This is a genomic window from Frankia sp. ACN1ag (assembly GCF_001414035.1).
GTDB classification, from domain to species: Bacteria; Actinomycetota; Actinomycetes; order Frankiales; family Frankiaceae; genus Frankia; species Frankia torreyi.
Window position 1 is genome coordinate 76,106 of record NZ_LJPA01000018.1, and the last position, 57,671, is coordinate 133,776.

A 57,671-nucleotide genomic window follows, 5' to 3' on the forward strand; every position below is an offset into this window, starting at 1 on the left:
CATCACGACCCGCGCCACCGGCCCAGACCCAGACCGTTTCGCGGCGGCGGCTGTCCGTGCGCTGGCCGCACAACGCCCCGAACCTGGACGCCAGCTGACACGTGATCGGCTAGGAGCTCTTCCACGTCCCGACCCGTCAGAGTTGCCGACCATCACCTACCTTGTCAGTGGCGAGGTGCTGCCTACAGGGGCGCGTCCAGGGCTGTCAGGATCCGCGGTTCAGCCCGAGTCGGGCCTCGGACCGGCAGCGTCGTAGAGGCGGGCGAGGGCGGCCGCGGCGCGAGCCAGGGCGGCGCGTAGCTCCGGGGGGTCAAGCACCTCCAGCTCGGGGCCGAGTGCCAACAGCTCGCCCTGCGCGTGGCGGACCGACTCGATCGGCAGCCGCGCGCGGACCCATCCGTCCGCCTCCGGCGGCCCCGCGCTGTCCCGGATGCTCCGGCTGACGGCCGGTGGCAACCGGTGCGGCGCCAGCGCGAACCCGGCCGGCGACAGGCGCACCGTCGCCGTCGCCCGATAGACCTCCGCCTCGTAGCGGGCCGTCCAGGCGGCCCAGTAGGCGGCGAGGTCGAAGTCGGGCGGCCGGTCGAAGCCCTCCCCGGTCGGCGTCAACGACAGGATCTTCCCGACCCGGTACACCCGCGGCCCGGTGGGCACGCTGTCCACTCCGATCTCCTCGCCGTCGCGGCTGCCGGCCTCGTCCGGGGGCACGGCGGCGACCAGGTACCAGATGCCGCTCTTGAGGACGACGCCGAGCGGGTCGAGGACGCGATCGACCTCCCGGGGGGCCCGCCAGCGCCGGTAGGTGACCCGGAGGCGGCGCTGCGCCCAGACCGCGTCGGCCACCTCGGCGAGCAGGGGCGTGTCCTCGGTCGCCCGGAACCAGCCGGGCGCGTCGAGGTGGAAGCGCTCGCGCACCCGGCCGGCCCGCTCGCGCAGCGGCTCCGGCAGCGCCGCCAGCAGCTTCAGCTCGGCCGCCGCGAGCATCGCGCCGAGGCCCAGCTCGGCGGCGGCCCCCGGCATCCCGGCGAGGAAGAGCGAGTCGGCCTCGTCCGCGGTCAGTCCCGTCAGCCGGGTCCGGTAGCCGGCGAGCAGCCGGTAGCCGCCGGTGACCCCGCGGTCGGCCAGCACCGGGACGCCGGCCTGCGCGAGGGAGTCCAGATCCCGATGGACGGTCCGGACGGACACCTCCAGCTCGTCGGCGATCTGGCGCGCCGTCAGCTTGCCGCGCGTCTGCAACAGCATCAGGACGGACAGCAGCCGGCTGGCACGCACGCCCGCATTCTCGCGCGCCAATCCTGACAGAGGAAGTCAGGTATCCCGCCCAGGATGGGTGGCGCAGGCAACACCAGCAGGTCCGAGAGGAGATGACCATGACGGGAACGGAGACGGTCGCCGGCACTGTGGCCGAGGAGACGGCCGCCGAGGAGACGGCCGCCGAGGAGACGGTGGTCGAGGCGGGCGTGACGCCGGCGGTGTGGGCCGGTCTGATGCTCGACTGTCCGGATGCCCGGGAGCTCGCCACCTTCTACGGCGAACTGACGGGCTGGGGCGTCGGCGGCGCCGACGACGAGGGCGCCTGGGCCTACCTGACCCCGCCGGGCACCACGCTCACGTTCGGATTCCAGCGGGTGGCGGACTACCGGCCGCCGCGCTGGCCGGACCAGGAGGTGCCGCAGCAGTTCCACCTCGACTTCCGGGTCGCGGACCTGCCCGCCGCGATCCGCCGGGCCGAGGAGCTCGGCGCCACCCAGGCGGAGTTCCAGCCCGGCGGCGAGCGCTGGCGGGTACTGCTCGACCCCGCCGGGCATCCCTTCTGCCTGTGCCCGCCGGCCCCCCACTGACAGGGCTGACGCCGAGTCCGGTGTGATTCCCCGCGCGCCGACGCCGTTGCGCGGGGAATCAGCCCATGGTGCGGGCGCCGTCGAGTGATTCACGCAGGATGTCGGCGTGCCCGCAGTGGTGGGCGGTCTCGGCGATGAGGTGCAGCAGGACCTGCCGCACCGACCAGCTCGCGCCGGGCTCGAACCAGGGCGCGACGGGCAGCGGGTGGGCGTCGTCGAGGTCCGCGACCTCGGCGACGATCCGTTCGGTGCGGCGGGCGACCTCCTCGAAGCGGTCGAGCATACCGGCCAGCGTCTCCCCGGGCAGCAGCCGGAAGCCGTCGCGGAACTCCTCCTCGCGGGCCGTCATGTCGCCGTCGAACGCCGCGGCGCCGACGAGGACGAAGTTCAGCCACCGCTGTTCCACGACGGCGACGTGCTTGACCAGGCCGGCGAGGGTCAGCTCGCTGACCGTGGTGCGCCGCGAGGCCTGCTCGTCGTCGAGGTTCTGGACGGTGAACCGGAGGAAGGCGCGGCGCCGGGCCAGGTTCGCCAGCAGGTCCGCGCGCTCGCCGGTGAGCGCGGGCGGGGCGGGGTCCGCCGCCTGCTCGTCGGTCCCCGTGCTCGCAGTGGCTCTGGTCGCGCTCTCCATGGCGGGGCCCGCGCTGGTCGGGCTTGCTGTGGTCGAGATGGCTGTGGTCGAGATCGCCGTGGTCGCACCGGTTTGCGTGGTGGTCATCGCCTGTCGCCCTTCGTTGTCTGTCTGATGAGGTCACGCTAGGGGTCATTGCGGCCAAGTCCTGACCTCAATCGGATGGCAGGCCTTGGCTGGATGGGTCGCACAGCTCGTGGCGGGCGGGGGCCGGCTGGACGGCGTGGCCCGGTTCCGCAGGGAACGCCATGATCACCGAGGGTGGGTGCGGAGGCGTGGCCCGGTTCCGCACCATGATCGGTGGAACCGGAATCGGGGCCCGGCTGTGGGGTGCGGTTCCGCGGAACACCGGAATCGCTGGGGTCTGGGCCGGGGCTGCTGGGCCGGGGCTGCTGGGCCGCGGAGGCGAGTCCGCGTTCACCATGCTGACGCCCTACTGAGCGTAGGGGACTTACTCGTCTGGGTCTAGGACAGGGCGTAGACGCGGCGGGCGTTGTCGGCGCAGACGAGCCGGGCGATCCGGGCGGCGTCGGCGGCGGTCCAGGCATCGTCGTCGACGCCGTCGGCGAGGAAGGCGGCCAGGCCGCGGCGGAACAGGGTCGCGCCGAGCAGGAACAGCTCGCCGAGGGCGTAGGCGTCGGTGGAGAACAGGAACTTGCCGAACGGGGCGAGTTCGAGGGCCTGCGCGATCAGGCCGATGGAGCCGCGACCCGTGTTGTTGATCGCGAGCCCCAGGTCGAGGTGGACGTTGGCGAACACCTGGGCGAGGTAGGCGGCCTCGCGGTGGAACGGATAGCAGTGCAGCAGCAGGACGGCGACCTCGGTCGGCGCGATCGCCCGCAGCAGGCCGGTGAGCAGCAGCGGGTTGCCGCGGGCGAGGTCCAGATCGGCGTCGCCGTAACCGACGTGGATCTGTACCGGCAGCCGCGCCTCGACCCCGCACCAGATCAGGAACGAATGCAGGACGGGGTCGTGCAGCCGGATCGCGGCGCCGCCCCGGATCTCGTTGATCCAGGTACGGGTGGCGGCGGCGACCTCCCGATCGGTGGGTCGCCGCGCCGGCAGGGCCAGTCCGGCCCGGTAGGCGGCGACCGACTTCACCGCGACCGTCGACGGGGTGCGTTCCGCCAGCCGGGCGCGCACCGTGTCGGCGAGGTGGGTGACCCCGATCTGTCCGGTGAGCACGTCCACGGCCGCCCGTTCCGCGATCCGTTCGAGGCGCACGACGTCGAGACCCCGCCCGCCGGCGAACCCGGCGAGGTCCTCGGCGCCGGTCAGCGGCTCGGGCTGGAAGCCGGCGTCGACGCAGAAGGTGCTGATGCCGGACGCGCCGAGCAGCCGCCGGTGCACCTCGGCGTGGCCGAGCTCGGCCCGCCGCTCCAGGTAGGTCTCGGGGTCGGCGTGCGGCGGAAGGTCGAGCGCCGGGGCGCACCAGCGCCGCAGGGCGAGGCCGATCTGGCTGTCGAACAGCGTCGTTCCGGGTGGACCAGGCCGATCGGCCTCGGTGAGCATGCTCTCGAACTCCGGGCGGGTGAGGTCACGCCGGACGAGGCCGTGGCAGTGATGGTCGACGAGCTCGAGGTCGACGAGTCCGTGGTCGACGAGCTTGAGGTCGACGGGCCCGTGATCGACGGGCCCGTGATCGACGGGCCCGTGATCGACGAGGTCGTGATCGACGAGGTCGGGTCCGCCGACACCTCCGGAGCGCCCCATCCCTGACTGATCCCCACGGGACGGCGCGGTCATGCCTGGCCACGGCAATCACCTTGAGTAACCATTCTCTGTGCGCGGCGCCTGTGGATAACATGTGGATTACTTTGGCCTGCCTGGGGACAGTCGAGCCGAACATCAGTGATGTTGGCGTATTTTCAGATCTTCTTGCCGAGGCGAAAGCTGTGGACAACTCCTCGGACGGTCGCCCGATGCACAGTGGGCATCTCCGGCGAGATCGCGACTCAATCTTACTGTCCGTGACAGTCGGATCGGTGTGGGCGGGGTCTCGTCCGGCGTCTCGCCCGACATGGAGCCCGCTGACGCGCGAGCATGGTGCCAGGCGAGAGCCACCCGTGGTCGGATCCGTGGGGAAGGCGACATCCGTGGGACAGCGATATCCGTGCCGCACGCGGCCTCCGCGGGAAGGCCGATCATGAACGACCCTGCGTGGGACCGCGCCGCGCCGCGGATCAGCGCCACCGGCGGCCGCGAGCGCGACCGGCTCGCCGCGGCGGCCCGGCATGCGGCGACGAACCTGGAGGTCCGCGGCGTCGTCTGCGTCGCCTGCACCTTCGTCGACAACAGCGGCATCACCCGGATGAAGGGCGTGCCGGTGGGCCGGCTGGACGCGGCGGTGGTGTGGGGCGTCGGCGCGTCCCCGGTGTTCGACGCGTTCGGCGCCGACGACGGGATCACCGCCGGCCGCGTCGCCGGTGGTCCGGTCGGCGACCTGCGGCTGCATCCGGACCTGGACCGGCTGACCGCGCTCGCCGCCCAACCTGGGTGGGCGTGGGCGCCGGCGGACCGCCGTGATCAGAGCGGTGTGCCCCATCCCCAGGACGCCCGGGAGCTCGTCCGGGTCGAGACGGCGCGCCTGGCCGCACGCGGGCTACGGGTGGCGATGGCCTTCGAGATCGAATGGGCTGTCGCGCCGGCCGGTGCCGACGGGTTCACCCCCGCCGCCGGCGGCCCCGCCTACGGGATGACCCGCGTCGCCGAGCTCGGCGACTATCTCCGCGACGTGGTCGCGGCGCTGACCGACGAGGGGCTCGTCGTCGAGCAGATCCATCCCGAATACGCGGCCGGCCAGTTCGAGGTCTCGGTCGCCGCGCAGGACCCGCTCGCCGCCGCCGATACCTGCGTGCTGGTGAAGGAGACCGTGCGCGCGGTCAGCGGGCGCCACGGCCTGCGCGCCTCGTTCGCGCCGAAGGTCCTCGCCGACGGCGTCGGCAACGGCGGCCACGTCCATCTGAGCCTGTGGGGCGAGGATGACGGCGAGGACGGGGGCAAGGACGGGGACGGCGCGGCGCCGGGCGCCGGGTGGAACGGCGGTGGTCGGGTCAACCTGATGGGGGGCGGGGACGGCCCGGGCGGACTGACCGCGGCCGGCGAGGCGTTCACCGCCGGGATCCTCGCCCGGCTGCCCGCGTTGATGGCACTCGGCGCGCCGAGCGTGGCCTCCTATCTGCGGCTGGTGCCGTCCCAGTGGGCGAGTGCCTATGCCTGCTGGGGGTTGGAGAACCGGGAGGCTGCGCTGCGGATGATCCCCGGCCCGCCGGCAGCCGCGGGCCGGGCGGCGAACCTGGAGATCAAGTGCTTCGATCTCGCCGCCAACCCCTACCTCGTGGCGGCCGGGCTGCTCGCCGCCGGGCACGCCGGCCTGGACGGCGAGGCGCGGCTGCCCCCGCCCGTCGACGTCGACCCGGCCTCGCTCGACCCCGCCGAGCGGACCCGGCGCGGGATCGTCCGGCTGCCGACCGACCTCGGCCTGGCCGTCGCCGCCTTCGCGGCCGACGACGTCCTGCGCCGCGCCTGCGGTCCGGCGCTGCACGACACCGTCGCCACCGTCCGGCGCGCGGAGATCGACCGGTTCGCCGATGCCGACGCGGCCACCGTCGTGGCCGCCACCCGCTGGCGCTACTGATCCCGCCGGGGCTTCAGGTGAGGCGGTGCAGCCCGGCGGTCTGGAGGGCCCGCTCCAGGTCGTCCACGCCGAACGCCTCGACCGGGCCGAGCGCGCCGACGTGACGAACCGTGCCCGCGGCGAGGTGCCCCGCCATCCAGGCCATGATCCGCCCGGTGAACGTGTACGGGTCGTGGCCGGCCAGCGCGACGGTGGCGAGCTCCCGGCCGGCGCCGTCGCGGGCGCAGGCGATCACCCGAACCCCGGCGCGCGCCCGGCTCGGGGCGTCCGGGCCTCGCCCGCTGGTCGACCGGGCGGCGCGGGCCAGCGCGCCGAGCGCCGCCCGCGTCGGCGGCAGGCGCCGCAGCCCGGCCAGCGGGAACGACAGCGCCTGCGCCGCCCGGGCGCCGCCACCGCCGCCGAAGTAGGTGGCGACGTCGGTCAGCGCCGGCGCCAGGCGGGGCAGCGTGATCGCCTCCCCGCCGGACCACAACACGGCCCGCCGGGCGCGCAGTGCCGCCCGGCCGGCGTCCACGGCCCGGTCGGCGGGGGTCGAGAAGGTGCGCGCCTCCCGGGCGAGGGGACGCTGCACGAGCCGGCCGCCGCGCAGGGCGAGGACGCCGTCGCCGAGCGCGGCCAGCAGCGTCGCCCGCGTTCCGCTGCTCATCCCCGTCGGGCCGGTGACGAGGTAGCCGACGTCGAGCCGGCGGGCCGCGCCGCCGGCCTGGTGCAGGGCCAGCGCGCCGGCCAGGTTGCCCGGCACGAACTCGAAGCCGGCGCCGGGCAGCAGCGCGCACCCGACCGCCGCCGCCCGCGGCCCGACGTCGGCGAAGACGTGGCGCAGGAACGCCCCTTCGCCGGAGCAGTCGACGTAGTGCGCCCCCGCCGCGGCGGCGGCCGCCACCGCCGGGCGGCCGAGCTGGTCGAACGGGCCGACCGTGGAGACGAGCACGTCGCCCGCGTGCAGCAGCCGGCGCAGCGCCGCGGCGTCCCCGGCGTCGGCGACGGCGGTCGGCAGCCCGTCGTGGCCGGCGGCGAGCGCGGCGACCCGCGGGCCGGCGCGGCCGGCCAGCACCGGCCGGTGCCCGGCCGCGACGAGCGCGGCGGTGACCAACCGGCCCGTGTAACCGGTCGCGCCGAACACCACGATGGTCCCCGGCGGTGCGGAGTTCGGCGGCGCGGAGTCCGGTGGCGCGGAGTTCGGCGATTGCATGAAGTTCTCCGGCCGCGTGGGGGCACCGCCCGCTGCGGCCGCCGCCGTGCCGTGGTCCTTCATAGCGCCGTCCTTGTGGTGACGTTTGTCTGAACAGTCGAACGTGACCCCCGACACGTTGCTTTGGCGCGTGGGAGCGTCGGCCCCTCACAATGATGCGCACCCCGTCCGAGGAGGCGCGCGTGCGTAAGGTTCTGGTCGCAAATCGCAGTGAGATAGCCGTCCGCGTCTTCCGAGCCGCACAGGAACTAGGGCTGCGCACCGTCGCGGTCTACACGCCGGAGGACGTCTCCGCGCTGCACCGGACGAAGGCGTCCGAAGCCTACGAGCTCGGCGGGCCGGGCCATCCGGTGCGGGGCTACCTCGACATCGACGCGCTGCTCACGGTGGCCAAGCAGGCGGAGGCGGACGCGCTGCACCCCGGCTACGGCTTCCTGTCGGAATCGGCGGTGCTGGCCGAGGCGTGCGCGGCGGCGGGCGTGACCTTCGTCGGCCCGCCGCCGGCGGTGCTGCGGCTGACGGGAGACAAGGTCGCCGCGCGCGACGCGGCGATGGCGGCCGGGCTGCCGGTGCTGCGCGCGTCGGCGCCGCTGCCGGACGGGCAGGGCGCGGCGCAGGCGGCCGAGGAGGTCGGGTTCCCGCTGTTCGTGAAGGCCTCGGCGGGCGGCGGCGGGCGGGGCCTGCGCCGGGTGGAGCGGGCGGCGGACCTCGCCGACGCGGTGGCCAGCGCCTCCCGGGAGGCCGCGGCGGCGTTCGGCGACGGGACCGTGTTCCTGGAGCAGGCGGTGGATCGCCCCCGCCACATCGAGGTGCAGGTCTTCGCCGACTCCTACGGCAACATCATCCACCTGTACGAGCGGGACTGCTCGGTGCAGCGCCGCCACCAGAAGGTCGTCGAGATCGCCCCGGCCCCGATGCTGGACGAGGCGATCCGGGCGAGCATCTGCGCGGACGCGGTTCGCTTCGCCCGGCACGTCGGCTACGTCAACGCCGGCACCGTCGAGTTCCTCCTCGGCGCCGACGGCCGGTACACGTTCATGGAGATGAACCCGCGCATCCAGGTCGAGCACACGGTCACCGAGGAGGTCACCGGCGTCGACCTCGTCGCGGCCCAGCTCCGCATCGCCGACGGGGAGAGCCTCGCCGACCTCAATCTCGGCCAGGAGCAGATCACGCTGCGTGGCACCGCGATCCAGTGCCGGGTCACCACGGAGGACCCGGCGGACGGCTTCCGGCCCGACACCGGGACGATCAGCTTCTACCAGTCCCCGGGTGGCCCCGGCGTCCGCCTCGACGGCGCGACCTACGCCGGCGCGGAGATCAGCCCCTACTTCGACTCGTTGCTGGTGAAGCTGACCGCGCGGGGCAGCACGCTGGAGAAGGCGGCTCGGCGGGCGCGCCGGGCGCTCAACGAGTTCCGGGTCCGCGGTGTCCGGACCAACATCGACTTCCTGGGGCGGGTGCTGACCGACCCCGACTTCCTCGCCGGCGGGGTGACGACGTCGTTCATCGACGAGCGCCCGGAGCTGCTCCTGCCCGGCCGGGGCACCGACCAGACCAGCCGGACGCTCGCCCGCCTCGCCGAGAGCACCGTCAACGGGTTCCGGCGACCGGCGACCGCCCTGGTCGACCCGCGCTCCCGGCTGCCCGAGCTGCCGCTGCTGCCCGACGGTCAGGGGGTGCCGATCGGCCCCGGCTCGCCCGCCTGCCTCGGGGCCGGGGCCGGGGCCGCCGGCGTCCAGGGGTTGCCCGGCGCGGGCGTCGCCGGCGTCGGGGTGCCCGCCGGCTCGCGGCAGCTGCTCACCGAGCTCGGCCCCGCCGGCTGGGCGGCGCGGCTGCGAGCCCAGGAGGCGCTGGCCGTCACCGACACCACCCTGCGTGACGCCCACCAGTCGTTGCTGGCCACCCGGCTGCGCAGCTTCGACATCCTCGCGGCGGCGCCGTCGTTCGCCGCCCTGACGCCGAACCTGCTCAGCCTGGAGGCGTGGGGCGGGGCGACGTACGACGTGGCGCTGCGGTTCCTGGCCGAGGACCCGTGGGAGCGGCTCGCGGCGCTGCGGTCCACCGCGCCGAACCAGTGCCTGCAGATGCTGCTGCGCGGCCGCAACGCGGTCGGCTACACGCCGTACCCGGACGACGTGGTGCGGGCGTTCGTCGCCGAGGCCGCCGCGACCGGCGTCGACATCTTCCGGATCTTCGACGCGCTTAACGACATGGAACAGATGCGCCCGGCGATCGAGGCGGTCCTGGAGACCGGCACGGCGATCGCCGAGGGCACCCTGTGCTACACCGGCGACCTGTCCGACCCCGGCGAGCAGATCTACACCCTCGACTACTACCTGCGTCTCGCCGAGCGGCTCGTCGCCGCCGGCGTGCACGTGCTGGCGATCAAGGACATGGCCGGGCTGCTGCGTCCCGCCGCGGCGGCGACGCTGGTCACCGCTCTGCGTGAGCGGTTCGACCTGCCCGTCCATCTGCACACCCACGACACCGCCGGCGGCCAGCTCGCCACCCTGCTCGCCGCGTCCGCGGCCGGGGTGGACGCCGTCGACGCCGCCGCCGCGCCGATGTCCGGGGGCACCAGCCAGGTGAACATGTCGGCGCTGGTCGCCGCGACCGACCACACCCCGCGGGCGACGGGGATCGCGCTGTCGGCGCTGTCGTCGATGGAGGCCTACTGGGAGGCGGTGCGCGACCTGTACGCGCCGTTCGAGGCGGGCCTGCGGGCGCCGACCGGGGCGGTGTACCGGCACGAGATCCCCGGCGGGCAGCTCACCAACCTGCGCCAGCAGGCGATCGCGCTGGGGCTCGGGGAGCGCTGGCCGGCCGTGCAGGAGGCGTACGCGGTCGCCAACGAGCTGCTCGGCAAGCCGATCAAGGTGACGCCGACCAGCAAGGTCGTCGGCGATCTGGCGCTGTTCCTCGTCGGTGGCGGGGTGGACGTCGCCACACTGCGGGAGCATCCGGAGCGCTTCGACCTGCCCGCGAGCGTGCTGGGCTACCTCGCCGGGGAGCTCGGCACGCCGCCGGCCGGGTTCGCCGAGCCGTTCCGGGAGCGGGCGCTGGCCGGCCGCCACCCGGCGCCCCCGTCCGCCGACCTCGACCCCGCCGACGCCGCCGAGCTCGCCGTCCCCGGCGCCCGGCGCCGCGCGGCGCTGTCCCGACTGCTGTTCCCCGGCCCGTGGAAGGACTACCTGGCCGCCGCCGACAGCTACGGCGACTCCTCGCTGGTCCCGACGGAGGCCTACCTGTACGGGCTGCGGCCGGGCGCGCCGGTGGCCGTCACGCTGGAGCCCGGCGTCGAGATCATCATCGAGCTGGAGACGCTGTCCGAGCCGGACGACGCCGCCATGCGAACCCTCTACCTGCGGGTCAACGGCCAGCCCCGCCCGGTCCGGGTCCGCGACAACTCCATCACGGCGACGACGGCCTCGGCGCGGCGCGCCGACCCGGCGGACGCGAACCAGATCGGTGCCGGGCTGCCCGGCATCGTCACCTTCACCGTCGCCGCCGGGGACGCCATCACCCAGGGCCAGAAGCTCGCGGTGGTCGAGGCGATGAAGATGGAGGCCGCCGTGACCAGCCCCGTCGCCGGCACCGTCGGCGAGCTCGTCCGCGCCAGCGGCGACTCCGTCGAGGTCGGCGACCTCCTGCTCGTCGTCCGCCCCTGATCAGAGGGCTCTCGACTTCGCACCCGCAGGGCCCGCCGCGCGATCCCGGCGGCGGGCCCTGCGGGTCGGGTCCGGCCTCACCGGGCCCCGGGCGTCGCCGGGCGCGGGCGGAACACCCAGGCCCGCAGCAGCAGGAACCGGATGACGGTGGACAGCAGGTTCGCCAGCACGAGGACCGTGACCTCCAGGCCGCGGCCGGGATGGTCGCTCGCCGCGTGCAGCGTCGCGAGCGAGCCGCTGGTCAGCCCCAGCCCGATGGCGAACACCACCAGACCCTGCAGGTGATGGCGGCCGGCCTGGGCCGCACCGGAGAGCCCGAAGGTGAGCCGCCGGTTCGCCGCCGTGTTCGCCACCGCGGTGATGAGCAGCGCCAACAGGTTCGCCGCCTGCGCGCCGGTGGCCGTCCGCAGCAGGACGAACAGCACCAGGTAGGCCAGGGTGCTGGCCACGCCGATGACGGCGAAGCGGACGAGCTGACCCGGCAGCCCCCGCGGCACTCCCGGCACCTGCACCCCTCCCGCCGCCCCGCCGCTACCGTCCATGCCGCCGCCGTTCACGCCGCTACCGTCCCCGCCGTTACCGTCCCCGCCGCCGCCGGCGAGGCCGGCCGCGGCGGTCAGCGGGCCGCGGCCGAACTCCCGGCGCAGCTCGGCCAGCGGCAGCGCCCCGGTACCCAGCGCCCGTAGCAGCCGGACGACCCCCTTGAGGTCCGCGATCGCCGTGTTGAGCACGTCGACGCGGCTGTCCGGATCGTCGATCCAGTCGACGGGCACCTCGTGGATGCGCATCCCGGCCCGCTCGGCGAGGACGAGCAGCTCGGTGTCGAAGAACCAGCCGGTGTCCTCCACCAGGGGCAGCAGCGCCGCGGCGGCGTCGGCCCGGATCGCCTTGAAGCCGCACTGCGCGTCGGAGAACCGGGCGGCGAGCGTCCCGCGCAGGATCAGGTTGTAGCAGCGGGAGATCACCTCCCGGCGTGGCCCGCGCACGACCCGGGAGGTGCGGGCGAGCCGGGTGCCGATCGCGAGGTCCGAATGCCCGCTGATCAACGGCGCGACCAGCGGCAGCAGCGCGGCGAGGTCGGTCGACAGATCGACGTCCATGTAGGCGAGCACCGGCGCGGGCGACATCGCCCAGGCCGCGCGCAGCGCCCGGCCGCGGCCCTTCGCGTCGAGATGCACCGTGCGCACCCCGGGCAGCTCCTCCGCCAGCGCCAGCGCGATCCCGAGAGTGCCGTCGGTGCTGGCGTTGTCGGCGATCGTGAGCTGGAACGGGTAGGGGAACGTGTCGCGCAGGTGCGCGTGCAGCCGCCGCACGCAGGGGGCGAGGTCGTCCTCCTCGTTGTAGACCGGGATGACGACATCGAGCACCGGGCGGGGTCGGCCATCGTCCTCCACCGCCGTGCTGGCGTGCGTCTGCTCCACGGGAACGCGCTGCGTGGGGGCACCGGTTCCGGTCGCCGAGGAAGGCATCCACGTCGTCATGCTCCTCACTCTCGGTCGGCGAGCTGTGTCACCCGTGTGCCCATGCTGTGTGCCGCCTGTGAGACTCCAGCCTTCGCCCTGAGCAGAGCCGTCGGCACCCCCACCAGAGTGGCGCACCACGCCCGGACACCGCGTGCCGCGGCCGGAGCCACTTCCGTCGACCTATAGTGATCGTGTGGCCTTCGAACGCATCACCGTCGATCCCGAGCGTATGGGCGGCCTTCCCTGCATTCGTGGCCTGCGAGTGACGGTAGGTGCGGTCATCGGGCAGCTGGCGGCCGGTAGATCCATCGGCGAGGTCCTTGTGGACTATCCCTACCTTGAGCACGCCGATGTTCTGGCCGCGCTGGCCTATGCGGCGGCGGNGGTCAGCGAACGAGAGCTACCACTGGCCACTTCGGCGTGAAGTTCCTCATCGACGCGAATCTGTCTCCTCGCGTCGCGGTGAGGCTTCGCGAGGGTGGTTACCCGGTCAGTCACGTCATCGATTCTTCTTCTTGCGAACCTTCCGCGGGTTGCCGATGATCTGTGGGCCGGCGCGATTGTGACGATCGTCCGCGATCGGATGCGCGTGCGCCCGCTGCCCTTCCGCCCGGTGGATTGAATCTTCGTGCTCCGAATGTGGGCGCCTTGTCGGGTATCTGCCGCGACGCGGCGAAAGCCTGACCGGCGACGGCCGTGTGCTCCGGGCCTGGGGGAGGGCCCGGAGCACACGGCCGGTCTGGTGATGACGACGGATCAGGTGGTGCGGGTGGTGGTGGTGGCGGCGGAGGTGCCGGTGCTCGCCTTGGGGGCGGTCAGGTCGTAGAGGGTGACCCCGCCGACCGTCTTCTCGGTGAAGGTCTCCGTCACCCAGGTGGCGATCGCCTGCGAGGAGTTGCTGCCGCCGTTGGCCTGGCCGAAGCCGCCGCCACCGATGAAGTAGTGAATCTTTCCTTCGGTCACGTACTTCTTGAACTGCGCCAGGGTCGGCGACGGGTCGCTGCCGTTGAAGCCACCGATCGGCATGACCGGTTCGCGGGTCGCGAGCTGGTAGCCGGCGGCGCTGTTCGAGCCCACCGCGGCCGCGACCCAGGTGTAGGAGTCGGCGTCCTGCTTGAACAGCTTCACGATGGCGTCGCTCGGCTTCGCGGCGTCGAGCAGGCCGCCCATGCCGCCGCGCATGCCGCCCCGGCCCTGGGTGGTGCCCGGGCTGCCCGTCGCGCCGTTGCCGGTGCCGCCGCCGGTCGTGCCGCCGGGGAATCCGGGGAATCCGCCGGTCTGGCCGCCGCCGGGGAAGCCGCCCTGGCCGCCGCCTGGGAAGGTGCCGGTCTGGCCGCCGCCCGGGAAGGCGCCGCCTGCCTGGTTGCGGCCTGTGCCGCCCGGCTGGCCGTTCAGGCGGCGCATGAAGCCGCCCGGGCCGCCCGGGCCGCCGAAGCCGGCGCCGGCCGGGCCGGCCGAGGGGATCGAGCCGGTGTGCGGCGTTCCGGCGGTGGCCACCGCGTACGCGCCCGGACCGAGCAAGCCGGCGACGAGGGCCACCGCGGCGACCCCGATGGAGGCCCGGCGGGGCAGCCGGACGGTGGCGAGGAAGCCGAGCGTGGCGATGATGCCCGCGACCAGCACGGCGTAGCGAATCCACGGGTGCCAGTCGGCGGTGCGGTGCAGCAGCGTCCACGACCACGCGGTGGTCGCCGCGATCGTCGCCGCGCCGGCCAGCGCGGCGGCGGGGTGACGCCGGTGCCGCCACAGCAGGACGGCTCCCATGCCCACCAGGGCGCCGACCGCCGGGGCCAGGGCCACCGTGTAGTAGGCGTGGAAGATGCCCTTCATCTGGCTGAAGATGATCCCGGTGACGAGCAGCCAGCCACCCCAGAGTGCGAACGCGGCCCGCAGCCGGTCGGTGCGCGGTGCCCGTCGGGTGATCCACAGCCCGGCGACCAGCAGAATCAGCGCGGCCGGAAGCAGCCAGGAGATCTGACCGCCGACCTCCGAGCCGAACATCCGGGTCCAGCCGGTCGAGCCCCACATGCCGCCGCGCCCGCCGCCGGGGCCACCGCCGCCCGGGAACGGCATCCCGCCGGCGGCGCCGTTCGCCAGCCCGGCCGCACCGCCCGTGCCCGTGCCGCCGCCCGGCAGCGCCGCGGCCGCGCCGTTCTGGAGTAGGCCGAAGCCGCGGCGGCCGCCGGCTCCACCGCCGCCGACGCTGCCGGTCTCGTTGCCGGTGAGCCGGCCGAGCCCGTTGTAACCGAGGGTGAGCTCCAGCAGGCTGTTGTGCTGGGAGCCGCCGATGTACGGCCGCGACGAGTCGGGGACCAGTTCCACGATCGCGATGAACAGCCCGGCGGGGATCAGCAGGCCGAGGCCGCCGGCCAGCGTCTGGCGGACCCGGCGCCAGAACGACGTCGGCGCGCAGGCCAGGTAGACCAGCGCGAAGATCGGCACCACGACCAGCGCCTGCAGCAGCTTCGTCAGGAACGCGAAGCTGACGAACACGCCGGCCAGCACCATCCAGCGGGTGCTGGCCTGCTCCACCGCGCGCAGCGTCGCGTACGCGCCGGCGACGAGCAGGAGAACCAGCAGCGCGTCCGGGTTGTTGAACCGGAACATCAGCGCCGCCACCGGGGTGAGCGCGAGCACCGCGCCGGCGAGCAGCCCCGCCCCGGCGGAAACCTGGCGGCGCACCGTCGCGTAGAGCAGCCCGACGGTGCCCACGCCCATCAACGCCTGCGGGACGAGCAGGCTCCACGAGTTCAACCCGAAGATGCGGGCCGACAGCGCCATCACCCACAGGGAGGCCGGCGGCTTGTCGACGGTGATCGAGTTGCCGGCGTCCGAGGAGCCGTAGAAGAACGCCTTCCAGCTCACCGAGCCCGCCTGGACCGCAGCCGAATAGAAGGCGTTGGCCCAGCCCGAGGCGCTCAGGTCCCACAGATACAGCACGCCGGTGCCGACCAGCAGGACGATCAGCGCCGGGCGGACCCAACGCGGGTCCGGCTCTGCGGCGGCGGGCGGTGCGGTGTCCTCGGTGGCGGGCCCGAGAACGGTGGGCGCGTCGTGGTCCGTCGGCGCGTCGTGGTCCGTCGGTGCAGCGGGGTCCGTCCTGCTCCACGGCAGCCGGCGACGGTGTCCCTGAGCGCGCCGACCCCCGGCGTGCGGAATCGGGTCGGTGAGAGTGGGCGACATAAGGGTCACCCTGGGCCATCGACCTTTCGAGTCCTTGTGCTCTGCCTGTGCGCAACCTGTGAAGCTCGGCCTGGGGCCGTCTCCACCTCACATCGCCGACGGTCCTGGCAGCGCGGTCAGGACCGGGGTCATGGTCGCCGGGGTCGCCGGCTCGCCCTGTGCCGAGACCGCGGCCGACCAGCGCGGCAGCGCGACGACGAAGGCCGTGCGTCCGGGTCGGCTGGTCGCCTCCACCCGGCCATGGTGGGCCTCGACGACGGCGGCGACGATGGCGAGACCGAGCCCGGTGCTGCCCGCGGCCCGGGATCGGGAGCTGTCCCCGCGGGCGAAGCGCTCGAAGACCTCGGGCAGCAGGTCGGGAGGGATGCCGGGGCCGTCGTCCACGATGGCGACGGTGACCTCGTCGTCGGTGACCGCCAGGCTGGCCGTCACCCGGGTACCCGGCGGGGTGTGGGCGCGGGCGTTGGCCAGCAGGTTCGCGAGCACCTGGTGCAGCCGGGCCGAGTCGCCGGTGACGGTGACCGGCTCCTCGGGCAGGTCGAGCGCGAAGCGGTGGTCGGGGGCGGCGACGTGCGCGTCGCTGACGGCGTCGACGACCATCCGGGAGATGTCCACCGGCTCGTGCTCCAACGGGCGCCCGGAGTCGAGCCGCGCGAGCAGCAGCAGGTCCGAGACCAGGGCCGTCATCCGCGCGCTCTCCGACTCGACCCGGCTCATCGCGTAGGTGACGTCGGGGGGGACGGGCTCGCGGGTGCGCCGGGTGAGCTCCGCGTAGCCGCTGATCGCGGCGAGCGGGGTGCGCAGCTCGTGGCTGACGTCGGCGAGGAACTGCCGCATCCGCGTCTCGCTGGCATGCCGGGCCGCCAGCGCCGCCCCGATGTGACCGAGCATCCTGTTGAGCGCCGAACCCACCTGGCCGACCTCGGTCCTCGGGTCGGTGTCGACGTCCGGCACGCGGATCGACAGCGCCACCTCGCCCCGGTCGAGCGGGATCTCCGCGACGCGGGACGCGGTCGCCGCGACCCGGCGCAGCGGTCGCAGGGTCACCCGGACGATCACCGTGCCGGCGAGCGCCGCCGCGGCCACCCCCGCCAGCGCGACCGCGCCGGCGATGGCGGCCATCTTGGTCAGCGTCGCGTTGACCTGCTTCATCGGCAGGCCGGTGACGACGGTGGTGCCGTCCGCCTGGGTGCGGCTGAGCAGCCGGTAGTCGCCGGCGTCCGCGAGACCGCGAGTATGCGTTCCGTTGTCGCGCGGGACGGCCGCGACGGCGGCGGCCTGACTGGCGGAGAGCACCTGCGCGGAGTCGGCCGAACCGATGTAGGCGCCGTAGATGCCGGAGTCGTCGATGACCGCGGCCAGCATGCCGGGCTCGACCGGCCCGGCGAAGAAGCGGCTGAGCAGGGTGCGGCCGCTCACGCCGTACAGCGTCTGCACCGCGGCCGTCGTCGTCCCGGCTGTCGTCGTGCCGGCCGCCGTGGCGCCGGCCGCTGTTGTCTTCGAGACCGCGGGGGAGATCACGCGCACGGATCCCCCTTGAGCCGTGACTGCGCGTGCCGAGGTGGTGCCGGTCGTGCTGCTCCCGCTGGCCGTGGTGGCCGTGGTGGCGGCAGGCTGCCAGGAGGTTGTCGTGCCCGAGCCCGTGCCCGAGCCCGATCCGTAGCCGTAGCCCGGCGCGGGGATCGTGCCTGATCCGGAGCCCGATCCGTCGCCGGGGAGCTGCTGCGGCAGGGGCGTGTCGAAGAACCGCGACGGCGGGGGGCGGTCCCACCGCTTGCTTGCCTCGTACAGCCGGTGGTCGAGTTGGTCGAGCAGGACGCCGCGCAACGCCACCGCGGTGACGAACACGATCGCCAGCGACACGGTGGCGAGCAACACCATGAGCAGCGCGAGCAGCCGTGTCCGCAGTGACCAGCGGGACGGGGCTACCGACCAGCCGTGCCGGTCGCGGTGCGCGCGCCGACGACCAGCGCGCGCCGAGGGCCCGACCTCGATCGTCGGGTCGGCGGGCTGCACGGAGGCCATCGTCGCGTCAGCTCCGGCGGGTGCGCCAATGGCCCCCGCCCGGTCCGCCGGACCGGTTGGGCCGGCCGGTCTCGGTGGCTTCCGGCGCGAGCTGCGCCGCCCGTCCGAGGTCCGCGCGGCTCTGCATCACGCCGGCTGCGCCCGCACCGGGGACGGCCGTGGCCGACCCGGCGCCCGCGCCCGCGGCGGTGCCGAACGCGCCGGCGCGGGCCGTCGCGGAGCGAGGCATGGCGGAGGGGCCGTCCGCCCGAGCCGCCGGATGGTCGGCCTCGGCCGGTCGCAGCACGTAGCCGGCGCCGCGCATCGTGTGAATCATCGGCGGGCGGCCGGCGTCGATCTTCTTGCGCAGGTAGGAGACGTAGAGCTCGACGACGTTCGCCTGCCCACCGAAGTCGTAGTTCCAGACCCGGTCGAGGATCTGCGCCTTGCTGAGCACCCGGCGCGGGTTGCGCATGAAGAAGCGCAGCAGCTCGAACTCGGTCGCGGTCAGGTGCACCGGGACGCCGCCGCGCGCCACCTCGCGGCTCTCCTCGTCCATGGTCAGATCGCCGACGACGAGCCGCGCGCCCTGCAGCGCCTCGGTCGTCCGCGCCGCGCGGCGCATCAGCCCGCGCAGCCGGGCGACGAGCTCCTCCAGACTGAACGGCTTCGTCACGTAGTCGTCGCCGCCGGCGGTGAGCCCGGCCACCCGGTCCTCGACGGCGTCGCGCGCGGTCAGGAACAGCACGGGGACGTCCGGGCTCTCCGCCCGCAGTCGCCGCAGCACCTCCAGCCCGTCCATGTCGGGCAGCATGATGTCGAGCACCACCGCGTCCGGCCGGAACTCGCGCGCGAGCCGCAGCGCGCCGCGCCCGTCCCCGGCGCTGCGCACCTCCCACCCCTCGTAGCGCAGCGCCATCGACAGCAGCTCCGCCAGCGTCGTCTCGTCGTCCACCACGAGTACCCGCACCGGTTGCATAGGGGACAGCTTCTCCCGAATGCCTAGCCGTTACCTGAGTCCCACCTGTGAACTTCCTGTGAGCGGCCGAGGCGAGGCGGCCGGATCGGTAGGCGCAGCACCTCGGTCCAGACCCGGCGGGCGGCGAGAGCGTCGACCTGACCCCGGTGGCCGCAGCTACTAGCCGTTTGGCCGCGACGAGCTTTCCGTGAGATCTCGTGTAAATCGGACAGAGTGACCGTATCGTTGCCTAGTGCATCTAGATGACGCTTTAAGCGGTTTGGCGATGCTTCGGAGGGCATCGGCTCGGGGCGTCCCGCTACCGCACCAGTCGTTGACGCTGCTGTGGGCGGTGGAGCGCATCGGGGATGGAGTGCGGCTCCGTCGCTGGTCGGAAGTCCGCGACGAGCTGGCGGCTGCGCTGGTCGCGGGCGGGGTCGAGAACCGTGGACGAGTAGCACCTGAGTATCCCGTGGTGGCGCTGAGGCATTCCCCGCTCTGGGAGATCCGCGCCAGCTCAGCAGCGCCTGCGGCACACAGCTCGCAGCCACGCCGGTGGCTGGATCGGGAGGATCCCGAGTTTGGACTCTCTGCGCCCGCCTTTGAACTGCTACGAGACGAGCGCAACCGTGAACAGTTCGCGGCGGCGCTGCATCGTCTCCTTGACCGGGCGGCAGGTCCCGCCGGCCCAGACGCTGGCTTCTGGGAGATTCAGCCGGGGGTTGTGGTGGTCCGTCGCGACGTCCACGCGCAGTATGGCGGTCGACGGCAGGGCGGAATCGGCCCGTCCCGCTCCACTCCCAATGTGCTGCTCTTCACGGACCCGGTACGGGGGAGGTCACACGGCTACTTCGACGGGTGGGGCGACGATGGATGTTTCCACTACACCGGGGAAGGGCAGCTCGGTGATCAGCGGATGGTACAGGGGAATCAGGCCATCCTGGGGCACCGGAGGGACGGCCGCACGCTTCGTCTTTTTCGCGTCGTGCGGGATGGCGTTGAGTATCTCGGGGCGTTCGAGATCGATCCCGATCGCCCGTGGTACACGAGCGAAGCGCCAGAAACCAACGGGGGGCCGCTGCGGACGGTCATCATGTTTCGGCTACGTCCGCAGGGGCCGGTGCAGTCGATCGATGCAGACCTCCCTGAGACTCCCACGACGATCAGCAGGGTCACCTCCGTCCCGGTGGAGGCGTCGAACGCTGAACAGTACGCAATGACCTCTCCGGCTGAGCCAACCACCGCCTTCCGGCGCGAAGCCGCGCTCGTCGGTGCCTACAGCGAGCATCTTCGATCCCTCGGCCATGAGGTGTGTCGAAAGCGGATTCTTCCTCCCAATGAACCTAGCCCCCTGTTCACAGATCTCTTCGACGAGACGACCGGCGAACTCATTGAAGCCAAAGGCACCGTCACGCGAGAAGCCGTTCGCATGGCCATCGGTCAGCTCATCGACTACCGCCGTTTTTTTGAACCACCGCCCCGCTTGGTCCTCCTGGTGCCCAGGAAGCCGCGTCCCGACCTCCTAGATCTGTGCTCCGCTGCAGGTGTTTCGGTGGTGTGGGGATCCGACGCCTCCTCGACGCCGACCTGGACGATCAACTAACGGCTACCCCCGGGCGTCACCGCCGGCGAGGGTACGCGCGCGCGCCCCGAACGTCCTAGGCCAGCCCGACCTGTCCGGTGGCGCTGTTCGGTAGGTCGCGGGGCCCGACCGGGCTACCAGTCGGCGGACCGGTCCACGACGGTGTCGGCGGCGTCCCGCGGTGACGATGCCGACGTCACACGGCTGTCACCCAGGTGACGGTGGGTACCCCTGGAGAGCACGCTGTGGTCTGTCGGGAGGACGACCTGGGAACTGCACCCCAAGGGGGGGTTCACCCGCGCAAACTGGGTAGGTGCTCCGCATGGCTCGACACCGTCGTCCTCAGTCCGCCCGCCATGGCGTGCGCCCTCGCGTGGCGCGTCGGGTGGTACTGCCCACAGCCACTCTGGTCACCGCGGGAGTCGTCACGGTGGGAACTGCCTTCGCCTGTACCGGGTCCTCATCCGCCACCGCGAGCACCGGGGTGATCGTGGCGCCCGTCCGCGACGTCGCCGCCGAGACCGTCGCCCCCTCCGCGCGCGATGCCGACGCCATCGACAAGGCGGTGCGCACCAGCCCGTACACGGCGCAGGTTCCGACCAGGAACTACGAGGTCGCCGGCACCCGCCTCGCGAGCAGCGATCCGAGCTGGGCGTACACGGAGCTGCACCCGACGGTCGCGGACCTCGATCGGGCGGAGGGCGTGCTGCACCGCACCGACGGCGGCTGGAAGCTCGTCCAGCTCGGCACCTACGAGGTGGGCTGCGGTGTCGCGCCGACCGCCGTGCTCGACGACTTCGGCCTGCAGTGCCCGCCCGCGGACGCGACGGACGACCTCGCCGCCGCGGACTCCGCGCGTCCCGCCTGAGCCTTCTCGCCGGGCCGGTCGCCTGACGTGGTGGTGCGGGCGCTCACCGCATCCGCGCAGGCCGTCTGTGCCGTCTCGGCGCGGCATGGAGGATGCTGCTTGCCGTCATGGCTGCGCCCGGCACCAGGCCGGGGCCGTACCAGCGGGAGGCGAACCGAGTGCCCGTTACCGAACTTGATGTACGCACGGCCGACGGTGTGATGGACGTGTACCTGCACACCCCCGACGACGGCGGGGGCACGACGCCGCCGGTCGTGATCTTCTATCCGGACGCCGGTGGCGTCCGTCCGGTCATGCACGACATGGCCGCCCAGTTCGCCTCGCGCGGCTACGCGGTGGCGGTGGTGAACTTCTTCTACCGATCCGGCAAGATCTCGTTCGACGTGGGCAAGGTGTGGTCCGATCCCGATCTACGCGCCGAGTTGATGGCCGTGATGGGCAAGGCGGCCCCGGCGCTGGTCGTGCAGGACACCGCGGCGCTGCTCGAGGTGCTGGCCGCGCGGTCCGACGTGCGGGCCGACAAGGTCGGCGTCGTCGGCTACTGCCGGGGCGGGCTGATGGCCTTCACCGTGGCCGGCGCGATCCCGGACCGGGTCGCGGCCGCCGCGTCCATCCACGGCGGTGGCATCGCCACCGAGGAGCCGACCAGCCCGCACCTGCGGGCGGACGACCTCCGTGCGGCGCTCTACTTCGGCGTCGCGGCGAACGACCAGTCCTGCACGCCGGAGCAGCAGGAGCTGCTCACCGCGGCGCTGGACAAGGCCGGCGCCCGCTACGAGCTGGAGCACTACACCGCCGCCCACGGCTTCGCCGTCGCGGACAACCCCAGCTACGACGCCGCGGCCGCGCAGCGGCACTGGGAGCAGGTCACGGCGCTGTTCGCGCGGGAACTGCCCACCGGCTGACGCGCCGGCCCGAGGTTCCTGGCTGAGGCGGGGTTCCTTGCCCCTCCGGAGGGTTCTGCGCCCGATTCGTCCCTCTGGAAGGGCAAGGAAACGGCCGGCGCGCGGCGTTACGGCGTGTAGATGATGTCCCAGAGGCGGGCGGTCATGTCCGTGCTGGTCGTCGCGAGCAGCAGGCCGAAGGGGGCGAAGGCACAGCTCATCACGGTGCTGCTGTGGCCGGTGAGGGTGGCGATCGCCGCGCCGGTCGAGACGTCCCACAGCAGGGCCGTGTCGTCGGTGCTGGCCGTCGCCAGCAGCCGGCCGTCGGGGGAGAACGCGCAGCTCTGCGCCGAGCCGGGCAGGGTCGCGACGGTGCTGCCGCTGCCCGCGTCGGTCAGCCGGGTGCCCTCGTTGCCGGCGGTCGCCAGCAGGCTGCCGTCGGGGGAGAAGGCACAGCCGCCGGCGAAGTTCGTGTGCCCCGGCAGGTTCATGATGGCCTCCCCGACGGAGACGTCCCACAGCAGCGTGGACTCGGCGCCCGCGGAGACCAGCAGCCGGCCGTCCGGGGAGAAGGCACAGCCGTAGACCGTGCCGCGGTGCCCGTTGAAGGTGGCGATGTTCTTGCCGGTCGACGAGCCCCACAGCCGCACGGTGCGGTCGGTGCCGGTGGTCGCGAGCAGGGCCCCGTCGGGGGAGAAGGCGCAGCCGTAGACCGGGCCGCGGTGACCGGTCAGCGTCACCGTCTGCCGGCCGGAGGCGACGTCCCAGATCCGGGCGGTCTTGTCGCTGCCGGTGGTGGCCAGCAGCTTGCCGTCGGGGGAGAACGCGCAGCCGTGCACGACCAGGCTCTTGCGCCCGCTCAGCGTCAGCGCCACGCGGCCGGTCGCCACGTCCCACAGCCGGGTGCCGTCCTTGCTGGTGGTGGCGAGCAGCGCGCCGTCGGGGGAGAAGGCGGCGGAGGTGACGTCGCGTTCGTGGCCCTTGAGCGTGGCCCGCGCGGTGACCTCCACGCGCAGCGACGGGCGGCTGCTGCGTTCGAAGCCGCGCAGGTCCGCGGCGCCCGCCGACCCCAGCGGCGCCGGTCCCGAGGGCAGAGTGGTCGCGAGCCAGTCGGCGTCGCGGACCGGCGTGCCCGGCTCGGCGTGGGTGTGGATGAGGCTGCCCGGCGCCTCGACGGCCAGGTCGAACAGGGAGCCGTCGGTCAGCCGGACGCGAGCCAGCACGGCGCCCGGGTCGAAACGTTCGCCCGGTTCGACCAGCCAGCGCACCATCGTCGCCCGCCCGCCGGGGATGTCCCAGCGGGCCGGCTGCTCCACCGGGTTCGGCCGCGCGGCGGTGGTCCGCCGGGTCGACACCGACGACGCCCAGGCCGCCGCGCCGAGCACGACGGCGAGCTCCGGGTCGACCGGGGAGAACAACTGCTGGCCGGGCCAGTCGGTGCCGACCCCGAGCCGGCCCTCCAGGACGTCGGTCACCACCGGGATGCGTGAGCTGCCGCCGACGAGGAGCACCCCGCCGAGCTTGTCCGGCCCGTACCCCGCACTCTCCACCAGATGCTGGCAGCAGGCCATCGTGCGCGCCAGGGTCGGCGAGGCGAGCTGGGCGAACCGGTCGCGCTGCATGCTGACCAGCAGGCNGGCCGGGCTGAACACGTCCTCGACGACGGCGATGTCGGTGAGCTGGTGCTTGACCGCGCGGGCGAAGTCGAGCAGCTCGTGGCGGGTGCGGCTGGCCGTGGTCTGGTACATGTCGCCGATGCCCGGCGGGTTGAGCAGCGGCTCCAGCCCCGGGCCGTAGAGGCCGAGGATCTCGTCGAAGAGGATCTGGTCGAGGTCGCGCCCGCCGCAGTCGTGCAGCGCCGCGTGCGCGATCATCTCGTGCCGGCCGTTCTCGCCGACCGAGACCAGCGCCCCCTCGAACGTCCCGCCGCCGAGGTCGTAGACGAGCATCAGCGAACCGGGCTCCGGCTCGGCGCCGACCAGCGGCGACCAGGCCGCGGCGACCGGCTCGGCGAGCAGGTCCACGTCGACGAAGCCGGCGGCCTCCGCCGCCGCGATCATGAGCCTGCGCAGCGGGCCGGCCGGGTCGTAGCTCGCCGGCACGGTGACGACGGCCCGGGTCAGCGACTGCCCGCCGAGCTGCTGCTCCGCCTCCGCCTTCAGGGCGCCGAGCACGGCGGTGACCAGCACGTGCGCGGGGTAGCCACGGCCATCCAGGGGGACGGCGCCGTCGCGGGCCAGGTCGCGCTTGATCTCGCCGCGGTAGGCGGCGGGCCAGATCCGCTTGCGGCGTTCGGCGAGGGTACCGACGATCAGGTTGCCCCCGTCGGCGAACACCGACGCCGGCCAGCTCACCGAGCCGCTGGCGGGTTCCCGAACCGGTTCGATGCGGCCTTCGACGGCAAGAGCCGCCCGGGCACTGCAGGTACCGTAGTCGATCGCGAGGATCGGCTCGCCCACGGCACCCCCTGTCCACGTTTCTGGTGGGCAGATCGTAGCGGCGCCGATCGGGGCAGGCGTCGACACCCTCGTCAAACGGCAGGATAACGGGACCGTCCGTCCGTATCTGGTCGCGGCCCGTGGTTGCGCTCCGCCGTGGGCCGTCGTGCGCAGGGTGGCCCGGCCGTGGCCGGTCGGGTGCCGGCGGGTGCGCGGTGACCAGGGCGCGGTGGCTGGGGCGGGCGGCTGGGGCGCAGCGCGGAACGAGCGGCGGACTGCCGGCCTCCCCCGAAAAGGCCGGCAGTCCGCGGAACCACGCCGGTGCGCCCCCGACGCGGCACCTGGCCGTCTCGTCCCCCCGACGAACTGGCCTGACCCGTCGCACCGGCGTGGTCCCAGGACTCATCCTGCGGGATGCCGACGGCGCAGAACATCCCCGATTCATCGGGGGAAAAGCGCCGGCGCAAGCCGTCGAAGTCCGGTTTCCCGCTGGTTTTCCCCCGTCGTCCTGTCTGTCGTCGTCCTGTCCGTCGTCGTCACCGGTCCGGTCGGGACCTCCACCGGGCGGGGTGCCAGGCAGGCCGGCGCAGGTCCACAGCCGCGCCGTCCAGCGCCGAGATCTGCCGCGCGACCAGCCGGCCGAGGTCGGCGGCGAGGCCGTCCGGCAGCGCCGAACCCTCACCAGGGACGGCCTGTAGCCGCGCCACCACGGGCCCGACCTGGAGAATGCTCACGTGCCCGGCGCTCGGGGTGTCGCGGACGACGTGCAGCCGGACCTGCCCCGAGCCCCTCCCGCCGGTACTCGGCCCAGCGCCGCCCGCCCCGGCCATCGCCGGGTCGTCGCCCCCGCGTGCACAGCGTGGGTCGTCTGTCGCACCTGCGAGCGGCGGGGTGATCGGTGGTCCGAGCAGCTCCCGGGCGAGCTTGCCGGCCCGGCGCCGGCTCGGTAGCAGCCAGCGCGTGTCGTCGAGCCGGTAGAGCTCCGCGTCGGGCGCACCCAGCCAGACGGCCTTGCCCTGGTGCACCGTCCGGCCGCCGGACGGCGGGGCCGTGGTGTCGGGCGCCCTGATCCGGCACATTCCGGGTGGCAGCGCCGCCGCGTCGAGGAAGGAGGCGAGGAACACGGCACGCAGTCGGTCCGCCCGCGTCCGGTCCCCCTCCTCGCCGCCGCCACCCATCCTGACGAGGGTGTGGGCGCAGGAGACGTCGGGCAATCCCACGAAAACCGGGGGACGGGGCAGAGAAACTCTCGGCGCCGCCGGGACGCCGACCCAGGCGTGGCGCGCTCAGGACGGTTCGGGCGGCGATCGGACGGTTCGGGTGGGGATCGGACGGTTCGGGCGGGGATCGGTCGGGCTCAGTCGAAGCCGAGCTCGCGGGCCCAGATCGCGGCGGCGGCGCTCGGGGNGATCGTCGGCGGGGCGTCGGGATGGCTCGCGAGGTACTTGGCCCGTGCCGTGCGCAGGTAGTCGGCGACGACGCTGGTCTTGACGTTCATCGCCCGGGCCGCTTCCTTGTGGGACAGCCCCCGGCACCCGACGAGGACCATCACCTCGGCCTCCCGCGGCGAGGGCCGGTGCAGGCGGCGCCGGCGGCGGGCGGCGTCGAAGATCCGGGCGAGTAGGCCGTGTGCGTCGGGCGCCGCGAGCCCCCACTCGGCGCACAGCTCGTCGAGGTGATCCCCCTGGGCGAGGCCGCGCAGCAGGTTGCGTTCGTCGGCGCCGATCTCGCCGCGCGACAGCGGCCGCCGCTGCGCGTCCTCCAGCAGGAAGCCGGCGAGGCGGGCGGAGACGTGGTAGCCGCCCGCGGCGACGGCGGTCACCGCGGCCACGAACTGCTGCGCCGGCGCCGTCTTGTCGACGAACCCGCGGGCCTGCGCGGCGATCGCGTCGAGCACCTCGTCGGGCGTCGCCACCCCGGACGTCGCCAGGACGGGCAGGCCGCGGGCGTGCAGGTCGGCCACGGCCGCGGCGCCGGAGATCCCGGGCAGATGCAGGTCGCAGACGACCACGTCGGCCGTGGCGCCGCGGTCGAACGCCTCCAGGCTCGGGGCCGGCGCGAGGACCGAGAACCCGGCGCCGGCGAAGCGGGCGGCCAGCGACTCGGTGGCGATCGGATGGTCGTCGATGATCGCCACCGAGATCGGTCGGCGTTCGGCGCTCACCGCGGGCCCGCCCGCCCGGGCCCCGGGGACGGCGCGCCGTCGTCGGACGGGGACGAGGGCGTCCCACCACCGGGCGGCGTGGGCGGGGCCGGCCAGCGCAGCGTCACCTTGACGCCGTCGCCCGGTCGGGCGGTGACGAGCGCCTGCCCGCCGTGCCGGCGCAGAGCCTGATAGCTGCCGCTCATCCCGCCGCCCGGACGGACCGTCGCCGGGTCGAACCCGACGCCCCGGTCGCGGACGACCACGAGAACCGCGTCGGCGCCGCCCTCGACGAACAGGCTGACCTCGTCCACCTCGCCGGCGTGCCGCACGATGTTGCGCAGCGCCTCCCGGGTCGCGGCGACCAGCGCCTCGCGCACCGGCACGGGCGGCTCGCCCTGGATCGCCACGAACGGGACGAGCGCGAGGCCCTCGTCGGCGAACGTGTCGACGACCGCCGACATCATCGCCTCGAACCCGGTCTCGCCCGGCTCGGGCGTCCCGCCGTCGCCGTCGCCGTTGCCGTTGCCGTCGCTGCCGTCGCCGTTGAGGACCCGTGGGTCCAGCCCGCGCGGGTCCATGATGATCCGCCGGGCCCGCTGCGCCCCGCGGCGGGCCTCCCGGACCAGTGCGGAGGAGGGCAGGCCGCCGCCGGCGACGTGGTCGACGATGGGCAGCAGATAGTCGTGGATCTCCCGGTGGGTGATCTCGCGCTGGCGCAGGCTCTCGGCCTCCCGTTCCTGCTCCACGGCGAGCCGGNCGGCGGTCCTGGCGGCGTCCTGGGCGGCCGCGGTCGCCGCGGACAGCGTCCGCAGCTCCCGGGCGATGAGCATCGCGACGACGTACCACAGCGCGAAGCCCAGCAGGTCCGAGCCGAGCTTGAGGGAGACGTCCGGCAGCACCGCCAGGCTCCACGCCGTCATCAGGGTCACCACCGCGGCCACGGCGAGCAGCCCGAGCCCCAGGCCGAACCCGACGCCGGCCGAGGCCACCAGGCTGAACGGCACCAGCTCGGTCATCAGCTTGTTGCGCTCGTGCGGCTGCGCCGCGCGGGAGCCGACCAGCATCAGCGCCACGCAGAAGGTGACGTCGGTGAGCACCAGCCGCCGGGACAGCCGGTCCGGCCCGTGCCACGCCTGCCAGGCGAACCAGCTTGCCTCGCCGGCGGCGGCGACCACGATCAGCACGGCGAGCCAGGGGTGACGCAGCCGGTCCCACCCGAACAGCGGGATGACCACGAACGTCGCGCAGGCGGCCCGCGCATACCCGACCATCCGCGACATGCGCTGCTCGGTGCGGTGGACGACGGCCCAGGGCGGATTCGCGGATCCGTCCAGCCCGGTCATAGGTCGCAACGGTAGTGACCGAGCGGTGGCGCGGCCACCCCCCGCGTCTGATCCGGTCGTGTGCGGTGTGCGCCGGGCGTCGCGTGGGCACCGCCACGAGATGGACACCATCTGCCTCATCCCTGCTCCGGAGCCGGGCCAGCGCGCGGCAGGGGGCACGGCGGTCCTGCCGCCGCCCGGCCCGGGCCCGTTTCCGACGCCTCCGGACCCCGTCCCGCCGACGCCCGTCCCCGATCCGGTGCCGCCGGGCCCGGGACCCGACCCGGTACCGCCCGGTCCGGGGCCCGACCCGGTGCCGCCCGGTCCCGGCCCGGATCCTGTCCCACCCGGCCCGGGCCCCGATCCCGTTCCGCCGGGCCCCGAACCGGACCCCGTCCCGCAGCTCGTCCCGCAGCTCGGCCCCCCGCCGGTTCCGCCTCCGATGTGACCACGGGCGGGCTGTCACCGTGGGTCGGCTGTCACCGTGGGTCGGCTGGGCCCACGGACCGGGGATCGGCGCGAAGGCTGGTGGCGGAGCGGGTACACCCAGGTCATGACGCACCGACCCGAGGGCATCCCCGCCCCCAACCTGGCCGACGACGACCTCGTCCGCGAGCTGCGGCACCTGCATCGGACCCGGCACGACGCCTTCATCGCCGGCAGCGAGGACGCGTTCGAGACTCATACGGCGCGCATGCTGGAGCTCGAACGCGAGTACCTGCGCCGCTTCCCGCAGGCCGCCAGCCCCGATCCGCGGCGCACCCGGGCCGGCCGGCGCCGCGCGGCCGGCGTCGCGGGCTGACCGGCGGGCGTCGCGGGCTGACCGGCGGGTGTCGCGGGCTGACCGGCGGGTGTCGCGGGCCGGCTCGGGCTAGGCGCCGGTCAGCGTGTCGACGTAGATGTCGAACAGGCCGTCCGCGTCCGGGGCGAGGTACGCGTGGCCGCCCGTGGCCCCGGCCAGGCGCTGCAGGCTGGCGAGATCCGCGCCGGGATCGCAGGCGATGACGATGAGCTGGACGGGCCGGTGCGGATCGGCGGCGGCCCGCAGCGCGGAGACGGCCTGGTCGAGCGTCGGCTCGCGGCTCGTCGCCGCGCGCCGCCCCGGCTGCTTGCCGTCGGCGTGATCGTCGCCGCCCGTGTCCGCGTCGCCGTCGGTGAACAGGACGACCTGGTTGAGCCGGCCGGGGGCGAACCTGGCGGTCAGCTCGCGCACGGCCGCGACGGCGGTCGAGTACAGGTCGGTGCTGCCGGCGGGTTGCAGGTCCGCCGGCGCCGCGGTCAGGTCGTCGCGCTGGGTGCCGGCGTGGCCCGCGGCGTCCAGCCGGGCGAGCGGGGCCAGTTCCCGGTGGCCGCCGGGCAGTTCGGCGGAGGACTGCCAGAGGCCGACCTCGCTGTCGTGCGCGAACAGCCGCAGGCCGGTCAGCGCCGTGTCCGTGGCCGCCTGCAGGCGCGTGCGACCGGCGTCGCCGGTCAGCGGCAGCGCCATCGAGCCGGACGTGTCGAGCACGGCGAGGGTGGCCCCGCGTTCACGGCTGTGCCGGAAGAAACGGCGGGCGGTTCCGAGCACGCTGTCCGAGGCGTCCGTACTGGCGAGTCTCGGCGGGGTGGAGCGCACGCCGTCGGTCGCGTTGAGGGTCGCCGACAGCCCGCCCGGGTCGTCGCGGCCCGCCAGTTCCGTCGGGGTGCGGAAGCCGGCCGCGGTCAGGGCCCGCCGCCCGGCGTCGCCGCGCAGGTAGGCCGCGAAGGCGTCCGCCGCGGCGCGCCTGGGCGCCGAATCCGTCGTCCGCTTCAGGACGATGTAGGGAACCGTCGCCGTGAACGCGCCGTCGGCGGGATAGGAGGCGACCAGGGTCGTCGCGGACCTGGGCCCCGTCCGGGCCGCCAGCGCCCGGTTGTAGGCGATGACGTCGGACTCCAGGGCGGGGAAGGCGGACGGCGCACTGCCGGCGGCGCCGTTCTCCGTGCCGCCGTCGCGGACCGAGTCGAACAGCTGGTGGTCGTACTGCGGCAGCCAGTCGATCGCGCGTTCCAGGTGCAGCACCGTGGCCTGGGCCGCGCGGTCCTGGTCGAAGGTGCCCGGCGTCATGTCCGCGGGAGCCAGCCGCCGCGCCGCGCCGACCGTGCCGATGACCGCCCGCAGCGCCGCCGCCGAGTTCTCGGGGTTGGCCATGGCGAGCCGGAACTCGCCCCAGCGGGGCTCCCCGCGGCCCGGCCAGAAGGCGGTCCCGTCCGCGTCAGCCGCGAGATCGGCCCAGGTCAGGTGATGTTCGGGCCAGCCGAGCCGCTGTGCCATCAGCCGGGGCATCGCGATGACGACGGGAGAGCCGGCGATCGTCGTCGCCCGTGCCGGCAACTGCTGCGCCGCGGTGTTCGACTCCTGCCCCAGCTCCAGCCAGTCCGCCGACTCGGGGATCCACACGTCCGGAACGGTCGAACCGGGCGCGTTCGGCCGCGACAACGCGTCGAGCGCCCGGTCGGACGGTGTGGCGGACACGTCGAAGGCCACACAGGGCCCGTCCTGGTCGGAGTGCGCTCGGCTGAACTCGGCGGCCAGCCGGCTGATCGGCGCGGTGAGGGTCGGGGCGGTGGTGATCGTCAGCGTGGTCCGGGCGGTGCCGTCGGCGCACTCGTCCGGCGGGCCGCCATGCCAGACGGACGCCGCCGCGAACCCGACGCCGGTGACCGTGAGGCCGCCGAGGACGAGCAGGGCGGCACTGCTGACCGCGCCGAGACCGACCCCGCGGGCCCGCCAGCCCCGCCGCCGCCGCCCGTCGGGGCCGACCCGTCCGGGCTGCGCGGGCCGCCCGGGCCGTGCGAACCGCCCGCGCGGTGACCTGCGGACACGCCCATCAGGCCGGCGCGGCCCGGCGCCGCGACTGCCTCCACCTGGGGACCGATGACGGGCGCCGGACACACAGACGTCCTTTCACGGGAGGCGCCGCGCCTGTTCCGAACCCGCCGCCACCACGATGATGTGACTACTTCTCCCGCCGAGCCCACCGCGCAACGGTCGACCGCGCTCCCCGTCGTCCCCCGCCGATTCGGGAATCGGGAGCGTTGTGCCTCGTATCGGTTTTCGTGCCGCCGATACTGCCCAGCCGCGGGCCGGTCGTCAGCTCATCTTGGAATGCCGGGGCTCGGCGTTGTTCCTCCGTTTCTTGCGTCGTCGGCATGGTGTCCTACCAGCCCGGATGTTCGCTCCGCAGCGGACGGCCGCGGCTCACGCGTCGGCAGCGACGAGATCGGCGTAGGCCGGATGGCGTTCGATGAACGCGCGGATGTAGGGGCACTGCGGGACCACGGCGAGGCCCTGCCGGCGAACATCGTCCAGCGCCGCGGTGGCGAGGGCGGAACCCACTCCCTGACCGGAGAACTCCGGACTCACCTCGGTGTGGATGAAGATGATCCGATCCGGCCGCTTCTGGTACTGCACGAAACCGGCGACCTCGCCGGTGGGCGTGAGTGCCTCGTAGCGGAAGCGTTCGGGATTATCGGTGACAGACAGGTCCATGGGGGCATCCTCCCCGATGCCGGCGAGGTCGGCAGGGGTGTCGACGTCCGCGGGGGTGCCGAGGCCGTCGCAGGCGACCCGGCCGACGGCGTCGGGATGGGCGCGCAGCCAGGCCCGCGCGCCGACCTCCCCGCGGGCGAGGCCGGCGACGTCGGCCCAGACCGCCCGGCGCAGCAGGACGGGATGGCCCGGCCGCCCGCGGTAGGTGGCGGTCAGCGCCGCGTACCGCCGGTACGCGGCGGCCGGGGCGGCGGCGTCGATCAGGCGGCGGACCGCGGCCGCGGTCAGGCCGGGCTGGTCGACCAGCGTCACGACGGCGGCGTGCGCGCCGGTGCCGGCGAGGGCTTCGAGCCCGGCCCGCAGGGAGCCACCGATCCCCTCGGCCCAGCCCTCCGCCCGCACCAGGCGCGGACCCGCGGCGGCGAGAGCGGCCAGGGCGGCGCCGACCTCGTCCGCGGCGGCGCCGACGACGACCACGACCGGCGCACACCCGCCGTCGGCGAGTAGGCGGACGCCCCGCGCGGCGAGGGTCTCACCGCCGAGCTCCACCAGCGCCTTGGCGCGCCCCATCCGCCGCCCCGCCCCAGCCGCCAGCAGCAGGCCGGCGACCGTGGGCGGGCCAGCATCCTCGGGTGGGATCGCGTCCGGTGCGGCGTCCATCGAGGTCAGGACTATCCCAGCGGGTGGGGGGACGCCGGTCAGCCGGCGGGGCCCAGCACCAGGCGGGGCCGGATCCGGCGCTGGAGGAAGTCGAGGATCCGCACGTCGAAGACGGCGTTGTCGTCGCCGGCCACCATGTGGTGAGCCCCGGCGACGTCGCAGTACTCCGCGTGCGGGGCGAGGTCGAGGAACCGGCGGGCGTCGTCCTCGCCGAGCACGTCGGACTGGCCGCCCCGCACGAGCATGGTCGGGATCCGCAGCCTCGTCACGATGGCGGACAGTTCCTCCAGCGGCGTACGTAGCCGCAGCCGCGGGTCGTGGCCCTCCGGCGGGAAGACGAACGCCGGATCCCAGTGCCAGTACCAGCGTCCGTCGGCGAAGCGGAGGTTCTTGCGCAGCCCGGCCGGGTCACGCGGGCGCTCCCGGTGCGGCAGGTAGGCGGCCACCGCGTCGGCGGCGTCCGCCACGGAGGCGAAGCCGTCCGGCGCGGCCCGCATGAATTCCATGATCCGTCCGGTGCCCCGGGGCTGCAGGAACGGCGACACGTCGACGAGGACGAGACCGCGCGCGACGTCGGGGTCGCGGCCGACGGCGGCGAGGGAGGCGATCCCGCCCAGCGAGGCGCCGATGAGCACCGGCGGCCGGCCGAGGGCGCGGCGCAGGGCGAGCACGTCGTCGGCAAAGGCGTCGAGGGCGTAGTCACCCTCGGGGGACCAGTCGGAGTCGCCGTGGCCGCGCAGATCCACCGTGAGGGTGTACCAGCCGTCCGCACCGAGCCGGCGGGCGGTGCGCCGCCAGGAGTGACGGGTCTGGCCGCCACCGTGGAGTAAGACCACCGGAGGATCGGTGTCGTCGCCGTAGGCGTCCGCGGCGAGGGTCAGCCCGCCGCTGGGGATGCGCAGGGACGGGCCGGACGTCGCCGAGGCCAGCCGTCCACTGTCGGAGTTCGTAGGCACGTAGGTCAGTATGAGCACACTGTTCGCCCGGGCGCCCCCGTGCCGCGCCCGGCGACGGGTGCTGGGCGGTGTGCGGTGTGCTCAGACCTTGGTCGGCGCTGCCGGCTTGCGCTCCGGCCGCCAGGCGGTCACCAGCAGCAGCGCGGCCCCGCCGACGCCGAGCAGGATCGCGATCAGGCCGCCGGCCCAGCCGTCGAGCTCGATACCGATCGCGTGGTCCAGGGACGCCTTGCCGGGGCCGAGAATGCCGATTGCCGCGCAGACAACCGCGATCATCAGGACGTACTCGTAACCCTGGCCCGGCTTGAAGATGAAGAAGCCGTTGTTGCGGTGCGCCGTGATGCCCGCGACGACCATCGTGCCGATGATGCCGCCGGCGCTGAACGGGGTGAGGAAGCCGAAGACCAGCCCGAATCCCGCGGCGAGCTCGACGAGCCCGGAGGCCCAGGCGTGCACGATGCCCGGACGCAGCCCCATGCTCTGGAACCAGCCGGCCGTGCCCTTGATCCCACCCGGCCCCCAGACGTGGTTGTAGCCATGGGCGACCAGAGTGAGACCCACGATGACCCGGAGCACCAGGGCCGCGGTGTCAGGCGATGTCACGTGTCTCCTCCTCGGGACGGGCTACCTGGGTGGACGGCGTGGCGTCGCACCGCTGCCGCAGCGCAGACAGTATCGGGTTGCCGGCGAAGACACGCTAATTGCACTAGGTTCGATCTATTGCCTCTTGTTCGGCCAGGGCGGATGGGATCCGTGCTGGTTCCCGATGGGCGAGCTCTGCGGATGGCCGGCCGGGCTCCGGGGGCTGGCAGGCCCGCCTGGACGGTCCGGGGGTGGATCGTGGGGAACCCGGTCGACCCGGACCCCGTCGGTCGAGCCGAGTGCCCCGACGGCCGCGATCGTGCGCTGCCAGGAGGCAGTCAGCAGGGCCTGATCCTGCGCGGGCGCGCTGCGGTCGTCCAGCCTGTCCGCGATCGGCCAGGCCGCGGCGCCGGCGGGATCCGCCCAGGTCGGCGTGTAGGTGAGGCCGGCCACCGTCCAGCCCAGGGCCGTGCGCCGAACCTGGATGGACAGCAGCACGCCGTCGCGGCCCGGCGCGGGCGACCCGCCGACCGCCGGCCTGTCCGCCGGCCTGTCCGCCGTGGCGCCCGCGCGGTCGCCGGACGCCTGCGTGCCGATCAGGGTGCCCAGGTCGTAGGCGACGTAGCGGCCGGCGATCCGCTCGATCGCCAGCGGGCTCCCGCCGCCGGCGCCGAGGATCAGGTCCACGTCGGACGAGGTGAGCAGCGCGTGGGCCAGGTCGCGCTGGTGCGGCGTCACAGCCCGCTGGCCGGGCCGGCCCCAGGCGAGCTGCGCGACGACGAGATCCGCGCCGTCGGAGCGGGCGCGGGCGGCGTCCTGGCCGATCCGCTCGGCGGTGAGCGCGGTCCGGGCGGTCGTGCCGGCGGGGTCGAGGTAGGAAAGCAGAGCGATCCGCGTTCCCCGGACCGTCTCGGTCCCGATCGGCGCCCGGGAGCCCGCGTCCGCCGGGACGGACGCGGCGATGCCCGCGCGGTCGAGGGCCGCAGCGGTGCGCCGCTGCGCCGCGCTGCCGGGCGGTCCGACGCCGCCCGTGTCGCACCGGTCGAAACCGGCGTCGGCGAGGGCGCTGGCGGCGCCATCCCCGCCTTCGGTGCCATTCCCGCCGGCGGTGCCATTCCCGCCGGCGGACCGGCGATCCGGGGCGTCCGGGACGTCGGGGGACGCGGGCAGGGGTGCCGCCAGCCGGCAGAGGGCGAGATCGGCCGCGGTGCCGTAGCCGCGCAGCGGCGACACGGCCGCCCGCGGGTCGACCGCCCGGGACAGGTCGATCTCGCCCGTCGCGACGACGGTGATGGCCGTGGCCTCGGGACCGAACGAGGCACTGGCCCCATTCGGCCGGGTCTGACCCGGCCGAATGGCGTGTGGCGGGCCCCCGCCGGTCGGGTCACGATCGGCGGGCAGGTCGGGGCCGGCGGCGTGCGTACCGCCGTCGGGCTCACCGCGGTCGGGACGGCCCGCCGGGATGGAACTGGCGGGCCGGGCGGCCTCGCGCCCGTGGAGCGGGGACGAGGCGGTGATGCCGACGGTGCCGACCGCGAGACCGGCGAGCCCGACGACAGCGAGTCGCCGAAGTGCGGACAGGCCCGGGAGCGGGGCGCCAGGTGATCGGGTACGACGCCGCGCGTCGGGCTGACGGAGTCGCAGCATCGTCCTCGGTGCCGGTCGGATCGAATCGAATCGACGTCCTAGCGTTACCGAATGTAAACGATGAGTGGCGATCTTGCTAGCGCGGGCCGCCCTGGTCGACGATCCGCGTCAGCATGGAGAGCAGCGCGCCCTGTTCCTCCCGGGACAGGGGGGCCAGCAGCTTGTCGTTCATCTGTTCGATGCGGTCTGCCACCTGGCCGTGGGTCGACTCGCCTCGCTTGGTCAGCCGTAGCACGTTGCGGCGGCCGTCACGCGGGTCGCGGACCCGGCGGATGAGACCTCGCTGGACGAGCCTCGCCACCACATCGGCGACCGTGGATCTGTCGAGCGACGCTCGTTCGCCGAGCGTGCGCTGATCGATGTCGGGATCGGCGAGGAGGCTGTTGAGGACCACGAACTGCGGCGGAGTGGTCTCGGTGGAGACGGTTGTCGTCCATAGCTGGTAGGTCACCTGCTGCAGCCGACGAGCGAGCTGGCCCGGGTGGCTGGACATGTCCACCACACCGCTGGTGCTGGGCGGCTCGGCCGGCTGCGGGGACAGGGTGGCCGTCCCGGTGGCGCGTTGCCCGGGTAGGCGCTCGCCGGAATGTTCCAGCACGCCGGTGTCTTCACCGACACCCCTGGGCAACTGGTCGGATCGTGTGCGCGCGTTCAGGGTTCGCTTCCAATCCGGTGTCGAAGTGGGCGGCCGACGAGTTCGCCGCAAAGGTCATCATCGCTCATGCCGACGCTCGTTGTCGCCAGGGTGTGAGAATCGGGTGGCGCTCCGACGTCGAAGCCGTAACTCCTGTGGCATGTAGTGAAATTATAACTACGGATAGCCGGACATCCCGGCACTTGCGTAGTACTCTTGTCACCGCTTTGGGGTAGCCATTCGGGGATGTCGCGTTCGTGACAGGGGCACCCGCGACCACCCGGCGCCACGCGCGAGGTGCATCACAGGGCACAGGCGGGTACGGGCTGCGGTATGGAGGATGCGCCCAGAGGTCTGCGGGAGAGTCTGAAACGGGTTGCCGTGACCCTGAAGGAGGCGGACATCCCGTTCGCCCTCGGGGGGAGCTACGCGTGCTGGGCCCGCGGCGGTCCCGAACCCGTTCACGACGTCGATTTCATGCTGCGGGAAGAGGACGTGCCGCGGGCGGTCGAGGTTCTGGCCGCGGCCGGCCTGCGTCCGGTGGATCCGCCGGAGGACTGGCTCACCAAGGTGTTCGACGGCGAGGTGCTCGTCGATCTCATCCATCATCCGGTCGGTCGGGCGGTAACTCCGGAGATGCTGGAACGGTCCAGCGAGATGTCGGTGGACTCGGTTCGGATGCCCGTCCTGGACGCCACGGACTGGTTCGAGATGACCCTGNTGGCCCTGGAGGAGCGCTACTGCGATCTGGCCCGGGTCCTGCCGATGATCCGGGCGATGCGCGAGCAGGTCGACTGGGACCAGGTTCGCCGATCCACCGCCGCCTCGCCCTTCGCCGAGGCCGCGTTGCTGGTCGCCACCCGGCTCAATCTCATTCCGCCGGTCGATGCCGCCCCGGTCGCCGCCCGGCCCGGCGAGATTGTCGCGTCGGGCGGCGGGATTGCCCGGTCCGGGGCGGCGCGGCGCGGCGGAACGAAAGGTGGCACGGCGGAAGGCGGCAAGACGGAAGGACGCGCCCCGGAAGGCATTGGTTTGCGGGTTGGCAAGAAAGAAGACGGCCGCGAACCAGCGGGCCAGGTGGACCTGGGGGGGAAGTTGGACCTGGCCGAGGCCGACGAATACCTTGCCGGAGAGCTGCACGAACGCCTCGCCGAGGATCCACGGGTCGCGGAGCTCGGGCTCGAGGTGGCGGTCGCCGACGGGTGCATCCTCGTCGAGGGCGAGGTCGCCACCGACGACCGCCGCCGGGCGGTCGCGGACGTGCTGGCCGAGGCAGTCCCCGNCCGGCTGGTCCGCAACGAGGTCACCGTCATCGGCCGCGCCACGGCGGCCGATGGGACCACGAAGGTGGAGACCATTTCATGATGCGCATCGCCGCGGTCGGCGACATCCACCTGGGAACGGACAGCGGCGGGACCTTCGCGCCGGTCGTCCGCGGCCTCGCCGGGCGCGCCGATGTGCTGCTGCTGGCGGGCGATCTCACCCAGCACGGGCTGCCCGCCGAGGCCGAGGTTGTCGCGGCCGAGGTGGCGGGCGCGCCGCTGCCCGTCATCACCGTGCTCGGCAACCACGACTATCACAGCAATGCGGAGCAGGAGATCACCGCCATCCTCACCGCGGCCGGCGTGACGGTGCTCGAGGGCACCGGAACGNTGGTGGACATCGACGGTGCACGGCTCGGGATCGCCGGCGTCAAGGGATTCGGCGGCGGCTTTGCCGGGGCCAGCGGAACCGACTTCGGCGAACCGCTGATGAAGGCCTTCGTCCGGCATACGAAGGAGGCCGCCACCCGACTCCGGTACGCCCTGGAGGCGCTCGACTGCGATACCCGTGTCGCTTTGACTCATTACGCCCCGATTCCGGACACTCTGATCGGTGAGCGGGCCGAGATCTATCCCTTTCTCGGCAGCTATCACCTCGCTGAGGCGATGGATGCCGGGGGTGCCGCCCTCGCCCTGCACGGACACGCCCATGCGGGCTCGGAACGCGGGTCGACGGCGGGCGGAGTGCCGGTCCGCAATGTTGCCCGACCCGTGATCGGAAAGCCCTGCGCGCTCTATGCCGTCGGCTCCGGGGCGACCGTCGAGGGGGCACGGATGGCGGCGCCGTCGCCGTCGCCGTCGGTTGATCTCGCGGCCCCGACGGCGCCGTGACCGTCGCCCGACGGCCCCGGTGACGGCCGGTCCTCCGCCGCCCGATCGTCGGTCCGCCGGCCTGCCGCGACGGCCAGAGAGGCGTCGGCGGATCTGAATAGTCAGAATGGAGGGCTCCCCCATGGCCCAGGTGGGGGATGCACTCCCGTGTTGCTTGAGCGGGTGTGGGCGGGGAGCACCCGCCCGAACGGGCCCGCCGCCCGGGCCGCCATCACCCGCGTGGGCCCCCCGCGGGGACATGGTCCGTCCGGGCGTGTCACCTAGGCCGTCGACGGTCCGATCCGGGGCTTTCTGCCCCTCTCGGGTGTGCCCGGTCGGGCCATCCACTCCCCGCGCGGGGCACACCGGCCGCCATGGCGAGTCGCCGGACGTCTGACTCGACCGGACTATTTACTGGCCGAACGAATGGCCCGCCCGTGGTGCCCCCGGATCGTCCATATGGGGCAGGCGGTGCACTCGCCCGACGCGCCCGGAGCGTCCAGCGCTCGCGGCGGAGGTCTCGGGGCCCGGTGGAGGTCACGAGACTCCGGCGTCGGACAGCCGCACCTCGACGTCGCCATGGGAGACCGCCACCTCCAGCCGGGGCTGCCCGGCGGTCGCAGGGCCGTGTGCGACCGCCCCGTCGGCCAGCCGGAACGTGCTGCCGTGCCAGGGGCAGCGCACGCAGGTGACGCCGTCGTCGATCACGACCCTCCCCTCGTGCAGCGGCCCCGCCAGGTGGCTGCACCGGTCCGCGAGGACGTCGACGTGATCCCCCTGCCGGAGCAGCAGCAGCGGCACCTCGCCGAGCAGCCGGACCTCCGGGCGGCCCGGGGCGAGCTCGTCCAGCCGGGCGACCCGGTGCCAGCCGGGCGGCAGCAGGTGAGCGACCTCCTCGGCGTGGTTGACCCCCGACGCCTGCCGGTAGGCGAGATGACCTCCCAGATAGGCCGACATCCCCGCGACGGCGAGCCCGGCCAGTCCCAGCCGTCGGCCCAGCCCGTTGTGCCCGCCCCAGCGGGCCAGCAACGACGCGAGGTAGCAGCCGGCGGCCAGGCTGTTGGCGCCGGCATGGGCCACGCCGACGCGCAGTTGACGTTGGCGCAGCTCGGAGTAGTCGGCGAGGCCCGCGGCCGCGGCCGCCCCGGCGGCGAGCAGGCCCGAGCCGATCAGGACCCGCACCGCCCGTTCGGACCGTTCGTCGCGCCCGCCAAGCAGGTCCACGATCCCCGCGGACAGCCAGGTCCCCAGCGGAAGCTGGGCCAGGGCGGGGTGCAGCGGATGCCCGAGCGGCACCCCGTTGAGGAGGTCGCGCGCCGCACCGGGCCCCAGGCTGTGCCGGACGCGGTCGCGGACCTTCGTTGCCACCGGATCGAGGGCTTCGGCCCGCTCCAGGCGCTCGGCCGGTCCGACGAGGACATCGTGCGGTGTCCGCCTCATGTCTCTGGGTGTTCCCATCCGGGCTTGCCGGCGAACCGCGCCGCTCGGCGGAGGGTTTGTTTCGTGCCCCAGCGTGTACATCCTCTGCGCGACGCGGATCCGGCGGGACGAACGGGGTGACCGCCCATCTACGCGCGCAGTCCGCCGCGGGCCGTCGGTTTCTCGACCACCCGTCGCCGTCCGCGGTGGCGACGGAGGGAAGGAACGAGACATGGCAGTGGATCGGGGAAGCTCCAAGCACGGCCCGTGGCGGGACGACGCCATGGCGCACGAGGTCTCCGGGTTCGTGCGCAGCGGCCGGGACACCCGGGCGGAGGAGTGGCGTTCCGTCGAACCGACGGACGAGTTGCCCGGCGACGCGCAGTTCCCGGACCCCGCCCAGTCCCGGACCGGGGCGGCGGCCGGCATGACGCTGGCCGACGTCGAGGAGCGGTCCGAGCTTGCCCGCTGGCTCGGCCGGGCGGTCTTTCCCGCCGAGCGGGAGGAGATCATGGATCATCTCCGCCACCAGAACGCCCCGGACCGGGTGATCGAGGAGGTCGCCGCGGCGCCGCCCAGCATCCAGTTCACCTCCGTCGGCGAGCTGTGGCGGGTGCTGCGCCAGGGGACCGACGCCCAGCCGCTGCGGCGCTGACGGACCGCGTTCGGCCGAAGGTCGGACCGCGGGGCGGGTGCGGGTGCGGGGCTGTGATCCGGTCCGCGGGAGAGGTGCGGGCGGGCGCTGTCCGACGGCACCGACACCGCGGCCCTCCGGTGGGAAACCGTTGAGTGGCAGGGAAATGTGGCGGTCGTCATGAGGACGATTGCATGATGCCGGCACCACCGGGGCACAGAGCAGCCATGGGACGCACCGTGCTGGATCAACGGCCACGCACAGTTACCGCCCGCGGCTCCGCAACCCCGGCTTCCGGGGGCACCGGACCGGCCGCGGTGGCTGGTTCGGCCTCGAGCCGGGACCTGAGGTCCCCCTCCGCGCGGGCGGCGCGCCCGGCGTCGGTCCGGGCGGCGGCATCCGCTTCGGCCAGGCCGCCCGCTGCTCGGCGGGGACCGGCGGAGCCGATCAGCCTTGGCCGCCTGATCGGCTGGGGGCTGGCCGCGAGCGTCGCGTTCCTGGTGTTCTTCGCACTGTTGGGTGCTTTCGGGGTGCTGGCCTTCGGGGCCCTGGCCGGCCTGTGGGCGCTCGGTGTCGCCTGGATCATGATCTTCGGGCCGCCCACCTTCGACCGGCGTGTCGTGCACACCTACAGTCAGGCGGCGCGGGCCTCGCTGGGCGACGCGGGTTCGGTCGCGCTGACGTTCCTACGCTCGTCGCGCCGCTCGCTCGGCTCGTCCGTCCGCTCGGCCCGCAGGCCGGCGCGCCCGCAGCGGGCCGGGCAGTCGACGCGGGCAGCGGGGGCGGCGTCGGCAACGAGGCCGACTCCAGCAGGCCAGGCGACTTCAGCAGGCCGGGCGACTCCAGCAGGCCAGGCGACTTCAGCAGGCCAGGCGACGAAGACGGGTCGCGCGACGAAGGAGAAGCTGGCGGCGCGGACGGCCGGGGGATTCGGCGCGGCGAGCGTGGTGCGGGCGACCCGGCGGTGGCCGGCCGATCGTTCGGAACGGGCCGCTGCCTCGGGCGGGCGGGCCGATCGTCCGGGGGCGTCGGGCTGATCCACCGCCCCGGACACGGGGGCGGTGACCGGCACCGGTCCGGCCAGGCAGCGGGCCGGCGCGCGGCCCGTCACCGCACGCGGGTTCCGGGAGGTGCCGCGTGACGTTCCACACCCGTGGGTAGGAGTGAGTTCATGGGTACGCGTGGGCTCGGTAACCGTGACCGACAACCCGGATCGGGCGGCCTGTTGCAGACCCTCGTCGCCGGCCTGAACCAGACCGAACGGGACGAGACGCTGCGGCTGCTTCGCCGACGCCTGGTCGAGGACCGGGCGGCGGCGTCAGGTGGCCAGCGCGACCGCCAGGTGGACGTCGGTCCCCGCAGCCGAGCGGCCCGCGGGCCGGGGAAAAGCCGTGGGGCAGGCCGCCAGCGGTGAGTCCGCCAGCGGTGAGGCGGGGCGGCGTCAGCCGCAGCAACCCCCACCGCAGCACGCTGCGCCGCCGCCCGTCGGCGCCGCCATGGCCGGGGCGGCCGCGCCGCGGCTGACGGCCACCGCGGAGAAGACCCGCGAGGTCTCGGCGTGCCCGGACGGGCAGGTCACCCCGTCGGTCGGGGTGGATTCGGTGATGCTCCGACGGACCTCGAAGGAGGCGTCGCACACCCGGCAGCGGTAGTCGTAGGCAGGCACATCATCAGGGTATGCGGCCCGGTCACGTCCGGGTAGCGGTTCGACCGGCACCAGGAGTGGCCGTTTTCGCCGGATGTGGGGGATGTGGCATGGCGGCCGCCCCGGCGGGACCGCCGTCGTACCCTGACAGCCATGGAGCCACCGGAAGGTCCGCAGGTGGTCGCCGAGGTCGTCCGGGGGTTGCGCAGCGGCGCGCCGTTCGTCGAGAGCCTGCATCACGGCACCGTCGTGGGTCTCGGCCGCGATGGTGCCGTCGCGCTGCGGGTGGGCGCGCCCGAAAGGCCGGTGTTCCCCCGTTCGGCCGCCAAGCCCTTCCAGGCCGCCGCGATGCTGCGGGCCGGTCTCGATGGGGTCTTCCTGAGCCGAGACATCCCGAGCGACCTGCTGGCCGTGGTCGCGAGCTCACACAGTGGCGAGCCGGCCCACCTGGCCCGCGTGCTGGAAATCCTCTCCGTCGCCGGCTTCTCCGCGGACGCCCTGCGCTGCCCCGCCGACCTGCCGCTGGGCACCGCTGCGGCCGAGGCCCACCTGCGCGCCGGCGGGCGCGCCGAACCGGTCCTGATGAACTGTTCGGGCAAGCACGCCGGAATGATCGCCTGCTGCGTGGCCGCCGGCTGGCCGGTGGCGAACTACACCGAGCCGGACCATCCGTTGCAGCAGGTCATCCGCCGGACGGTCGAGGACCTGGCCGGCGAGGAGATCGCCGGCACGGCGGTGGACGGCTGTGGCGCGCCGCTGTTCGCGTTCTCGCTCACCGGGCTCGCCCGCGGGCTGCGGGCGATGGTGCAGGCGGCGCCGGGCAGCCCGGAGCGGCGCGTCGTCGACGCCATGCGCGCCCATCCCGAGCTGGTAGGCGGGGTCGGGCGTCCCGACACCGACCTGATGCGCGCGGCGCCGGGCGTGCTGGCGAAGAACGGCGCCGAGGGCGTCACCCTGGTCGCGACGCTCGACGGGCACACCGTGGCCATCAAGATCGCGGACGGGGGTGGGCGGGCGGGCATCCCGGTCGCGCTGGCCGCGCTGAACCGCCTGGGTGCGCTGCCCGGGATGGACACCCCGGGACATCTCGAGCTGGACATGGCGCAGCTCGCCGTGCTTGGGGCGCCGACGGTGCTTGGCGGCGGGCGTCCCGTCGGCTCTCTACGGGTCCGCCTGCCCGGCTGAACGGGTCCGCCTGCCCGGCTGACCAACTCTGGGGGGCCGGGCCGCCGACCGCGCGCGGCTCCCGACCACCCGCCCGCTGCGGCGCCGACGGCAGCGGCGCGGTGTCCCTAGCCTCGCCGCCCCGGCCGGTGGTGCTGAGTCGGCTCGGGGGGCAGGCGGGGCCGGCCCGCGACGGTGACGGCCACCGGCGGGATGATCGCCGCGATCACCATCATGACCATGGCGGCCGGGAGGGAGTACATCCGGACCACGGTGCCACCCGCGATGAACAGGGCAAGCGCGATCGACATCAGGATCAGATAGCGCCGCCGCACCACCGGGTCGGCGCCGGGCCGCGGCACCACCGGGTCGGTGCCGGGCCGCGGCGCGGGCGGATCGGCTCCCGGTGGTGGCTGTCGGGAGCCGGCGCTGTCGGCGAGCCGCAGGTCGTAGCGGCGGCGCAGGCCGGGGTCGCTGAGGATCCGGTAGGCCACGTTGACCCGGGCGAAGGCCGGCGACGAGCCGCCGGCATCCGGATGGGTGCGCCGCGCGGCGACCCGGTAGGCGTGGCGGATCTGGTCCGCGGTGGCGCCCGGCGCCAACCCCAGGACCTCGTACAGCGAGGGCTTCGCACCCACGGGCGCCTCCCCGGCCGTCCTCGACCACCCGATCGGGTGGTCCGGCGGCACCGCGTCATGGCGAAAGTACGGGCACGTGACCAGAATGAGCGCCGAACCGCCCGAAGGCGAGCCCGAGACCATCAACCCGACCGATGCTCAAAGTAACATTCTACGCACTCTGCGATTTGAGTGATCGTTTCGCGCTCGCGACCAGCCCCCTACGTGCGGGGCAGGTCACGCCCCCGGCTCCAGCCGGTGGCGCGCCGCCGGGGCCGGCGCGGAGCGTGCGCACGGGTGAAACGGGATGGGGACATGGCGCAGGTCGCGAAGATCGTCGATGAGGTCGCGTCACTCGTGGGGGAGCCCGGCATCGGGGACCGGCTGACGGTCACCGGCCCGGCCGACGTCCTGCCCAGCCTCTACCGGGTGACGACGGTCGCGACCGCCTCGGTGGCGGCCGCGGCGATCGGGGCCGGGCGGCTGCTGGCCGCCCGCACCGGCGGCGGCCCCCCGGACATCGCCCTCGATACCCGCCACGCCGGTGCCGCCTTCCGCAGCGAGCGCCACCTGCGCATCGACGGGAAGGCGCCGCCCGGCCCGTGGGACCCGATCTCGGGCTACTACCGCACGGCCGACGGTCGCTGGATCCAGCTTCACTGCAACTTCCCGCACCACCGCAACGGGGTGCTGGATCTGCTCGGAGCGCCGAACGACCGCGCCGCCGTCGAGCGGGTGATCCGGCGCGTCGAGGCCGCGTCGCTGGAGCTGGAGCTGCAGGCCATGGGGCTGTGCGCGAGCATGGCACGCGCGGAGCCGGAGTGGGCCGAGCACCGGCAGGCCAGGGCGGTCGCCGAACTGCCGCTGATCGAGGTGAGCCGGCTCGGCGACGCCCCACCGGCGCGGTTCGCACCGACGGAGACGCCGGCCGCCGGCCTGCGGGTGCTGGACCTGACCCGCGTCATCGCCGGCCCCATCGCCGGGCGCACGCTCGCCGCCTACGGCGCGGACGTGCTGCGGGTCGGCGCGGCCCACCTGCCGGAGGTGCACAGCCTGCTGGTCGACACGGGGTTCGGTAAACGCAACGCGTTCCTCAACCTGCGGGTCGCCGCCGACGCCCGCCGGCTGCGGGAACTGATCGCGTCCGCGGACGTGGTCCTGCAGGCCTACCGGCCGAGCGCGCTGGACCGGCTCGGGTTCGGCCCGGACGCCGTCGCCCGGATGCGACCGGGGATCGTCTACGCCAGCATCAGCGCCTACGGACGGCAGGGGCCGTGGAGCGGGCTGCGCGGCTTCGACAGCCTGGTCCAGACCGCCTCGGGGATCGTCCTCGCCACGGCCGAGGCAGCCGGCACGTCGAGCCCGGTGCCGCTGCCGGCGCAGGCGCTCGATCACGGCACCGGTTACCTCGCCGCGTTCGGGGTGCTCGACGCGCTCGCCCGGCGGGTGAGCGAGGGCGGGAGCTGGCACGTGCGGGTCTCCCTGGCCCGGACCGGGCGGTGGTTGCAGGACCTCGGCCATCACGACACCCTTGCCCACCCCGACCCGACGGCGGACGACGTCGACGCCTACCGCTCCTGCCTGAGCAGCGAGTTCGGTGAACTTTCGTACATCCGGCCGGCGGCGACCGTCGCCGGAGTGGCACCGCGCTGGCTCTCGCCGCCGGCCTCCCTCGGCACCAGCCAGGCGGTGTGGTCGGCACCGCGCTGACCACGGCGGGAGCGGTTTCGGGCGGCGGGAGCGGTTTCGGGGCGGCGAGGGCAACGTTGCGGCGCGAGGACGACCCTCGGGGATTGTAAACAGCGGGCGCGCCTGAACACCACTTTTGTGTCATCCAGGTAACAACCTGATATGAGTACTTTCGGTCGATCTGCCCGGGGACTACGTTTCCGCCATCTCGGCGGAGAGTGCGTGCGGGTCGGCCGGATCATCCCGCCGGTCCGGGGACGATTTCCGGGGGGCGGTCGGGGGTGGCGCGAGGGGGCGCGTCATCCTCTAGGCGGTGGCGCGCCGGCTCGACGTCGGTGGCGCCGGGGGAGCTCGTAGCTGGGTCGGTCGTGGCATCGGGCTTGCGATCGGCGGACCGGAGGAGGAAATGCATGCGTAGGCGCCCGCTCCTGGGAGCGATAGCCCTCGCCGCGGCCGTGACGTTGACCGCCGCGGCCTGTGGGAGCGACAGTGGCGGTGGTTCTTCCGGAGACGGGAAGAAAACGATCACCATCGGCTTCCAGGGCGTTCTCTCGGGCGACAATCAGCAGCTCGGGCTGAACGCCCTTTACGGCGTACGGACCGCGATCGCGGAGGTGAACGCCGACACGAGCTCGCCGTTCCAGCTCAAGCTCGTCGAGTCCGACGACGGCGGTTCCCCGGACCAGGGTCCGACGGCCGCGCAGAAACTGATCGACGACTCCAAGGTTGTCGCGGTCGTCGGCCCGATGTTCTCCGGCGCCACCAAGGCCAGCGAGCCCGCCTACACCCAGGCCGGCCTGCTGTCGGTCAGCCCGTCCGCGACGAACCCGGCGCTGACGACGCTGGGCTTCAAGACCTTCTACCGGGTCATCGCGCCGGACACGGTGCAGGGTAAGGCCGCCGCCGATTACGTGGCCTCCGTCCTGCAGGCGAAGAAGGTCTATTCGCTGGACGACAAGAGCGAGTACGGCACCGGCCTGTCCGGCGCCCTGGAGCCCGAGCTCAAGGCCAAGGGCGTCGCCGTCACCCATGACGGCATCAACCCGACCAAGGACTACACCTCCGAGGCCACGAAGATCATCGCCGCGGCGCCGGACGTCCTGTACTACTCGGGCTACTACGCCGAGCTCGCCCTGCTGTCCAAGGCGCTCAAGGACAAGGGCTTCACCGGCAAGATCGCCAGTGGGGACGGCTCGCTCGACCCGCAGTACGTCGCGCAGGCCGGCGCCGCCGCGGCCGAGGGCACCTACCTCACCTGCCCCTGCGGCGACGCGAACACCGACCCGAAGGCCGCCGCGTTCGTCGCCTCCTTCAAGAAGGTCAACAAGGGCGCCAAGCCCGGGACCTACTCCGGTGAGGCGTACGACGCCACGCTCGCGCTTGCGGACGTGTTCAAGAAGCTCGGCAAGGACGCCAGCCGGGAGTCGGTCGCGAGCGCCTTCGGTAGCGTGAACTTCCAGGGCATCACGAAGACCGTCGCCTTCGAGTCCACCGGCGAGGTCAAGGGTTCCAACGTGTTCGTCTACCAGGTCAAGAACGGCGCGANCACCGTTCTCGGGAACACCGCGGACCTGATCAAGTCCTGACACCGGTGCGGGCGGTGGCCGGGTGCGTACACCTCCGGCCGCCGCCCGCGCTGCGTCGGGCGAAACATCCGCCTGGCAAAACGGACTTTCTAGTACCAGAATGAACGTCCGTCACCGGAACGCACATCTGCCACCCGAACGAAACTTCGGCCAGGCGAACGAGCCACGCGACGAACGAGGCACACGTATGGGTTTCCTCGACCAGTTCTGGCAGTTGACCATCGACGGTCTGATGGTCGGCTCGCTGTACGCGGTCATAGCACTCGGGTACACGCTCGTGTACGGGGTTCTCCAGCTCATCAACTTCGCGCACAGCGAGGTGTTCATGCTGGGATCCTTCGGCGGCCTGTTCGCCGCCCGAGCCCTGCTGCCCGACGACGGCTCGGTGCCCGGGGGGCTCGCGTCCGTGGGGCTGGTGGCCATCGGCCTCGGCGCCGGCGCGATCTGCGGGGGGCTCGCCGCGTTCACCCTCGAGCGCGTGGCCTACCGGCCGCTGCGGCGCCGCTCCGCGCCCCGGCTGGCCTACCTGATCAGCGCGATCGGGGCGTCGCTGTTCGCTGTCAACCTGGCCGGCAAGGAGTTCGGCCGGCAGAACGTCGACCTGCCCGACCTGTTCCACAACGGCACGGTCTTCACGGTCTTCGGCGCCGACGTCTCCACCCAGTCGCTGGTCATCTTCGCCGTCGCGGTCGCGATGCTCATCGGCCTGGACCGCCTCGTCGCCGGCACCCGCCTCGGCCAGGGCATCCGGGCCGTGGCTCAGGACGCCGACACCGCCGTCCTGATGGGGGTGAACGTCGAGCGGATCATCATCATCACGTTCGTCGTCGGCGGCCTACTCGCCGGTGCCGGCGGCTTCCTGTACGCGATGACGTTCAACGCCTCGTACAGCATGGGGTTCGTCCCCGGGGTGAAGGCGTTCACCGCGGCGGTCCTCGGCGGCATCGGCAACGTGCGCGGCGCGATGCTCGGCGGCCTGCTGCTCGGCCTGGTCGAGAGTTATGGTGGCTACCTGTTCCAGGCGTCCTACAAGGACGTCATCGCCTTCCTCGTCCTGGTGGCGATCTTGATGATCAGACCGTCCGGCCTGCTCGGCGAGCGGCTGGGGCGGGCGGCATGAGCGCGCCTCCCGCCGCCGGCCCACCCGGCTCACCCGGCCCGACTGAGCCGACCGGGCCGGCCGGGCCGACCGGCCCCGGCAGCGGTGCCGCCACCATGCCGCTGCGCATCGCCGGGAGTCGATCCGACCCCACCGGCTCCGCCGAGCCCATCGCCTCCACCAGCCTCGGCGGTCCCGGCGGCGGGCCGGCACGGCCCGCGTGGCACCCGGCGGAGCTGTTCGCCCCGGCCCGACTGCGCCAGCTCGGCGCGCTGCTGCTGGTCGGCGTGCTCGCCGCGATCGTCACCGGCCCGACCGGCAACTCCGACAAGCCGCTGCAGGCGGCGAAGGACTCGATCGTCGACGTCCGGATCGTGCTCTACCTGGGACTCGCCGTCGCGCTGTGGGTACTGCTGGTGCTCGGCGCGCAGCTGCGCGGCGCCCTGGAGCGGGTGAGCGCCCCGGTGCGCGCGCCGATCGGCGCGGCCTACGGTCGCCGCGGCGGTCCGATCGTGCTGAACCTGGCGCTGCTCGCCGTTGCGATCGTCGCGCCCCTGGTCGTCTCGACGGCCGCCCAGCAGTCGATGGTCAACGACATCGGCATCTACGCGCTGCTCGCCCTCGGCCTCAACGTCGTCGTCGGCTACGCCGGCCTGCTCGACCTCGGCTACATCGCGTTCTTCGCCATCGGCGCCTACGCGACGGCCTACTTCACCTCGCAGACCGCGATGCCGTGGCACGCGCCGTTCGTGCTCAACCCGTTCTTCGTCTTCCCGATCGCGCTGGTCCTCGCCGCGCTCGCCGGGGTCATCCTCGGCGCACCGACGCTGCGGCTGCGCGGGGACTACCTGGCGATCGTCACCCTCGGCTTCGGCGAGATCATCCACCTGGTGGCCAACAACGCCGACAACATCACCAACGGCGCCCGCGGCGCCTTCGGCGTGCCGCACCTGTCGGTCGACCTGCTCGGCATCGACTACAAGTGGGGCATCGACCCGCTGCCGTACTACTACCTGCTGCTCGTCATCGTCATCGGGGTGATGATCGCCTTCGGTCGGCTCGAACGGTCCCGGATCGGCCGGTCCTGGGCCGCCATCCGGGAGGACGAGATCGCCGCCGAGGCGACCGGCGTGGCGACGCTGCGCATGAAGCTGCTCGCCTTCGCGATCGGTGCGTCGGTGTCGGGCTTCGCCGGCGTGCTGTTCGCCTCCAAGCAGTTCTTCAATCCCCAGAGCTTCAGCCTCCAGGCGTCGTTCTTCGTCGTAGCGGTGGTCATCTTCGGCGGGATGGGCTCCCGACTCGGCGTCGTCGTCGGCGCCGTGGTCCTGCAGGGACTCGCCTTCTACCTGCGGGACAAGGTGCCGCCCGCGGACCGTTACATCTACTTCGGGGCCGTCATCGTGATCATGATGATCTTCCGTCCGCAGGGTCTCGTGCCGTCGCGCCGCCGCCGGCGCGAGATCGAGCTTGCGGAGGAGGGCATCGGCGCCGCCGACTCCCTCGGTGCCGCGCCGACGGGAGGGCAGCGGTGAGCCGGGCCGGTGCCCACCGCGGGGTGCCCGGCGCCCGCCGTCCGCACGTCGACGAGACCGCATCCGGCGACCTGGTCGTCGAGGCCCGCGACCTGGCGCTGCGCTTCGGCGGGGTGACCAGCCTCGACGGGGTGTCGCTGCGCCAGCGCCGCGGGGAGATCCTCGCGGTGATCGGCCCGAACGGGGCCGGCAAGACATCGCTGTTCAACTGCCTGACCGGGGCGTACCGGCCGCAGGAGGGCTCGGTGACCTTCTGGCCGCGTCCGGACGGCCCGACCGAGCTCGTCGGCCGCCGTCCGCACGCGATCACCCGGCTCGGGGTGGCCCGCACCTTCCAGAACATCCGGCTGTTCCCCGCCCTGTCGGCCCTGGAGAACGTGCAGATCGGCACCGAGGTGCGCCAGCGGTACGGGCCGGTCGGCGCGATCCTGGGCCTGCCGCACGCCCGGCGCGCCGAGCGCGACGGGGTGCGCCACGCGCTGAGCCTGCTCGACCTGGTCGGGCTGTCCCACCGCACGCACGAGCTGGCCGCCTCGCTGCCGTACGGCGAGCAGCGCCGGCTGGAGATCGCCCGGGCCCTGGGCACCGGGCCCAGCCTGCTGCTGCTCGACGAGCCGGCCGCCGGCACCAACCCGGCGGAGAAGCGCGACCTCGCCGCGCTCATCACCCGCATCGCCGGCACCGGCGTGTCCGTGCTGCTCATCGAGCACGACATGCGGTTGGTGATGTCCGTGGCCACCTCGGTGGTCGTGCTCAACTTCGGCCGGGTGATCGCCCACGGCACGCCGGGGGAGGTCCAGCGTGATCCGGCGGTCATCGAGGCGTACCTCGGCGTCACCGACGCCGAGGCCACCGATGGCGATGCCGACGTCACCGCCGGGCCTGGCGCCGCCGGGCGGAAGGACGCGCGCTGATGCTGTTGACACTGAGCGACGTCGAGGTCGCCTACGGCGCGGTGACCGCCCTGCGCGGGGTCAGCCTCCAGGTCGCCGAGGGCGAAATCGTCACCCTGCTCGGCGCCAACGGCGCCGGTAAGACGACGACCCTGCGAACCATCTCCGGCCTGCTGCGGCCCCGGGCCGGCGAGGTGCGCCTCGACGGCCGGCCGCTGTCGTCCATCCCGGCACACGGCCTCGTCGGCGCCGGCGTCAGCCACGTGCCCGAGGGCCGGCGGGTCTTCCCCAGCATGAGCGTCCGCGAGAACCTGCTGATGGGCGCCTATCATGATCGTCGGCATGCGCGGGCGGACCTCGACCGGGTCGTGGCGCTGTTCCCGCGCCTGGCCGAGCGGATCGGCCAGGCGGGCGGCACGCTGTCGGGCGGCGAGCAGCAGATGCTCGCGATCGGCCGGGCGCTGATGAGCCGGCCGCGGCTGATCCTGCTCGACGAGCCGTCGATGGGGTTGGCGCCGATGATCGTCCAGACCATCTTCGAGGTGATCGCCGAGATCAACCGGGAGGGGGTGGCGGTGCTGCTCGTCGAGCAGAACGCGGCCTCGGCGCTGCGGATCGCCGGGCGGGGGTACGTGCTGGAGACCGGCCGGGTCGTCCTCGCGGATGCGGCCGCAGCCCTGCTTGCCGACGACCGGGTCCGCCAGGCGTACCTCGGCGAGGACGTCGCCGGCGGGCCGGAGGGTGCGGAGGGGCCCGCGCCGACCCGGGGCGGCGCGGCGGCGGGCCCGGCTCACGGCGCCGTGATCCGCGCCGACTCCGCCTGAGCCGCCCGCTCGGCGTCCCCTCGATCGTTCCCTCCTCGGGGGCCGAGGCCGCTGCCCGGTCCGAAGCCGATTCCTGGGCTGATCCCGTCGTTGCGGCGGGCCCAGTCCAGGCCGTCGCGGGTGTCGGGTCCCCACAGCCAGCCGGCGAGGACCAGCAGCAGGGCTCCGCCCGTCACGATCGCGTGCATCATGATCCCGAGGATCGGGGTAGGCGCCTTTGCAGTCCATCTAATTTTTCTGCACACAACAGCTAAGATTTTCTGCATGATCGATGTGCGCCGCCTGCGCATCCTGCGGGAGCTCGACAGCCGGGGGACGGTCGTGGCCACGGCTGCGGCGCTGCACCTGACGCCGTCCGCGGTCAGCCAGCAGCTCGCCGCCCTGGCGAAGGAGACCGGCGTGCGGCTGCTCGACCCGGCCGGCCGCCGGGTCCGGCTCACCCCCGCCGCCCGGGTGCTGCTGGGGCATGCCGACGTCCTGTTCGCCCAGCTCGAGCGGGCTGAGGCGGACCTCGCCGCCTTCGACGAGGGGCGGGTCGGGTCGGTGGCCGTGGCGGCCTTCACCACGGCGATCTCCGGCATCGTCGTGCCGGCGCTGGCGGCGTTGCGGGAGAGCCGGCCGCGGCTGCGGATGTCGGTGTCCGACGTCGCCGAGCCCGCGTGCTTCGACCTGCTGCTGGCCGGCGACCTGGATCTCGCGGTCAGCATCACCCACCCGGGTGCCCAGCCCCTCGACGAGCGGCTGCTACCGATCCCGCTGCTCGACGACCCGCTCGACGTCGCACTGCCCGCCGGGCACCCCTACGCCGCCGCCGCGGCTGTGCCGCTGGAGGTGCTCGGCGGGGAGGACTTCATCTCCAGCCGCGCCGGCACCCCCTGCCACGAGGTCACCCACGCGGCGTGCGCCGCGGCCGGATTCGTTCCCCGGGTGCGCCACCGCTGCGACGACTACACCGCGGTCCTCGACCTGATCGCCGCGGGTTGCGGGGTCGGCCTCATCCCCCGGCTGGCGAAGCTGGCCAGCACCCCGCAGGTGGCCCTGCGACCGATCGCCGGCGTCCCGCCGATCCGGCCCATCTTCGCCGCGGTGCGCCGCGGCTCCCAGCAGGCCCCGCACCTGTCCGCCACCCTCGCCGCCATCGTCGCCGCCGCCCGATCCCCCGACCTCTACCATGCCTTCCCCCAGGGACGGCGGCGCGGTGCTGATCCGGTCGGTCTACAGGCGGGCGTGTCGGATCGCCTGGACCTCATCGATGATCAGGTTGTCCAGTAGGGTCTTCCCGAGAACGCCGCCGGTGCCGCGGTTCCACAGCGAGAGAACCTCGATGTTGCGCAGATTGGCCTGGTCCGGCCTGGCCGCGACCACGACGTGGTCGAAATCCGCGGCGGTGGACTTAATCATGATCGCGTCACCCGCCTGGATCTGGTTCGCCACGGCGAAGTCCGACCGGCCGTCGTTCTGGATGTCGGTCCGGCCGTGGGAGCTGAACAGGGCGAAGGTGCCGGCGAGTTTGTTGCCCGCGTAGGCGGTGAGTAGTTGCGCGACGGAGTAGATACCGACGCTTGCGGCGGCGAGGAGAACGACCTCCCAGCAGATCAGTCGGGTATCCGGGCCGGGCGGATTCGCAAGAGGGGGCGGGCCGGTGAGCCAGGCCTGGTAATCACTGATCCCGCCAAGCTGGTTCTGTTCGGGCTCGCCCTGCCAGGTGAAGTCACCCCGGTGAGCCTCCAGCCAGTCGATCAGACGCTCGACCTGGGTCGCCGGGGCGGGTCGGGGGTGGTCCGTGTTCACCATTCCGAGCACCGCCTCGGCCTGGGACAGCTCGTTCGTGACGACCGCCCGCGTGATCCGCGCATGCAGATTGATCGCCGTGATCGACGCGGCGAGCAACGCGGAGGTCAGCGTCGGGTTGTGCTGGTAGTTCGGATAGCGTCGCTCGAGTTCCGCGAGGAAAAGGTGCGTGTGTTCGCGGTCGAGGAGTTTCTTCGGCTCGTGCTGGCCGAGTGGCGCGAGTCTGACCCCGTCAAAGATGTGTGCGTCGAGTTCGGCTTCGCTGATGGGAATGTCTGGCCTCCGGGTACACGGGGAACCGACGCCGACGACGATCAGCCAGAAGAAATGGCAGGAGAACCCGTGGTGGCGATTCGGCTGACGCCGACGTCATGAGCGGGGATGCCACACTACCAGTCATACCTCGGCCCGAGTACCGGAACGGTTCACGAAACCGCAGGTACTGGGGGCGGGCCGAGGACGCGGTCGAGGTGGGCGTTGGCGAACAGGCCGGCCGGGTCGACCGCGTCGCGGACGGCCAGGAAGTCGTCGAAGCGGGGGTAGCGCTCGCGTNGCTGCGCCGCGGCCAGCGTGTGCAGGGTGCCCCAGTGAGGCCGCCCGCCGGCCGCCAGCATGATCTGTTCGGCGCGGCCGAAGTAGTTCTCGTGCGGGCCGCGACGGTCGGTGCGCACAGCGATGTAGGCGGTGTCGCGGCCGAAGGCGGGGGACAGTGGGATCTCGTCCGCGGCCGCGCAGCGGACCTCGACGGGGAAGGCGGTGCGCACCCCGGATCGGGTCACGGCGGCGGCGAGCTCGCCCATGGCGGCGGCGAGCTCGGCGCGGGGGACGGCGTACTCGATCTCCTTGTACCGGATCGCCGGGTGACCCACGATCGCCGGATGGCCCGAGGCGAACACCCGGTAGGAGAGGTCGAGTGACGGTCGACCGCCCGCTGGCAGAGCGCCGACGCGGGCGGCGAGCTGGGCGGCGGGGCGGTCCGCGGCCGGCAGCCGCCGGGCGGCGACCATCAGGGCTTCGAAGACGCCGCCGGACACCGGGCCGCCGGTCAGCCGGTCGTGTCGCCGGGGCGGCGGGGCCAGCTCGTCGTCGACCGGGCGACGGTCATCCCAGCGGACCAGCGCGGTCGAGGTGTGCGGGAACCAGGCGAAGCGGACGTGGTCGGCCTGCTCGACGAGCGCGCCGTAGCTGTCGAGCACCTCGGCCAGTGGCAGCCGGCTCTCCCGCACGTGCAGGGCGAACAACGGCACGGCCTGCAGCGTCACCGAGGTCACGACGCCGACGGCGCCGAGGCCGAGGCGGGCGGCCGCGAACAGCTCGGGGCGCTCCCCCCGCGAGCAGGTGACCACCTTGCCGTCGGCGAGCACCACCTCCAGCGCCCGTACCTGCGTGGACAGCCCGCCGTAGCGGGCGCCCGTGCCGTGGGTTCCCGTGGCGATCGCCCCGGCGATCGTCGCCTGCTCGCCATGGCCCTGGTTGGTCAGGGCCAGCCCGGCCTCGGCGAGCAGCCGATTCAGCCGGCGCAGGGTCATCCCGCCGCGCACCGTCACCAGCCCGCTGCCACCGTCGAGCGCGACCAGATCGGCGCAGCGGTCCAGGGCGATCTGCACGCCGCCGTCGTCCGGCCGGCCGATCGCGTTCATCGCGTGGCCGGTGCCGGTGGCCCGGACCCGCCGGCCGTCCCGCACGGCAGCGGTCACCACCGCCGACGCCTCCTCGGCGGTGCGGGGTCGAGCGAGCCGGACCGCCCGGGCGGTCTCGTTGCCCGCCCAGTTCCGCCACGCCGCGGGTTCACCGAGGGGCGAGCCCATGTGCACCTCCGTCCGGGGGGCCGACGACCGGCGACGCGAGTGGGCGACCCACCGGCGCGGCCGGTCCCCATCGTGGACCGCCGAGCCGGCTTCCTGCCCGGCGGGTCCGTCCGACGGCCCGCGAGGGACCACGCCGCGCCCCCGTAACCAGCGGTGTACGGCGCGCCGTTGGTCCGCCATCCGTGTTCCCGACGTGTTCCCCGCGCCGCGGCCGAGGTGTGGCGAGCAGGCCGCCGATCATCCGGTGAGGTGAGATGCTTCACATGCGCGAGCGGGCCGGAGTCGCCGGCTCGCCGACGCGCCGGCGGAAGGCGACGTGGGAGATGGTGAGCGCAGCCGGCTACCGACCGACCGGGTTCAGCCTGGGCAGGCTCGCGGAGCTCGCCGTGGAACGCACCGGCGGCACCGAGGAACTGATCTTCGAGGGTCGGGTCGAGTCCGGCGCGGCCCGCTTCGTCCGATCCTGCCGGTTCAGCGCCGGCCTGCGCGGCGCGGGGCTGGTCGCCGGTGACCGGGTGGTCGTCCACATGGCCAACTGTCCGGAGGTCGCCGTCGCCTACCACGGGGTGTGGCGGGCCGGCGGGGTCGTGACGCCGACGCTGTTCCTGCTCGACGAGGCCGAGCTGCGTCACGTGCTGGTCGACAGCGGCGCCCGGTTCGTCGTCACGACCCCCGAGTTCCTGACCAAGGTCCGCGCGGTGGCGAGCGGCTGCCCGCAGGTGCGGGCACTGATCGTGGCGGACGATTCGCCTGGTGCTGGTGCTGGTGCTGGTGCTGGTGCTGGTGCTGATCTGGCCGGCCGGTCCGACCTGGCCGGGGCGGCCGGGGCGGGGCCGCCGGTACTGCGCTTCGCCGACCTCGCGGCGGGCGACGAAGGTCCCCTCGAACCGGCCGATCCGGATGCCATGGCCGCGCTGCTCTACACCGGCGGCACCACCGGGCGGGCGCGGGGGGTCGTGCTGTCCCACGACGCGCTGTCCGCCGGGGGCTTCGCGGCCTCGTCGGGGAACCTGGACGAGGAGCTCGCCGGCCTGCTGCCGCTGCCGCTGTCGCACATCTACGGCCTGACGATCAGCGTGATGACGCTGCATGCGCGCAAGCCTGGCCCCGCGGTCCTGATGCGCTGGTTCGACCCCCGCGGGTGGCTGGACCTGGTGGCCGAACACCGGGTCGCGGTCAGCGCGCTGGTGCCGTCCATGATCGGTCAGCTGCTCGCGGAGCCGTTGCACCTGGCCGACACGTCGTCGCTGCGCCGCGTCACCAGTGGCGGCGCGCCGCTGCCGAGGGAGATCGCGCTCGAGTGGCAGCGGCGCCTGCCCGGCGTCGAGCTGGTCGAGGGGTACGGCTGCACGGAGAGCGCGGGCGGCGTCACCATCACGCCGCCGGGCGCGGCGAGGCTGGGCAGCGTCGGTCTTCCCGCGTTCGGGGTCGAGGTGCGCGTCGAGCTGCCCGACGGCTCGGCGGCCGGCACCGGGCAGGACGGGGAGATCTGCCTGCGGGGCCCGATGGTGATGACGGGGTACTGGCAGGCGCCGCAGGCCACCGCCGAGGCGCTGCGTGGCGGCTGGCTGCATACCGGTGACGTGGGGCGCTGCGACGTCGACGGCTACCTGTACGTCGTCGATCGGATCAAGGACCTGATCATCCGGGGCGGGGTCAACGTCTACCCGCGTGACGTCGAGGACGGCCTGCTCGGTCATCCCGACGTCGCCGCGTGCGGGGTCGTCGGCCGGGCCGACCACCGCCACGGCGAGGAGGTGATCGCCTATGTGCAGCTCGTCGCCGGCGGCACGGTCTCCCCGGAGGAACTGGTGCGCTGGGGCCGGGCCCGGCTCGGACCCCTGCGCTACCCCCGTGAGGTGCACATCATCGAGTCGCTGCCGCTCACCAGCGTGCTCAAGACCGACCGCCGGGCCCTGCGGTCGCTGACCGCCGCCTCCTCGCCGTCCCAGCGCACCACGCCCGCCGACGGCACGCCCGCCGACGGCACGCCCGCCGACGGCACGCCCGCCGACGGGCCTCGGCGCGCTCAGAGTGTCGAGTGAACCCCGTGGCTCTGGATCGCGCCCCGGGCCAGGCTTAGCGCCGTCGGCGAGGCGATGTTGGCCGCGTCCATGAAACTGAACGCGAACAGGCCGTCCTGGCTGAGCTGGCGCACCGCGTCCCCGGCCAGCAACGCGTGCATGTCCGCCTCCCACGTCGCCTGCGACTCGGACTTGAAGTGGGCCAGCATGACCGGGCCGTACTGGCCGAGCGCCCGCGTCATGTCCCGCACGTCCGCGGTGTTCGAGTCGGTGCCCATCGCCTGGAAGCTCTCGAAGTCCGAGGCGCGCAGCACGTCCGCGAAATGAGTGATCAGCGATCGGCCGCCGCCGGCGACCGGATCGTCCCAGCGGCTCTGCCAACCGCCCCAGCCGAGTGACACCCGCGCGTTCGGCGCGCCGGAATGGAAGATGTCCAACGCCGCCAGGTACTGGTCCTGCAGCGTGAGGTAGTAGTTGGTGGTGTCCGGCGTGGTGGCCCACGCGTTCGGGTGGCACGGGTACGTCTGGAACTCGGTGAACAGCGTGACGTAGAGCGCGGGACCGTCCGCGGGACCGGAGAAGATCGAGGCGAGCTCGCGCGCGTCGTCGAGGAAGNCGCTCGACAGTGGGTACTCGCGTCCGCACGCCGGGCCGTGCGCCGTCTGGACGGTGCCGACCTCGCCGGTGCCGTCGAGCCAGACGATGAGGTGGATGCCGTGACCCGAACGGTAGACCTCGGGGATCAGATCGGCCTTCCACTTGCGCAGGAAGCTCAGATCGTTCGGCCCGTTGTACCAGGTGCTGAGGAAGTCCAGGTCAGGCGCGAGCGGGGAGGTGTGGGCGCTGTCGAGCCCGGGCCCCAACCCGAAGCGCAGCTTGCCCGCCGGGGTGGCCGGGACGGCCCTGGCCGCGGCGGTCAGCGGCCGGCGCGTCGGCTCGGCCCGTCCAAGCCGCCCGGCCGGGTCGCCTGCCTTCCTGTCGCCGACCACCGGGCTGGCCGAGGC

Annotated in this window: 44 protein-coding genes and 6 pseudogenes; 24 read left to right on the forward strand and 26 right to left on the reverse strand. The window is 73.6% G+C overall.

Annotation, left to right across the window (positions count from 1 at the left end; genetic code table 11):
- Positions 1-219: 219 nt before the first annotated feature.
- Positions 220-1,272: a YafY family protein gene (locus UK82_RS17595; RefSeq protein ID WP_055408260.1), complete on the reverse strand. Its 1,053-nt coding sequence runs from the start codon at positions 1,270-1,272 to the stop codon at positions 220-222.
- A gap of 98 nt (positions 1,273-1,370) precedes the next feature.
- On the opposite strand from UK82_RS17595, the gene UK82_RS17600 reads away from it, so the two are divergent.
- Positions 1,371-1,841 carry a VOC family protein gene (locus UK82_RS17600; protein WP_055408207.1) on the forward strand — a complete coding sequence of 157 codons (471 nt, stop codon included), beginning with the start codon at positions 1,371-1,373 and terminating at the stop codon, positions 1,839-1,841.
- A 58-nt stretch (positions 1,842-1,899) separates the two neighbouring features.
- Here the strand turns inward: UK82_RS17600 and UK82_RS17605 are convergent, their stop codons facing one another.
- On the reverse strand, positions 1,900-2,559 hold the full coding sequence (locus UK82_RS17605) for a DinB family protein (protein ID WP_152989930.1): 660 nt from the start codon (positions 2,557-2,559) through the stop codon (positions 1,900-1,902).
- Between the two features lie 378 nt (positions 2,560-2,937).
- Positions 2,938-4,185, reverse strand: a complete 1,248-nt coding sequence (locus tag UK82_RS17610) for an amidohydrolase family protein (protein WP_396230579.1) — start codon at positions 4,183-4,185, stop codon at positions 2,938-2,940.
- Positions 4,186-4,618: 433 nt separating this feature from the next.
- Between UK82_RS17610 and UK82_RS17615 the strand changes: the two genes are divergently transcribed.
- The gene (locus UK82_RS17615) at positions 4,619-6,109 is read left to right on the forward strand and encodes a glutamine synthetase family protein (protein ID WP_055408211.1); all 1,491 of its coding nucleotides are present in this window, start codon (positions 4,619-4,621) and stop codon (positions 6,107-6,109) included.
- A 13-nt stretch (positions 6,110-6,122) separates the two neighbouring features.
- Here UK82_RS17615 and UK82_RS17620 read toward each other — a convergent pair whose 3' ends face one another.
- Positions 6,123-7,364, reverse strand: coding sequence for a saccharopine dehydrogenase NADP-binding domain-containing protein (locus UK82_RS17620; RefSeq protein ID WP_055408212.1), 1,242 nt, complete (start codon positions 7,362-7,364; stop codon positions 6,123-6,125).
- Positions 7,365-7,483: 119 nt separating this feature from the next.
- On the opposite strand from UK82_RS17620, the gene UK82_RS17625 reads away from it, so the two are divergent.
- Positions 7,484-10,972 (forward strand): pyruvate carboxylase, encoded by a 3,489-nt coding sequence (locus UK82_RS17625; RefSeq protein ID WP_055408262.1) that lies wholly within the window; start codon positions 7,484-7,486, stop codon positions 10,970-10,972.
- 77 nt (positions 10,973-11,049) lie between these two features.
- Here the strand turns inward: UK82_RS17625 and UK82_RS17630 are convergent, their stop codons facing one another.
- Positions 11,050-12,453 carry a bifunctional glycosyltransferase family 2/GtrA family protein gene (locus tag UK82_RS17630; protein WP_199865429.1) on the reverse strand — a complete coding sequence of 468 codons (1,404 nt, stop codon included), beginning with the start codon at positions 12,451-12,453 and terminating at the stop codon, positions 11,050-11,052.
- Between the two features lie 175 nt (positions 12,454-12,628).
- Here UK82_RS17630 and UK82_RS17635 point away from each other — a divergent pair.
- Positions 12,629-12,818: DUF433 domain-containing protein (locus UK82_RS17635; RefSeq protein ID WP_255354317.1), on the forward strand; the 190-nt coding region annotated here is incomplete at its 3' end.
- A gap of 373 nt (positions 12,819-13,191) precedes the next feature.
- Here the strand turns inward: UK82_RS17635 and UK82_RS17640 are convergent.
- The 3 genes and pseudogenes from UK82_RS17640 to UK82_RS17650 all read right to left on the reverse strand — a co-directional run.
- Positions 13,192-15,618, reverse strand: coding sequence for a glycosyltransferase family 39 protein (locus tag UK82_RS17640; RefSeq protein WP_055408214.1), 2,427 nt, complete (start codon positions 15,616-15,618; stop codon positions 13,192-13,194).
- A gap of 87 nt (positions 15,619-15,705) precedes the next feature.
- Positions 15,706-17,643, reverse strand: coding sequence for a cell wall metabolism sensor histidine kinase WalK (locus tag UK82_RS17645; protein ID WP_044886287.1), 1,938 nt, complete (start codon positions 17,641-17,643; stop codon positions 15,706-15,708).
- 268 nt (positions 17,644-17,911) lie between these two features.
- Positions 17,912-18,601: pseudogene (locus UK82_RS17650) on the reverse strand (response regulator transcription factor); the annotation flags it as partial.
- A gap of 313 nt (positions 18,602-18,914) precedes the next feature.
- On the opposite strand from UK82_RS17650, the gene UK82_RS17655 reads away from it, so the two are divergent.
- The 3 genes from UK82_RS17655 to UK82_RS17665 all read left to right on the forward strand — a co-directional run bounded on the left by UK82_RS17655 (position 18,915) and on the right by UK82_RS17665 (position 21,935).
- Positions 18,915-20,183 (forward strand): hypothetical protein, encoded by a 1,269-nt coding sequence (locus UK82_RS17655; protein ID WP_236706063.1) that lies wholly within the window; start codon positions 18,915-18,917, stop codon positions 20,181-20,183.
- 364 nt (positions 20,184-20,547) lie between these two features.
- A complete protein-coding gene (locus UK82_RS17660; RefSeq protein ID WP_236706064.1) occupies positions 20,548-21,030 on the forward strand; it encodes a hypothetical protein in 483 nt (160 codons plus the stop codon).
- Between the two features lie 107 nt (positions 21,031-21,137).
- On the forward strand, positions 21,138-21,935 hold the full coding sequence (locus UK82_RS17665) for a dienelactone hydrolase family protein (RefSeq protein ID WP_236706065.1): 798 nt from the start codon (positions 21,138-21,140) through the stop codon (positions 21,933-21,935).
- 107 nt (positions 21,936-22,042) lie between these two features.
- Here UK82_RS17665 and UK82_RS38370 read toward each other — a convergent pair.
- The 5 genes and pseudogenes from UK82_RS38370 to UK82_RS42850 all read right to left on the reverse strand — a co-directional run.
- A partial coding sequence (locus UK82_RS38370) for a WD40 repeat domain-containing protein (protein WP_236706066.1) occupies positions 22,043-23,550 on the reverse strand: 1,508 nt, incomplete at its 5' end.
- 1 nt (position 23,551) lies between these two features.
- Positions 23,552-24,373: pseudogene (locus UK82_RS38375) on the reverse strand (Hsp70 family protein); the annotation flags it as partial.
- Between the two features lie 515 nt (positions 24,374-24,888).
- Positions 24,889-25,572, reverse strand: coding sequence for a hypothetical protein (locus tag UK82_RS17675; RefSeq protein ID WP_083507238.1), 684 nt, complete (start codon positions 25,570-25,572; stop codon positions 24,889-24,891).
- 188 nt (positions 25,573-25,760) lie between these two features.
- Positions 25,761-26,516 (reverse strand): annotated as a pseudogene (locus UK82_RS17680) (response regulator); the annotation flags it as partial.
- On the reverse strand, positions 26,513-27,076 hold the full coding sequence (locus UK82_RS42850; RefSeq protein ID WP_396230584.1) for a sensor histidine kinase: 564 nt from the start codon (positions 27,074-27,076) through the stop codon (positions 26,513-26,515). The pseudogene UK82_RS17680 and the gene UK82_RS42850, both read right to left, overlap by 4 nt.
- Before the next feature lie 1,297 nt (positions 27,077-28,373).
- Here UK82_RS42850 and UK82_RS17690 point away from each other — a divergent pair.
- Complete coding sequence (locus UK82_RS17690) at positions 28,374-28,622, forward strand: DUF6158 family protein (RefSeq protein WP_011601946.1); 249 nt, start codon at positions 28,374-28,376, stop codon at positions 28,620-28,622.
- Positions 28,623-28,691: 69 nt separating this feature from the next.
- Here the strand turns inward: UK82_RS17690 and UK82_RS17695 are convergent, their stop codons facing one another.
- From UK82_RS17695 to UK82_RS17720, 6 genes are all read right to left on the reverse strand, one after another.
- Positions 28,692-30,734 (reverse strand): substrate-binding domain-containing protein, encoded by a 2,043-nt coding sequence (locus tag UK82_RS17695; RefSeq protein ID WP_052681208.1) that lies wholly within the window; start codon positions 30,732-30,734, stop codon positions 28,692-28,694.
- Between the two features lie 306 nt (positions 30,735-31,040).
- Positions 31,041-31,991: a GNAT family N-acetyltransferase gene (locus UK82_RS17700; protein ID WP_055408222.1), complete on the reverse strand. Its 951-nt coding sequence runs from the start codon at positions 31,989-31,991 to the stop codon at positions 31,041-31,043.
- 38 nt (positions 31,992-32,029) lie between these two features.
- The gene (locus UK82_RS17705; RefSeq protein WP_173667310.1) at positions 32,030-32,965 is read right to left on the reverse strand and encodes an alpha/beta fold hydrolase; all 936 of its coding nucleotides are present in this window, start codon (positions 32,963-32,965) and stop codon (positions 32,030-32,032) included.
- A gap of 63 nt (positions 32,966-33,028) precedes the next feature.
- Positions 33,029-33,550 carry a DoxX family protein gene (locus UK82_RS17710; protein ID WP_044886293.1) on the reverse strand — a complete coding sequence of 174 codons (522 nt, stop codon included), beginning with the start codon at positions 33,548-33,550 and terminating at the stop codon, positions 33,029-33,031.
- A gap of 114 nt (positions 33,551-33,664) precedes the next feature.
- Positions 33,665-35,176 (reverse strand): CapA family protein, encoded by a 1,512-nt coding sequence (locus tag UK82_RS17715; protein WP_055408224.1) that lies wholly within the window; start codon positions 35,174-35,176, stop codon positions 33,665-33,667.
- Positions 35,177-35,252: 76 nt separating this feature from the next.
- A complete protein-coding gene (locus tag UK82_RS17720) occupies positions 35,253-35,774 on the reverse strand; it encodes a MarR family winged helix-turn-helix transcriptional regulator (protein ID WP_396229955.1) in 522 nt (173 codons plus the stop codon).
- Positions 35,775-36,191: 417 nt separating this feature from the next.
- Here UK82_RS17720 and UK82_RS38380 point away from each other — a divergent pair.
- From UK82_RS38380 to UK82_RS38395, 3 genes and pseudogenes are all read left to right on the forward strand, one after another.
- Positions 36,192-36,530, forward strand: a pseudogene (locus UK82_RS38380) (nucleotidyltransferase family protein); the annotation flags it as partial.
- A gap of 641 nt (positions 36,531-37,171) precedes the next feature.
- Positions 37,172-37,462 (forward strand): metallophosphoesterase (locus UK82_RS38390; protein WP_236706068.1); only part of this gene is annotated, 291 nt, incomplete at its 3' end.
- A gap of 1 nt (position 37,463) precedes the next feature.
- Positions 37,464-37,963, forward strand: a pseudogene (locus UK82_RS38395) (metallophosphoesterase); the annotation flags it as partial.
- Positions 37,964-38,479: 516 nt separating this feature from the next.
- Here the strand turns inward: UK82_RS38395 and UK82_RS17735 are convergent.
- Positions 38,480-39,382, reverse strand: coding sequence for a Rieske (2Fe-2S) protein (locus UK82_RS17735; protein ID WP_044886297.1), 903 nt, complete (start codon positions 39,380-39,382; stop codon positions 38,480-38,482).
- Positions 39,383-39,593: 211 nt separating this feature from the next.
- On the opposite strand from UK82_RS17735, the gene UK82_RS17740 reads away from it, so the two are divergent.
- From UK82_RS17740 to UK82_RS17750, 3 genes are all read left to right on the forward strand, one after another.
- Positions 39,594-40,016: a DUF2795 domain-containing protein gene (locus UK82_RS17740; RefSeq protein ID WP_044886298.1), complete on the forward strand. Its 423-nt coding sequence runs from the start codon at positions 39,594-39,596 to the stop codon at positions 40,014-40,016.
- A 296-nt stretch (positions 40,017-40,312) separates the two neighbouring features.
- Complete coding sequence (locus tag UK82_RS32880) at positions 40,313-41,032, forward strand: hypothetical protein (protein ID WP_152989931.1); 720 nt, start codon at positions 40,313-40,315, stop codon at positions 41,030-41,032.
- A 134-nt stretch (positions 41,033-41,166) separates the two neighbouring features.
- Positions 41,167-41,409: a hypothetical protein gene (locus UK82_RS17750; RefSeq protein ID WP_044886301.1), complete on the forward strand. Its 243-nt coding sequence runs from the start codon at positions 41,167-41,169 to the stop codon at positions 41,407-41,409.
- 27 nt (positions 41,410-41,436) lie between these two features.
- Here UK82_RS17750 and UK82_RS31620 read toward each other — a convergent pair whose 3' ends face one another.
- Positions 41,437-41,661, reverse strand: a complete 225-nt coding sequence (locus UK82_RS31620; protein WP_082122017.1) for a zinc ribbon domain-containing protein — start codon at positions 41,659-41,661, stop codon at positions 41,437-41,439.
- A 132-nt stretch (positions 41,662-41,793) separates the two neighbouring features.
- Between UK82_RS31620 and UK82_RS17755 the strand changes: the two genes are divergently transcribed.
- A complete protein-coding gene (locus UK82_RS17755; protein WP_055408232.1) occupies positions 41,794-42,825 on the forward strand; it encodes an asparaginase in 1,032 nt (343 codons plus the stop codon).
- 107 nt (positions 42,826-42,932) lie between these two features.
- Here UK82_RS17755 and UK82_RS17760 read toward each other — a convergent pair whose 3' ends face one another.
- The gene (locus UK82_RS17760) at positions 42,933-43,442 is read right to left on the reverse strand and encodes a DnaJ domain-containing protein (RefSeq protein WP_044886332.1); all 510 of its coding nucleotides are present in this window, start codon (positions 43,440-43,442) and stop codon (positions 42,933-42,935) included.
- 294 nt (positions 43,443-43,736) lie between these two features.
- On the opposite strand from UK82_RS17760, the gene UK82_RS17765 reads away from it, so the two are divergent.
- The 6 genes from UK82_RS17765 (at position 43,737) to UK82_RS17790 (ending at position 51,044) form a co-directional block, all read left to right on the forward strand.
- Entirely contained in the window at positions 43,737-45,131 is a 1,395-nt protein-coding gene (locus tag UK82_RS17765) for a CoA transferase (protein ID WP_055408234.1), read from the forward strand.
- A gap of 389 nt (positions 45,132-45,520) precedes the next feature.
- Positions 45,521-46,655 (forward strand): branched-chain amino acid ABC transporter substrate-binding protein (locus UK82_RS17770; RefSeq protein WP_236706069.1); only part of this gene is annotated, 1,135 nt, incomplete at its 3' end.
- A 228-nt stretch (positions 46,656-46,883) separates the two neighbouring features.
- The gene (locus tag UK82_RS17775; protein ID WP_044886305.1) at positions 46,884-47,816 is read left to right on the forward strand and encodes a branched-chain amino acid ABC transporter permease; all 933 of its coding nucleotides are present in this window, start codon (positions 46,884-46,886) and stop codon (positions 47,814-47,816) included.
- Positions 47,813-49,327 (forward strand): branched-chain amino acid ABC transporter permease, encoded by a 1,515-nt coding sequence (locus UK82_RS17780; RefSeq protein ID WP_396230581.1) that lies wholly within the window; start codon positions 47,813-47,815, stop codon positions 49,325-49,327. Before UK82_RS17775 ends, UK82_RS17780 begins: the two co-directional genes overlap by 4 nt.
- A complete protein-coding gene (locus UK82_RS17785) occupies positions 49,324-50,241 on the forward strand; it encodes an ABC transporter ATP-binding protein (protein WP_082122018.1) in 918 nt (305 codons plus the stop codon). Before UK82_RS17780 ends, UK82_RS17785 begins: the two co-directional genes overlap by 4 nt.
- Positions 50,241-51,044 carry an ABC transporter ATP-binding protein gene (locus UK82_RS17790; protein ID WP_044886306.1) on the forward strand — a complete coding sequence of 268 codons (804 nt, stop codon included), beginning with the start codon at positions 50,241-50,243 and terminating at the stop codon, positions 51,042-51,044. The genes UK82_RS17785 and UK82_RS17790 overlap by 1 nt, the downstream gene beginning before the upstream one ends.
- Here UK82_RS17790 and UK82_RS17795 read toward each other — a convergent pair.
- Positions 51,011-51,220, reverse strand: a complete 210-nt coding sequence (locus UK82_RS17795) for a hypothetical protein (RefSeq protein ID WP_128423335.1) — start codon at positions 51,218-51,220, stop codon at positions 51,011-51,013. The two genes, UK82_RS17790 and UK82_RS17795, sit on opposite strands and share 34 nt — an antisense overlap.
- 88 nt (positions 51,221-51,308) lie before the next feature.
- On the opposite strand from UK82_RS17795, the gene UK82_RS17800 reads away from it, so the two are divergent.
- Entirely contained in the window at positions 51,309-52,316 is a 1,008-nt protein-coding gene (locus tag UK82_RS17800; protein ID WP_236706070.1) for a LysR family transcriptional regulator, read from the forward strand.
- On the opposite strand, the gene UK82_RS17805 is transcribed toward UK82_RS17800, so the two are convergent.
- On the reverse strand, positions 52,260-52,934 hold the full coding sequence (locus UK82_RS17805) for a hypothetical protein (RefSeq protein ID WP_055408238.1): 675 nt from the start codon (positions 52,932-52,934) through the stop codon (positions 52,260-52,262). The two genes, UK82_RS17800 and UK82_RS17805, sit on opposite strands and share 57 nt — an antisense overlap.
- A gap of 72 nt (positions 52,935-53,006) precedes the next feature.
- Here UK82_RS17805 and UK82_RS17810 point away from each other — a divergent pair, with 72 nt between their 5' ends.
- Entirely contained in the window at positions 53,007-53,210 is a 204-nt protein-coding gene (locus tag UK82_RS17810; RefSeq protein ID WP_128423336.1) for a hypothetical protein, read from the forward strand.
- A 50-nt stretch (positions 53,211-53,260) separates the two neighbouring features.
- Here the strand turns inward: UK82_RS17810 and UK82_RS38400 are convergent.
- Both UK82_RS38400 and UK82_RS17815 read right to left on the reverse strand, forming a co-directional pair.
- A partial coding sequence (locus UK82_RS38400) for a D-arabinono-1,4-lactone oxidase (RefSeq protein ID WP_236706075.1) occupies positions 53,261-53,387 on the reverse strand: 127 nt, incomplete at its 5' end.
- A 1-nt stretch (position 53,388) separates the two neighbouring features.
- Positions 53,389-54,823, reverse strand: a pseudogene (locus tag UK82_RS17815) (D-arabinono-1,4-lactone oxidase); the annotation flags it as partial.
- An 83-nt stretch (positions 54,824-54,906) separates the two neighbouring features.
- Here UK82_RS17815 and UK82_RS17820 point away from each other — a divergent pair.
- Positions 54,907-56,688 (forward strand): class I adenylate-forming enzyme family protein, encoded by a 1,782-nt coding sequence (locus UK82_RS17820; protein WP_063897512.1) that lies wholly within the window; start codon positions 54,907-54,909, stop codon positions 56,686-56,688.
- The last annotated feature ends 983 nt before the right edge of the window (positions 56,689-57,671 follow it).

Bases quoted from the DNA above. Each gene is read 5' to 3' on its own strand.
- UK82_RS17765 (WP_055408234.1), top strand. From the start codon at position 43,737: ATGGCGCAGGTCGCGAAGATCGTCGATGAGGTCGCGTCACTCGTGGGG.
- UK82_RS17700 (WP_055408222.1), bottom strand. From the start codon at position 31,991: ATGGACGCCGCACCGGACGCGATCCCACCCGAGGATGCTGGCCCGCCC.
- UK82_RS17640 (WP_055408214.1), bottom strand. From the start codon at position 15,618: ATGTCGCCCACTCTCACCGACCCGATTCCGCACGCCGGGGGTCGGCGC.
- UK82_RS17775 (WP_044886305.1), top strand. From the start codon at position 46,884: ATGGGTTTCCTCGACCAGTTCTGGCAGTTGACCATCGACGGTCTGATG.
- UK82_RS17780 (WP_396230581.1), top strand. From the start codon at position 47,813: ATGAGCGCGCCTCCCGCCGCCGGCCCACCCGGCTCACCCGGCCCGACT.
- UK82_RS17820 (WP_063897512.1), top strand. From the start codon at position 54,907: ATGCGCGAGCGGGCCGGAGTCGCCGGCTCGCCGACGCGCCGGCGGAAG.
- UK82_RS17605 (WP_152989930.1), bottom strand. From the start codon at position 2,559: ATGACCACCACGCAAACCGGTGCGACCACGGCGATCTCGACCACAGCC.
- UK82_RS17645 (WP_044886287.1), bottom strand. From the start codon at position 17,643: ATGGCCTCCGTGCAGCCCGCCGACCCGACGATCGAGGTCGGGCCCTCG.
- UK82_RS17740 (WP_044886298.1), top strand. From the start codon at position 39,594: ATGGCAGTGGATCGGGGAAGCTCCAAGCACGGCCCGTGGCGGGACGAC.
- UK82_RS17715 (WP_055408224.1), bottom strand. From the start codon at position 35,176: ATGCTGCGACTCCGTCAGCCCGACGCGCGGCGTCGTACCCGATCACCT.
- UK82_RS17665 (WP_236706065.1), top strand. From the start codon at position 21,138: ATGGCTGCGCCCGGCACCAGGCCGGGGCCGTACCAGCGGGAGGCGAAC.
- UK82_RS42850 (WP_396230584.1), bottom strand. From the start codon at position 27,076: ATGGACCCGCGCGGGCTGGACCCACGGGTCCTCAACGGCGACGGCAGC.
- UK82_RS17615 (WP_055408211.1), top strand. From the start codon at position 4,619: ATGAACGACCCTGCGTGGGACCGCGCCGCGCCGCGGATCAGCGCCACC.
- UK82_RS17750 (WP_044886301.1), top strand. From the start codon at position 41,167: ATGGGTACGCGTGGGCTCGGTAACCGTGACCGACAACCCGGATCGGGC.
- UK82_RS17735 (WP_044886297.1), bottom strand. From the start codon at position 39,382: ATGAGGCGGACACCGCACGATGTCCTCGTCGGACCGGCCGAGCGCCTG.
- UK82_RS17755 (WP_055408232.1), top strand. From the start codon at position 41,794: ATGGAGCCACCGGAAGGTCCGCAGGTGGTCGCCGAGGTCGTCCGGGGG.
- UK82_RS17790 (WP_044886306.1), top strand. From the start codon at position 50,241: ATGCTGTTGACACTGAGCGACGTCGAGGTCGCCTACGGCGCGGTGACC.
- UK82_RS17600 (WP_055408207.1), top strand. From the start codon at position 1,371: ATGACGGGAACGGAGACGGTCGCCGGCACTGTGGCCGAGGAGACGGCC.
- UK82_RS17690 (WP_011601946.1), top strand. From the start codon at position 28,374: ATGACGCACCGACCCGAGGGCATCCCCGCCCCCAACCTGGCCGACGAC.
- UK82_RS17610 (WP_396230579.1), bottom strand. From the start codon at position 4,185: ATGGGGCGCTCCGGAGGTGTCGGCGGACCCGACCTCGTCGATCACGAC.
- UK82_RS17800 (WP_236706070.1), top strand. From the start codon at position 51,309: ATGATCGATGTGCGCCGCCTGCGCATCCTGCGGGAGCTCGACAGCCGG.
- UK82_RS17620 (WP_055408212.1), bottom strand. From the start codon at position 7,364: ATGAAGGACCACGGCACGGCGGCGGCCGCAGCGGGCGGTGCCCCCACG.
- UK82_RS17630 (WP_199865429.1), bottom strand. From the start codon at position 12,453: ATGACGACGTGGATGCCTTCCTCGGCGACCGGAACCGGTGCCCCCACG.